This is a genomic window from Pseudomonas sp. HMSC08G10 (genome assembly GCF_001808425.1).
Classification (GTDB): Bacteria; Pseudomonadota; Gammaproteobacteria; order Pseudomonadales; family Pseudomonadaceae; genus Aquipseudomonas; species Aquipseudomonas guariconensis.
Window position 1 is genome coordinate 1 of sequence record NZ_KV793317.1, and the last position, 51,430, is coordinate 51,430.

Annotated in this window: 44 protein-coding genes and 4 pseudogenes; 22 read left to right on the top strand and 26 right to left on the bottom strand. The window is 61.5% G+C overall.

All coding sequences use genetic code 11. The annotated features are described in order from the left end of the window. Positions 1-114: 114 nt before the first annotated feature. The 5 genes and pseudogenes from HMPREF3173_RS25340 to HMPREF3173_RS16180 all read left to right on the top strand — a co-directional run. Positions 115-816, top strand: a pseudogene (locus HMPREF3173_RS25340) (PAS domain-containing protein); the annotation flags it as partial. A 117-nt stretch (positions 817-933) separates the two neighbouring features. Further along, positions 934-1,365 (top strand): annotated as a pseudogene (locus HMPREF3173_RS25345) (methyl-accepting chemotaxis protein); the annotation flags it as partial. A 271-nt stretch (positions 1,366-1,636) separates the two neighbouring features. Further along, positions 1,637-1,841: pseudogene (locus HMPREF3173_RS25110) on the top strand (site-specific integrase); the annotation flags it as partial. 20 nt (positions 1,842-1,861) lie between these two features. Further along, entirely contained in the window at positions 1,862-3,448 is a 1,587-nt protein-coding gene (locus HMPREF3173_RS16175; protein ID WP_070094479.1) for an ABC-F family ATPase, read from the top strand. 178 nt (positions 3,449-3,626) lie between these two features. Beyond that, the gene (locus tag HMPREF3173_RS16180) at positions 3,627-4,805 is read left to right on the top strand and encodes an MFS transporter (RefSeq protein ID WP_043211872.1); all 1,179 of its coding nucleotides are present in this window, start codon (positions 3,627-3,629) and stop codon (positions 4,803-4,805) included. Here the strand turns inward: HMPREF3173_RS16180 and HMPREF3173_RS16185 are convergent. Beyond that, positions 4,773-5,813 carry an alpha/beta hydrolase family protein gene (locus HMPREF3173_RS16185; RefSeq protein ID WP_070574567.1) on the bottom strand — a complete coding sequence of 347 codons (1,041 nt, stop codon included), beginning with the start codon at positions 5,811-5,813 and terminating at the stop codon, positions 4,773-4,775. The genes HMPREF3173_RS16180 and HMPREF3173_RS16185 overlap by 33 nt on opposite strands. A 132-nt stretch (positions 5,814-5,945) precedes the next feature. Next, the gene (locus HMPREF3173_RS16190) at positions 5,946-6,557 is read right to left on the bottom strand and encodes an FMN-dependent NADH-azoreductase (protein WP_070574491.1); all 612 of its coding nucleotides are present in this window, start codon (positions 6,555-6,557) and stop codon (positions 5,946-5,948) included. A 134-nt stretch (positions 6,558-6,691) separates the two neighbouring features. On the opposite strand from HMPREF3173_RS16190, the gene HMPREF3173_RS16195 reads away from it, so the two are divergent. Beyond that, on the top strand, positions 6,692-7,594 hold the full coding sequence (locus HMPREF3173_RS16195; protein ID WP_043211867.1) for a LysR substrate-binding domain-containing protein: 903 nt from the start codon (positions 6,692-6,694) through the stop codon (positions 7,592-7,594). Further along, positions 7,587-7,949 carry an MmcQ/YjbR family DNA-binding protein gene (locus tag HMPREF3173_RS16200; RefSeq protein ID WP_043211865.1) on the top strand — a complete coding sequence of 121 codons (363 nt, stop codon included), beginning with the start codon at positions 7,587-7,589 and terminating at the stop codon, positions 7,947-7,949. The genes HMPREF3173_RS16195 and HMPREF3173_RS16200 overlap by 8 nt, the downstream gene beginning before the upstream one ends. Before the next feature lie 34 nt (positions 7,950-7,983). Here the strand turns inward: HMPREF3173_RS16200 and HMPREF3173_RS16205 are convergent, their stop codons facing one another. Beyond that, positions 7,984-8,436: a DUF1294 domain-containing protein gene (locus HMPREF3173_RS16205; RefSeq protein WP_070574493.1), complete on the bottom strand. Its 453-nt coding sequence runs from the start codon at positions 8,434-8,436 to the stop codon at positions 7,984-7,986. 1 nt (position 8,437) lies between these two features. Next, positions 8,438-9,268, bottom strand: coding sequence for an undecaprenyl-diphosphate phosphatase (locus HMPREF3173_RS16210; RefSeq protein ID WP_043211912.1), 831 nt, complete (start codon positions 9,266-9,268; stop codon positions 8,438-8,440). 389 nt (positions 9,269-9,657) lie between these two features. Here HMPREF3173_RS16210 and HMPREF3173_RS25350 point away from each other — a divergent pair. The 11 genes and pseudogenes from HMPREF3173_RS25350 to HMPREF3173_RS16260 all read left to right on the top strand — a co-directional run. After that, a pseudogene (locus HMPREF3173_RS25350) lies at positions 9,658-10,329 on the top strand (cache domain-containing protein); the annotation flags it as partial. Positions 10,330-10,467: 138 nt separating this feature from the next. After that, entirely contained in the window at positions 10,468-11,202 is a 735-nt protein-coding gene (locus tag HMPREF3173_RS25355) for a methyl-accepting chemotaxis protein (protein ID WP_371906680.1), read from the top strand. A 139-nt stretch (positions 11,203-11,341) separates the two neighbouring features. Then, positions 11,342-11,908, top strand: a complete 567-nt coding sequence (gene pnuC / locus HMPREF3173_RS16220) for a nicotinamide riboside transporter PnuC (RefSeq protein ID WP_070574497.1) — start codon at positions 11,342-11,344, stop codon at positions 11,906-11,908. Further along, entirely contained in the window at positions 11,905-12,456 is a 552-nt protein-coding gene (locus tag HMPREF3173_RS16225) for an AAA family ATPase (protein WP_070574499.1), read from the top strand. The genes pnuC and HMPREF3173_RS16225 overlap by 4 nt, the downstream gene beginning before the upstream one ends. A 298-nt stretch (positions 12,457-12,754) precedes the next feature. After that, complete coding sequence (locus tag HMPREF3173_RS16230; RefSeq protein ID WP_070574501.1) at positions 12,755-13,192, top strand: hypothetical protein; 438 nt, start codon at positions 12,755-12,757, stop codon at positions 13,190-13,192. A 1-nt stretch (position 13,193) separates the two neighbouring features. Next, positions 13,194-13,766, top strand: a complete 573-nt coding sequence (locus tag HMPREF3173_RS16235) for an adhesin (RefSeq protein WP_070574504.1) — start codon at positions 13,194-13,196, stop codon at positions 13,764-13,766. A gap of 48 nt (positions 13,767-13,814) precedes the next feature. Further along, positions 13,815-15,302: a heme utilization protein gene (locus tag HMPREF3173_RS16240; RefSeq protein WP_070574506.1), complete on the top strand. Its 1,488-nt coding sequence runs from the start codon at positions 13,815-13,817 to the stop codon at positions 15,300-15,302. 65 nt (positions 15,303-15,367) lie between these two features. Beyond that, complete coding sequence (locus HMPREF3173_RS16245; protein ID WP_070574508.1) at positions 15,368-16,048, top strand: C39 family peptidase; 681 nt, start codon at positions 15,368-15,370, stop codon at positions 16,046-16,048. A 32-nt stretch (positions 16,049-16,080) separates the two neighbouring features. Continuing rightward, on the top strand, positions 16,081-16,824 hold the full coding sequence (locus tag HMPREF3173_RS16250) for a hypothetical protein (RefSeq protein ID WP_070574510.1): 744 nt from the start codon (positions 16,081-16,083) through the stop codon (positions 16,822-16,824). 46 nt (positions 16,825-16,870) lie between these two features. After that, positions 16,871-18,151 (top strand): coiled-coil domain-containing protein, encoded by a 1,281-nt coding sequence (locus tag HMPREF3173_RS16255; RefSeq protein ID WP_043211844.1) that lies wholly within the window; start codon positions 16,871-16,873, stop codon positions 18,149-18,151. A gap of 170 nt (positions 18,152-18,321) precedes the next feature. Continuing rightward, positions 18,322-20,478, top strand: a complete 2,157-nt coding sequence (locus HMPREF3173_RS16260; RefSeq protein WP_070574512.1) for an LTA synthase family protein — start codon at positions 18,322-18,324, stop codon at positions 20,476-20,478. A gap of 80 nt (positions 20,479-20,558) precedes the next feature. Here HMPREF3173_RS16260 and pgm read toward each other — a convergent pair whose 3' ends face one another. From pgm to HMPREF3173_RS16295, 7 genes are all read right to left on the bottom strand, one after another. Further along, entirely contained in the window at positions 20,559-22,196 is a 1,638-nt protein-coding gene (gene pgm, locus HMPREF3173_RS16265; protein WP_070574515.1) for a phosphoglucomutase (alpha-D-glucose-1,6-bisphosphate-dependent), read from the bottom strand. A gap of 87 nt (positions 22,197-22,283) precedes the next feature. Continuing rightward, entirely contained in the window at positions 22,284-24,545 is a 2,262-nt protein-coding gene (locus tag HMPREF3173_RS16270; RefSeq protein WP_070574517.1) for an ATP-dependent DNA helicase, read from the bottom strand. Beyond that, entirely contained in the window at positions 24,542-26,194 is a 1,653-nt protein-coding gene (locus tag HMPREF3173_RS16275) for a VRR-NUC domain-containing protein (RefSeq protein WP_070574519.1), read from the bottom strand. Before HMPREF3173_RS16275 ends, HMPREF3173_RS16270 begins: the two co-directional genes overlap by 4 nt. Before the next feature lie 164 nt (positions 26,195-26,358). Then, positions 26,359-26,925 carry a GNAT family N-acetyltransferase gene (locus HMPREF3173_RS16280; protein WP_070574521.1) on the bottom strand — a complete coding sequence of 189 codons (567 nt, stop codon included), beginning with the start codon at positions 26,923-26,925 and terminating at the stop codon, positions 26,359-26,361. Positions 26,926-27,150: 225 nt separating this feature from the next. Further along, positions 27,151-28,497 carry an aminotransferase class I/II-fold pyridoxal phosphate-dependent enzyme gene (locus HMPREF3173_RS16285; RefSeq protein ID WP_070574523.1) on the bottom strand — a complete coding sequence of 449 codons (1,347 nt, stop codon included), beginning with the start codon at positions 28,495-28,497 and terminating at the stop codon, positions 27,151-27,153. After that, positions 28,497-29,894 carry a hypothetical protein gene (locus tag HMPREF3173_RS16290; RefSeq protein ID WP_070574525.1) on the bottom strand — a complete coding sequence of 466 codons (1,398 nt, stop codon included), beginning with the start codon at positions 29,892-29,894 and terminating at the stop codon, positions 28,497-28,499. The genes HMPREF3173_RS16285 and HMPREF3173_RS16290 overlap by 1 nt, the downstream gene beginning before the upstream one ends. A 459-nt stretch (positions 29,895-30,353) precedes the next feature. Beyond that, positions 30,354-31,370, bottom strand: a complete 1,017-nt coding sequence (locus HMPREF3173_RS16295) for a zinc-dependent alcohol dehydrogenase family protein (RefSeq protein WP_070574527.1) — start codon at positions 31,368-31,370, stop codon at positions 30,354-30,356. A gap of 208 nt (positions 31,371-31,578) precedes the next feature. Here HMPREF3173_RS16295 and HMPREF3173_RS16300 point away from each other — a divergent pair, with 208 nt between their 5' ends. Continuing rightward, positions 31,579-32,493, top strand: a complete 915-nt coding sequence (locus tag HMPREF3173_RS16300; protein ID WP_043211831.1) for a LysR family transcriptional regulator — start codon at positions 31,579-31,581, stop codon at positions 32,491-32,493. A gap of 18 nt (positions 32,494-32,511) precedes the next feature. On the opposite strand, the gene leuA is transcribed toward HMPREF3173_RS16300, so the two are convergent. Further along, positions 32,512-34,206 carry a 2-isopropylmalate synthase gene (leuA, locus tag HMPREF3173_RS16305; protein ID WP_070574529.1) on the bottom strand — a complete coding sequence of 565 codons (1,695 nt, stop codon included), beginning with the start codon at positions 34,204-34,206 and terminating at the stop codon, positions 32,512-32,514. 363 nt (positions 34,207-34,569) lie between these two features. On the opposite strand from leuA, the gene HMPREF3173_RS16310 reads away from it, so the two are divergent. Together HMPREF3173_RS16310 and HMPREF3173_RS16315 are read left to right on the top strand one after the other, a co-directional pair. Then, positions 34,570-35,166 carry an NAD(P)H-dependent oxidoreductase gene (locus HMPREF3173_RS16310; protein ID WP_070574532.1) on the top strand — a complete coding sequence of 199 codons (597 nt, stop codon included), beginning with the start codon at positions 34,570-34,572 and terminating at the stop codon, positions 35,164-35,166. 23 nt (positions 35,167-35,189) lie between these two features. After that, a complete protein-coding gene (locus HMPREF3173_RS16315) occupies positions 35,190-35,789 on the top strand; it encodes a TetR/AcrR family transcriptional regulator (protein WP_070574534.1) in 600 nt (199 codons plus the stop codon). Between the two features lie 124 nt (positions 35,790-35,913). On the opposite strand, the gene HMPREF3173_RS16320 is transcribed toward HMPREF3173_RS16315, so the two are convergent. Continuing rightward, complete coding sequence (locus HMPREF3173_RS16320; RefSeq protein WP_070574536.1) at positions 35,914-36,330, bottom strand: RidA family protein; 417 nt, start codon at positions 36,328-36,330, stop codon at positions 35,914-35,916. Between the two features lie 79 nt (positions 36,331-36,409). Beyond that, on the bottom strand, positions 36,410-36,862 hold the full coding sequence (locus HMPREF3173_RS16325) for a PACE efflux transporter (protein WP_070574538.1): 453 nt from the start codon (positions 36,860-36,862) through the stop codon (positions 36,410-36,412). Positions 36,863-36,973: 111 nt separating this feature from the next. Here HMPREF3173_RS16325 and HMPREF3173_RS16330 point away from each other — a divergent pair, with 111 nt between their 5' ends. Beyond that, positions 36,974-37,867 carry a LysR substrate-binding domain-containing protein gene (locus HMPREF3173_RS16330; protein WP_070574540.1) on the top strand — a complete coding sequence of 298 codons (894 nt, stop codon included), beginning with the start codon at positions 36,974-36,976 and terminating at the stop codon, positions 37,865-37,867. A gap of 49 nt (positions 37,868-37,916) precedes the next feature. Here HMPREF3173_RS16330 and HMPREF3173_RS16335 read toward each other — a convergent pair whose 3' ends face one another. From HMPREF3173_RS16335 to HMPREF3173_RS16390, 12 genes are all read right to left on the bottom strand, one after another. Beyond that, a complete protein-coding gene (locus tag HMPREF3173_RS16335) occupies positions 37,917-38,207 on the bottom strand; it encodes a hypothetical protein (RefSeq protein ID WP_070574542.1) in 291 nt (96 codons plus the stop codon). Between the two features lie 131 nt (positions 38,208-38,338). Further along, positions 38,339-39,124, bottom strand: coding sequence for an HvfC family RiPP maturation protein (locus HMPREF3173_RS16340; RefSeq protein ID WP_070574544.1), 786 nt, complete (start codon positions 39,122-39,124; stop codon positions 38,339-38,341). Then, positions 39,117-39,962 (bottom strand): HvfB family MNIO-type RiPP peptide maturase, encoded by an 846-nt coding sequence (locus HMPREF3173_RS16345; protein WP_070574546.1) that lies wholly within the window; start codon positions 39,960-39,962, stop codon positions 39,117-39,119. Before HMPREF3173_RS16345 ends, HMPREF3173_RS16340 begins: the two co-directional genes overlap by 8 nt. A gap of 62 nt (positions 39,963-40,024) precedes the next feature. Continuing rightward, complete coding sequence (locus tag HMPREF3173_RS16350) at positions 40,025-40,489, bottom strand: HvfA family oxazolone/thioamide-modified RiPP metallophore (RefSeq protein ID WP_070574548.1); 465 nt, start codon at positions 40,487-40,489, stop codon at positions 40,025-40,027. Between the two features lie 200 nt (positions 40,490-40,689). Beyond that, positions 40,690-41,613 (bottom strand): LysR family transcriptional regulator, encoded by a 924-nt coding sequence (locus HMPREF3173_RS16355; RefSeq protein ID WP_070574550.1) that lies wholly within the window; start codon positions 41,611-41,613, stop codon positions 40,690-40,692. A gap of 115 nt (positions 41,614-41,728) precedes the next feature. After that, positions 41,729-42,439 carry an SDR family NAD(P)-dependent oxidoreductase gene (locus HMPREF3173_RS16360; protein WP_070574552.1) on the bottom strand — a complete coding sequence of 237 codons (711 nt, stop codon included), beginning with the start codon at positions 42,437-42,439 and terminating at the stop codon, positions 41,729-41,731. Between the two features lie 65 nt (positions 42,440-42,504). After that, positions 42,505-42,711 carry a tautomerase family protein gene (locus HMPREF3173_RS16365; protein ID WP_070574555.1) on the bottom strand — a complete coding sequence of 69 codons (207 nt, stop codon included), beginning with the start codon at positions 42,709-42,711 and terminating at the stop codon, positions 42,505-42,507. Between the two features lie 200 nt (positions 42,712-42,911). Beyond that, complete coding sequence (locus HMPREF3173_RS16370; RefSeq protein WP_070574557.1) at positions 42,912-45,761, bottom strand: HD domain-containing phosphohydrolase; 2,850 nt, start codon at positions 45,759-45,761, stop codon at positions 42,912-42,914. A 273-nt stretch (positions 45,762-46,034) separates the two neighbouring features. After that, a complete protein-coding gene (locus tag HMPREF3173_RS16375) occupies positions 46,035-46,973 on the bottom strand; it encodes a Dyp-type peroxidase (protein WP_070574559.1) in 939 nt (312 codons plus the stop codon). Positions 46,974-47,099: 126 nt separating this feature from the next. After that, entirely contained in the window at positions 47,100-48,116 is a 1,017-nt protein-coding gene (gene cydB, locus HMPREF3173_RS16380; protein ID WP_070574561.1) for a cytochrome d ubiquinol oxidase subunit II, read from the bottom strand. Positions 48,117-48,131: 15 nt separating this feature from the next. Continuing rightward, entirely contained in the window at positions 48,132-49,523 is a 1,392-nt protein-coding gene (locus tag HMPREF3173_RS16385) for a cytochrome ubiquinol oxidase subunit I (RefSeq protein ID WP_070574563.1), read from the bottom strand. Between the two features lie 64 nt (positions 49,524-49,587). Further along, a partial coding sequence (locus HMPREF3173_RS16390) for an FdhF/YdeP family oxidoreductase (RefSeq protein ID WP_070574565.1) occupies positions 49,588-51,430 on the bottom strand: 1,843 nt, incomplete at its 5' end.

Genomic DNA, 51,430 nt, shown 5'->3' on the forward strand with positions numbered 1-51,430 from the left:
ACCAGATTCGGGAAGTCTTTTTCAGACCTTCCATAACGGTGCGCCATGTTCAACAAACGTTTAAAACGCGAACTTGAAGAAGCCTTGTCAACGCTCTACGCACAAGACGCGAGAATGTCAGCAGTCAACCGGTCCACTGCAATTATTGAATTTACGCCAGCGGGACTCGTAAGCACCGCCAACCAAAATTTTTTAGACGCGCTGGGCTATCACCTCGAAGAGGTCATCGGAAAACACCACAGTATATTCTGTCTAGAACGTCACGCCACAAGCTCTGAATACAGAGACTTCTGGAGAAGGCTTGCCGAAGGAGCGTCGATCCGCGACCGCGTCATCAGAAAAAACAAGCTAGGGGAAGTGGTATGGCTGGAGGCAAGCTACAACCCGATCAGAGACAGCAACGGACGCATTATAAGCATTTTAAAATGTGCCACCCTCGTCACAGATCAAGTGAAAAACGAACAGGAACAGCGAAGCACAATCGAAGCCATAAGCCGATCGATGGCAATGGTTTCGTTCACCCCGGAAGGGTATGTACTGGACGCCAATGAGAACTTCCTAAGCACTCTAGGCTATAGCCTGCATGAGATTCTAGGTCAGCATCATCGACTGTTTTGCCCTCAGCAAGAGGTCGCGTCGTCCGAGTACAAAGAATTCTGGAGAAACCTGAACAAAGGCGAGTTTTTCTCGGGTCGCTTCCAGCGCGTCAACCGATCCGGCAATACGGTATGGCTGAGCGCCACTTACAACCCTGTATTTGATGCCAGCAACAAACTTTACAAGATCGTGAAATTTGCTCGCGACATTACCGCACAGGTTGAACAACAAACCATCGAATCCGACGCAGCCAAACTTGCCTACGAAATATCCTTAAAAACCGACCACAGTGCGCAGCATGGTGCATTGGTCATCAATGAAACCGTTGCCGTGGTACGCGGTATCGCTGATGAAATCACGAAAGCAGCAGACAACATAGCGGCGGTGAGCAAGCAGTCCGACATGATTACTGGCATTATCCAGACCATACGTGAAATCGCTGATCAAACAAATCTTTTGGCATTAAATGCAGCCATCGAAGCAGCGAGAGCCGGAGAGCAAGGTAGAGGGTTTGCTGTCGTAGCGGACGAGGTTCGTCATCTAGCAGTGCGCACCGCCCAGGCCACCGTAGAAATCAGGGACGTGGTAAAGCGCAATCATGAGTTATCGCAAGAAGCCGTTAAAGGTATGCAAACCAGTCAGCACAAGGTTGATGTCGGCGTAGGTTTGGTTGGTGAAGCGGGGGAAATAATTGAGAGAATCCAAAGCGGTGCACGTCAAGTCGTGGAGACAGTTAGGCAGTTTAGCGAAACTATGAATAAAACCTGAAAATGTATTGCGATCTATGGCGCGGACCTCGGCGTCTAATATCTGCATTAACTAAAGCAATTGCCAATGATCGTCACTCACCCGCCCGCCAAGCGTGTCATGAAGTGCTTGCTGAGCGGAATATTGTGCGCCGGTCTGGCGTGGATCCATGGGCTGTTCATCCGCGGCTTGGCCACATCGCGCGATCACGGGGAGAGCATTGGCGGCGAGGACCGCGAGCAGGGGGTTGTCTTGGTAGACAAGCTGTCGTTCAGACACGGTAAAGGGGACGGCCCCGTATAACTGCCGTCACACCTATGCGACAATAGGCGCAATGTCTGGTCTGAACCCCACATTCATCGCCCAACAGCTCGGGCAAAGCGTGCAGATGCGCTCATCGACATGCACGCTGGATTAATTCGGCCAACGCCTGGCAGGAGCTCGAAAAGCTCTCGATTGGTCCGAAACGGGTCCGCAGCTGCGTAGAAGCCACGTAAGTTATTGATAGGTAAGCTCCTTGATCTCCACCGCTAATATCACCATGCAATTCGGCGCCAAGCCGCTCTTCGAAAACGTCTCGGTCAAATTCAACAACGGCAACCGCTACGGCCTGATCGGCGCCAATGGCTGCGGCAAATCGACCTTCATGAAGATCCTTGGCGGTGACCTGGAGCCGTCCGCTGGCCAGGTGATGCTCGAGCAGAACACCCGCCTGGGTAAACTGCGCCAGGACCAGTTCGCCTACGAGGCCTTCAGCGTGATCGACACCGTGATCATGGGCCACGAGCAGCTCTGGAAGGTCAAGGCCGAACGTGACCGCATCTATTCGCTGCCGGAAATGACCGAAGAAGACGGCATGGCCGTCGCTGAACTGGAAACCGAATTCGCCGAGATGGACGGCTACACCGCCGAGTCCCGTGCCGGCGAACTGCTGCTGGGCCTGGGCATTCCGCTGGAGCAGCACTTCGGGCCGATGAGTGAAGTGGCACCCGGCTGGAAGCTGCGCGTGCTGTTGGCCCAGGCGCTGTTCTCGGATCCGGACGTGCTGTTGCTGGACGAACCGACCAACCACCTGGACATCAACACCATCCGCTGGCTGGAAAACATTCTGACCGCGCGTAACAGCACCATGGTCATCATTTCCCACGACCGCCACTTCCTCAACAGCGTCTGCACCCACATGGCTGACCTGGACTACGGTGAGCTGCGCCTGTTCCCAGGCAACTACGACGAGTACATGACCGCCGCCACCCAGGCGCGCGAGCAGTTGCTGGCCGACAACGCCAAGAAGAAAGCGCAGATCGCCGAACTGCAGACCTTCGTCAGCCGCTTCTCTGCCAACGCCTCCAAGGCCAAGCAAGCGACCTCCCGTGCCAAGCAGATCGACAAGATCCAGCTGGCCGAGGTCAAGCCGTCGAGCCGGGTCAGCCCGTTCATCCGCTTCGAACAGACCAAGAAGCTGCACCGCCAGGCGGTGACCGTGGAGAAGGTATCCAAGGGCTTCGAGGGCAAGACCCTGTTCAAGGACTTCAGTTTCGTGGTCGAGGCTGGCGAGCGCGTAGCGATCATCGGCCCCAACGGTATCGGCAAGACCACCCTGCTGCGTACCTTGGTCGGCGAGATGGCACCGGATGCCGGCTCCGTGAAATGGACCGACAGCGCAGAGGTGGGCTATTACGCCCAGGACCACGCCCACGACTTCGAAGACGACCTGAGCCTGTTCGACTGGATGGGCCAGTGGACCCAAGGCGAACAGCTGATCCGCGGTACCCTGGGCCGCATGCTGTTCTCCAACGACGAGATCCTCAAGTCGGTGAAGGTGATCTCCGGTGGTGAACAAGGCCGCATGCTGTTCGGCAAGTTGATCCTGCAAAAGCCCAACGTGCTGGTGATGGACGAACCGACCAACCACCTGGACATGGAGTCGATCGAGGCGCTGAACCTGGCGCTGGAGAACTACCCGGGAACGCTGGTGTTCGTCAGCCATGACCGCGAGTTCGTGTCGTCGCTGGCCACGCGCATCATCGAGCTGACGCCGGATGGCGTGGTGGACTTCAGCGGCACTTACGACGACTACCTGCGTAGCCAGGGTGTTGTGGTCTGACAGCCTCCGCCTGAGCGCTTGATCCGATTCGCGGCTAAAGCCGCTCCTTCAGGTACCGCGCCGTTCTAAAGGACGGCACGGTACCTGCGGCTAACGAACAACTCGTTAGCCTGCTTTCTTTTATCCCGCGCAGACGCCATGATGGGCGACGCCCCACCGCCTGCCCGCGAACGTGCCCATGACCGCGCAACAACCTGCCTCCAGCGTCACCCTGCAGATCCTCTCGATCGTCTTCTATACCTTCATCGCCTTTCTGTGCATCGGTCTGCCGATCGCGGTGCTGCCCAGCTATGTCCATGATCAGTTAGGCTTTGGCGCAGTGATCGCCGGCCTGACAATTGGCCTTCAGTACCTGTCCACGCTCCTGAGCCGGCCATTCGCCGGACGGGTGGCCGATGGCCTGGGTGGCAAGCGAGCGATTCGCTATGGGCTTTACGGCATCGCCGGCTGCGGCGTGCTGACCTTGTTTTCGGCCTGGACCCTTGCCCTGCCTTGGCTGAGTCTGCTCCTGCTACTCGCCGGCCGAGTGCTGCTGGGCATCGCCCAAGGGTTAATCGGGGTCGCCACCTTGAGCTGGGGTATCGGTCAAGTCGGTAGCGAGCACACCGCAAAGGTGATTTCCTGGAACGGCATCGCCTCCTACGGCGCCATCGCCATTGGCGCGCCGGCCGGCGTGCTGCTGGTGGACGGGATCGATTTCAGCGTGCTCGGCCCTGCATTGCTGGTGCTGGCGCTGCTTGCCCTGATGGCGTTGCGCACTCGCCCGGATGCCGTGGTAGTGCGGGGTGAACGCCTGCCGTTCTGGTCCGCCTTCGGGCGGGTAGCGCCTTTTGGCCTGGGGCTGACCCTGGCCTCGATCGGCTACGGCACCCTCACCACTTTCATCACCCTCTTTTACCTGGAGCGCGGCTGGATCGGCGCGGCCTGGTGCCTGAGCGCCTTCGGTCTGTGCTTCATCGTGTCCCGGCTGTTGTTCGTCAATGCGGTCAACCGCTTTGGCGGCTACAACGTGGCGATCGCATGCATGGCCACCGAAGTGCTGGGTCTGACCCTGCTCTGGCTAGCGCCCTCGCCTGCCTGGGCCCTGGTCGGCGCGGGCCTGACGGGGTTCGGATTGTCTCTGGTGTACCCAGCGCTCGGGGTTGAGGCGATCCAGCAGGTACCGAGCAGCAGTCGTGGCGCGGGCCTGGGTGCCTATGCGGTGTTCTTCGACTTGGCCTTGGCCATCGCTGGGCCAGTGATGGGTACGGTGGCTGCGCACCAGGGCTATGCGTCGATCTTCTGCGTGGCCGCCTTGCTGGCACTGTCAGGGGTGGGTCTTGTGCTACTGCTCGCCCGCCGCGCCCATCGCGGCTGAGCGCTCGGCCGGCTGCGGCGCCCCTAGGGCTTGGCTGAAAAACAGCGCGGCCTCACGCTGCAACGAGTGGTGAATATGGCGACGGTCGACGCCATCAGCGTCCTTGCACAGCGCAGGCATACGGGCATGTTGCTCATCGTCGCAGGGCGCCATGAACACGAAATGGCCGGCACCGGCCAGCAGGCGATAGTCAGGCGTTACCGGCAGTTTGCGCGCCAAGGCTTCGGCGTTGCGGTCCAGGGCCAGCAACTGGTCGCGGTCGCCGCTGTAGATCAATGCGGGGACCCTCACTCCGGCCAAGGCATGACGGTCGAACATCAGGCTCAGGGGCGCCATCAACATCACGGCCCCCACACGGGCGTCGGCCTGTGGCGTCAGCTCGGCGCGGTCGGCGATCAGCACCCCATGGGTCTTGCAGGCATCGGCATCGCTGGGGCGCTCCAGGCAATACCGGTGCAGACGGTCCAGGTCCGGTTGTGCTCCAGAAAGGATCAACGCGGTTTCCCCTCCTGCCGAGTAACCGATCACCCCAACCTTGCCCTCGTTCAGGTAAGGGCCAAGCAGGGCGTCGCCACGGGTTGCGCTGATCGCCGCGCTCAGTTGCAAGGGGCGTCCGTAGAGGTTGCTCAGGGTACCCAGGCGGCTGTGGTCACGGTTGTTGTCGCCGGGATGGATCACGGCCACGACGATAAAACCCCGGCGCGCCAGGGCGGTGGCCAGGTCGTGCAGCGCCAGGGGACTGCCGGTATTGCCGTGGGACAACACCAGCAAAGGGAACTGCCCCATGGCGACTGGAGCCTCCTCTGCCACCGTCAGTGGGTAGCCTTCCAGGCGCAAGGCGCGTGTCGGGCCATTGGCCGGGTAGAACGCCAGCGCCTGCATGGGGCGAGCATCCAGCGGATCGGCCAGTTGCATCCGGTGCAGGCCACTGACCCAAGGGGCTGCCTCGGCGCGGGCCATCAAGCTGCCGAGCAACACCAAGGCCAACAGGGCATAGGTTCGCTTCATGGGCGGGGAGCTCCGCACAAGGCCGAAGTACAGCGCCAGCATAAAGCCAGCCAAACGGTAGACAGATGAAACCTGAATGAAAAAAAAACCGGCTGGCGCCCAGGGCGTCAGCCGGTTTTTTTCAGGCACCGATCAGGCAGCTGCGAACAGCTCGTTGGCGATCTGGGCCTGAGCGGCGTCGATGGCCTTGCTGCGGTGTTCCGGGCCGTAGGCCAGGCCGTGGGCGCGGATGATCTCGAGGTCGGTGATCCCGATGAAGCCAAGGAACACCTTGAGGAAGTCCTCATGGCCGACACCGGTCGGCTGGCCGTGGTGCAGACCACCGGCGGTGGACACCAGAATCACTTTCTTGTCACCGCACAGACCTTCAGGGCCGGCTTCGGTGTAGCGGAAAGTCTTGCCGGCGACGGCGACGCGGTCGATCCAGGCCTTGAGCTGAGTCGGCACGGAGAAGTTGTACATCGGCGCGCCGATCACCACTGCATCAGCAGCCAGGAACTCTTCCAGGGTCTCGGCGCTGAGCTTGGCTTCGTGGGCCTGGGCGGCGTCGCGCATTTCATCCGGGGTGCCGGCAGCAACCAGGGTCGCGGCGGAGAAGTGGCTGATCGCATCGGCGGCCAGGTCGCGGTACACCACCTCGATGCTCGGATCTGCAGCTTTCCAGGCTTGGACGACTTCACGGCTCAGTTGGCGGGAGGCGGAATTGTCGCCCAGGATGCTCGAATCGATATGCAACAGTTTCATGGGACTCTCCTGTGAGTGAAGACCGCATCAAGGGGCGATCGTGATGGAGAGAATCCTATAGAACCATCGAATGACTGATAAGCGGGCAAAAATGCGTTAGTTTGTCCTACAGATGGAACAATGAGACGTTACCCATGCAAGACCTCAATGACCTCTTCTATTTCGCCCGCGTGGTCGAAGCAGGCGGTTTCGCCGCGGCGGGCCGCCAGTTGGGCATTCCCAAGTCGCGTCTGTCGCGGCGCATCGCCGAGCTGGAAGAACGCTTGGGCACGCGCCTTCTGCAGCGCACCACCCGACAACTGAAGCTCACCGCCGTGGGCGAGCGCTACCTGCAGCATTGCCAGGCCATGCTGCTGGAGGCCGAGGCCGCGGACGAAGCGGTGGCGAGCATGAGCAGCGAACCGCGCGGACGTCTGCGGGTGTCGTGCCCGGTGGCGTTGGCCCATGCGTTCCTGCCGGATGTGGTCAGCCGGTTTCTTGAGCAGTATCCGTTGGTGCAATTGGACTTGGTCCTGCTCAATCGGCGGGTCGATCTGATTTCCGAAGGGGTCGACGTGGCCCTGCGCGTGCGTGACCTAGGTGATGAGGACCCAGCCTTGGTCACTCGCCGCCTGCGCCCGGCGCAAACTCACCTGGTGGCCGCGCCGGGCTTTGCCGACCACTTGCGCGAGCCGTCGGAACTGGCCGGTTTGCCTGTGCTTGGTGCGGCAGAGGCAGATCGGTTGGTGCATCTGCGCCTGATCGGCCCGGGCGGACAGCAACAGGAGCTCGCCCTGGAACCGCGCCTGGCGGTGGACGATTTCTTGGTGCGCAAGGCGGCCGTGCGTGCAGGCCTGGGGTTTACCGCCCTGCCGAGCATGTTCTGCGAAGAGGAACTCGAACGCGGCGAACTGGTACGCCTGTTGCCGGATTGGTCGCTGCCTGGCGGTTGGCTGCAGGCGGTCTACCCTCATCGCCGGGGCCTGCTCCCGGCGGTGCGAGTATGGATCGATCATCTGGCGGCTTCGTTCGAAGCCTGTGGAGAGCGGTATGTCTGAGCGGCGGATGACGCCAGAACAGGTGGCAGCGTTCTGCCTGAACCTGCCCGGTGCCCGGGAGGACTATAAATGGGGCGGCGTACGGGTGTTTTCGGTCGCGGGCAACAAGATGTTCGCGGTACTCGACCTCGCGGGCGCGGGGTTGTCTTTCAAAGTGGCCGATGAGCTGTTCCTGGGCTACTGCGACCGCCCCGGCATCCGTCCGGCGCCTTATCTTGCACGGGCTCGCTGGATCAGCATGGCCCCACCCTACCCCATGGGGCGCGAGGAATTGTGCGACCTGCTGCAACGCTCACACCAGTTGGTAGTGAAGCGGCTGCCCAAACGGCTGCAGGTTGGACTGTTGCAAGGATGAAAGACACGTCGGGGCAGTCATTGCCGCCTCGACATCAATGACCGGTCAGGACGCCGAGCGCACCGCCCAGCCAGCGGCCGCCCAGCAGCAAATGGTCGGCCCAGAACGCCTGGTGCAACATCACGATGACCCAGAACGTCGCCTGGTAGGACACCTTGCGCGTCTTGTGTCGAAACAACTGCTGCGCCACCAGCGCGCCGGGCCAACCACCGCACAGCTCGCTGGCGTGCAGGACCTTCTCCGGCGTCCGCCAGGCCTGGGTGCGGGCTTGCTGTTTGTCCTGCCAGTAGAGCAACAGGCTGACCAGGCTCGCCAGCGGATACACCATCAATGGCGCCCAGGACTGACCGCTGAAGGCCATTTGCGCGGCACCCACTGCCGGCAGCAGGCACAGCCCGGCCAGAGCCAGCAACTTCAGGCGCACGTTGCGTACGCCCTCCTGGGCGCGGCTGCCGCCACGCCGAGGAACAGTGTGCGAACGGGCCATCTCAGCCGTGCGCCGTGGCCCAGTTGACCCAGCCAAATTGCCAGGTCGCCAGGATCAGCAAGCCGAAAACGATGCGATACCAGGCAAATGCCGCATAGCTGTGGTTAGCGATGAACTTCAGCAGCCCTCTTACGGCGATCATGGCGAAGATGAACGAGACCACGAAACCGATGGCGAACACCGGCAGATCGCCAGGCTGGAACAGGTCACGGTACTTGTAGCCCGAATAGACTGCGGCGCCGACCATGGTCGGCATGGCCAGGAAAAACGAGAACTCGGTCGCGGCTTTGCGCGACAGGCCGAACAGCAGGCCGCCGATGATGGTCGAGCCTGAGCGCGACGTCCCCGGAATCATCGCCAGGCACTGGACAAGGCCGATCTTCAACGCGTGACTCCAGCGCATGTCATCGACATGGTCGACCTCGATGCGGTGGTCGCGTCGCTCCGCCCAGAGCATGATCACCCCGCCAACCACCAGGGCTGCAGCCACGGTGACCGGGTTGAACAGGTATTCATGGATCAGATCGGCGAACAGCACGCCCAGCACCACCGCCGGGAAGAAGGCGATCAGCAGATTGGCAGTGAAACGACGCGCCTGGGGTTGGCTCTGCAAGCCGAGGACCACATCGAAGATCTTGCGGCGAAACTCCCAGACCACGGCCAGGATCGCGCCAAGCTGGATGATGATGTTGAACGCCATGGCGCGTTCGCCGCCGAAGTCGATCAGATCGGCGACGATAATCTGGTGCCCCGTGCTGGAGATCGGCAGGAATTCCGTCAAACCCTCGACCACGCCTAAGATGATTGCCTGCAAGGCACTCCAAAAATCCATCATTCCCCCGATGGAGCGCAGCTCCTGGCTGGCCCCTTGTACTTGATTTGCTTAGTGATTGCCGCGAAAGGCCCGGCCGTTTTACAGCGACTGCCGGCCGCATTGCCAGTGGAAATACGCTGATGCCTAAAGGTTTCATCTTGCGCGGCCGAAATCCTATCAGAGGTGCTTGTCAATCGCTCGCGCGGCATGCGACACGAAATGCCTCTTCCGGCACTTAGCCCTTGGTCGAGTGTGTCGCGATGCGCAAAGCATGCTTGGATGCGCCTGATAACAAGAACAATGCGGGAGTACCTTTCATGAAGACCTTGAGGTCGATGTCGATCAGCCGTCGTCTGTCGCTGATCCTGCTGGTGGCGGTGGCCATGCTGGTGATCCTGGGCCTGTTGATGCTGCGCCAGCTCCACGGCGACCTGTATCAGGCCAAGGCCCAGAAAACCCAGCACGTGGTACAGACCGCTGCCGGAGTGCTGGCCTACTATCAAGGCCTGGAGGCCGCCGGCACACTCAGCCGGGAGGCAGCCCAACAACAGGCGTTGCAGGTGGTACGTGGCCTGCGCTACGACAAAGATGACTATTTCTGGATCAACGACCTGGGGCCGAAGATGATCATGCATCCGACCAACCCCAAGCTCGACGGCCAGGACCTGTCCGCCATCCGCGACCCTGACGGTTTTGCCGTTTTCAACGAAATGGTCGCCCTCGCCCGCAGCCAGGACGCAGGCTCGGTCAACTACCGCTGGCCCAAACCCGGCGCCAGCGAACCGGTGGCCAAGACCTCCTACATCCAGCTGTTCAAACCCTGGGGCTGGATTATCGGCTCGGGTGTCTATATCGACGACGTTCAGGCCGAATTCGCCCGCCAAGTGCGCGATGCCTCCCTGCTCGGCCTGGGTATCGCCGTGCTGATGGCCCTGCTGGTGCTGTTGATCGCCCGCAGCATCGCTCGCCCGTTGCAGGATGCCGTGCAGGCCATGGGCAACATCGCCAGCGGCGAAAGCGACCTGACCCGCCGCCTGGATACCCATGGTAGAGACGAACTCACGCACTTGGGCGAGCACTTCAACCGCTTCAACGGCAAGCTGCAGGGTGTGGTCGGCCAACTGCAAGGCGCGGCCCATGCCCTGGCCCAGTCCGCCAGCCACGTCGGCGACAACGCGGGCCAAGCCCAGGCGCGCAGCGTCCAGCAATCGCTGCAGATGGACCAGGTGGCCACCGCCGTCAACGAAGTTACCTATGCGGTTCAAGACGTCGCCAAGACCGCCGAACAGGCAGCCAACGAGATGCACGCGGCCCAAGTGCAGGTCGATCATGGCCAGCAGGCCATCCACGGTAGCCTGCAGCAGATCGACCGGCTGTCGAGCACCATCGACCAGGCGGTGCAGGTGATCCGCGAACTGGCCGGGCACAGCACCCGGATCGGTGGCGTGCTGGAAGTGATCCGCTCTATCGCCGAACAGACCAACCTGCTGGCCCTCAATGCCGCGATCGAGGCGGCCCGAGCGGGTGAACAGGGCCGAGGTTTTGCCGTGGTCGCCGATGAAGTGCGGTTGCTGGCTCAGCGCACCGCCCAGTCGACCGCCGAGATCCAGACCATGATCGAGCACCTGCAAAGCCAGTCGGAAGCAGCCGTGAAGGCCATCGACACCAGTAGCGAAGCCTCGCGCCAGACCGTCCATCAAGCCCGCGAGGCCGGCACCAGCCTGGATGCGATCAGCCAGGCATTGAACAACCTCACCGCGCTCAACGCGTCGATCGCCAGTGCCACCTTGCAGCAAGCCCATGTGGTCGAAGAGATCAATCGCAATGTCCTCGACACCGCCGGACTGTCTCAGCAGACCGCCGAGGCGGCCCGCCAGTCCAGCGATGCGGGTGCCTCCCTGGCGCGCCTGAGCGAAGACTTGGAACAGTTGCTGCGCCAGTTCAAGGTCTGACAGCTTATCGATTTGTTCACGGGTGAACCCGCTCCTACCTTAGGAGCGGGGTTGCCCGCGAACAGGCCGCCATCAGCCACTACAGCTTCCCCGCCCCACAGGCTACAATCGCGACCTTCCCCACTCCCAAGGATCGCCGATGTCCGGCCTCGAACTCTTCGCCGCCGTGCTCGGCGTCATCGCCGTGTGGCTCACGGTCAAGCAGAACCCGTGGTGCTGGCCGATCGGCTTGGTGATGGTGCTGCTCTACAGCTGGATCTTCTATGAGGTGAAGCTGTATTCCGACATGCTCCTGCAACTGGTCTACGCCGTACTGCAGTTGTACGGCTGGTGGCAATGGACGCGCCCGGAGCGTGTCGAGTACGCCCGTCAGGTGTCCAGCCTGGCCACAGGGCCGATGCTCACAGGGCTTGGGGTAGGCCTGCTGGCAAGTCTTGCTCTCGGCGCGGCAATGGCACACTGGACTGACGCCGCCCAGCCCTGGCTGGACGCCGCACTGACGGGGTTTAGCCTGGTGGCGCAGTGGTGGATGGCGCAAAAGCGCCTGCAGTGCTGGGCACTTTGGGTGGTGCTGGACGTGATCTTCGTTGGCCTGTTCCTCTACAAAGGCCTGTACCTGACCGCCGCACTCTACGCATTGTTCACCCTGATCGCCGTACGTGGCTGGCTGCAATGGCGGCGCGACCCGGCGCTGGTGGCGGCATGAAAGTCGTGGTGCTGTGCGGCCCGGAGTCCAGCGGGAAGAGCTGGCTCAGTGGGGAGATCCAGGCACATTTCGGTGGCGTGGTCGTCAGCGAATACGTACGCCATTTCATCGACCAGGAACAGCGTGACACCTGCTACGCCGACATCCCCACCATCGCCCAGGGTCAACTGGCCTGGGAAGACCAGGCCCGTCAGCTGACGCCAGAGCTCTTGATCCTCGACACCCATCTGCTCAGCAACATGCTGTGGAGCCATGCCCTGTTCGATGACTGCCCGCCCTGGCTGGAACAGGCCTTGCTTGCACGTCACTATGACCTGCACTTGCTGCTCAGCCCCCAAGGCGTCGGCTGGGTGGACGATGGCCAGCGCAGCCAGCCCGACCTCAATGACCGCCAGCGGTTCTTCGACGACAGTCTGGCGTGGCTGGCACGGCATCGCCAATCGGTGCAGATCATCGGCGGAGAATGGCCGCAAAGAAGCGCGGCAGCCCTGAGCGCGGTGCAACGCCTGCTAGAAGGCAAATCCCCCACCTGCCCCACCGAGTGTTAAGGACCTGACACACACTCAAGGGCGCCAGTCCCCGAATTCATGGGCTTTTCACCAGTTGTGGGGGCGGTGTAAGGCGCATGAAACAGTTGTGAAAAAAGCCTCGTCAAGCAACGCCGGTGCAGGATCAAGCCACGCGCGAATGGATATCCGTCTCACGGCTGATACAACAAAATCCAAACACCCGTAGCTAGATTCTCCAACGCCTTGATTTAACGGGTAAATCCAAAAACGGCACACCTTCTGCTCTCATCAGGGCAATGCTGACCCGGGCCAGCGCTCAAGAGAAGGAATTGCCATCGTGAGGACATTCGATAAAGGCCTGATTCACCACCTGCTGGTCGGTTGTGTATTCGGCTCATGCCTCAGCCTGCCCGCCCAAGCCGACAACGGCATCATCGTGATCACCCGCGATGTCCAGCCCCGCATGGCCATCCGTGCTCCTGTGGCCCCAGACCCCAATCCCACCACCGCCAATGCCAATCCGTCTGCGCACATTCTCAGGCAGACCAACGAACTCAGTGACGGTGACTTCGCCAGCATCACCAGCGGTACGGGCATTTCTTCGATGGTGACCCAGCAGACCACCAACCTGGGCGGCGCCATCGGCAACCAGAACCAACTCCCTAACATGGCCTCTGGCCGCGGCACCGGCTCGGGCAACGGCATTTCCAACATGGTCAACTCAAGCGTCCAACGCGGCCTGGCACCGCTGCAGATCCTGACCGGAGGCAAATGAGATGAGGCAGACGCTGTTAATCCTTACCGCGTTTTGCAGTGCATCGGCCTTGGCCCAACCTCCTGTGATCAACGACGCCACCATCGACAATTCCGGCGCGCAGTACCAGGGCAACTTCAGCCTCAACCAGGCAGCGGGCGACCTGCAGCAGCAGACCAACGCACGGGCCTTCGCCTATGGCCACGAGGCCAGCGCAACCACGCAGATCCGTCAGGGCCTGCAGTCGGTGGTCGATCCCAACATGGGGGCCCGCGCCAGCATCCAGGGCAGCGCCTTCAGCCATGGCAGCGGCGCACTGGGCGTGAACCAGAGCGCGGGCGCCAGTACCCAGCAAGCCAACGCACTGCGGATCAGCATCAGTGCGCATCCACAAGCCATCGACGACAGCGTCCTGCTGCAGCAGAACGTTGCGTTGATCAACAGCTCCGATCCAACCGATGCCTCTCCCGGCTATCGCCAGGTCACCACCGGTGACCAGGCCTTCACCGGTAGCCGTGGGGTCATTCAGTTGAATCAGAGCGCCGGGGTGGGAAACCAGACGGCAAACACCCTGAGCGTCCGGGTCGCTAACTGACCCAAACAGGTGGAACAACACTTAACCTAAAAAAGATGGAGAAACACCATGAAACCCTCGATGGCACTCAAGCCTCTGGTTTTCGCAATTGCTGCGGTCATGGCTGTTGCTGCACAAGCGGATCAGAACGATCGGCGTGGACATGGCCATCATGGCCACCACAATCCTCCACCAAAACCCATCTACACCAGCGCCACTGCCAATGCTGAGGACACTCAACGAAGTACCAACAACTTCATCCTCAACGAAGGCACCGTAAACGAAGCCGAAATGAGCAGCTCCGCCAGTGGCGCGAGCGGTAACGTCGGGATCAACGTGGCGGCCGGTAACGGCAACCAACAAGATAACGCGGCGGCCATTGCCAACACCGCGTCCGACAACTCAGCGCTCGACAACACCTTCGTCTTCGGCGAGTCCGTGGCGACCGCCAGCGTCGATCAGCGCAGCAACAACAACACCGTCAAGAACTGGTCGACCCAAAGCTCTGCCGTCATGAGCAACTCGGCTGACGGCGGTAGCGGCAACATGGGCATCAACATTGCCGGTGGCGATCTGAACCAGCAGAAAAACACCATGGCCATTGCCAACAACAGTGCGCCAATGGGTAACTCCACCGCCACCGCTACCGCCAACCAGAACGGCCCAGGCCTGACTGTGATCAACAAGGCAGACCGCACCTATCGGGTGGATACGCTGACCTTCACCACTTCCAAGAGCGGTTCGTCCTCCAAGAGTGGATCGTTCGACGCCAGTGTTGATAAGAGCTCCAGCTCGAGCTTCAGCGTGGCTGGCTCGAAAAGCAGCAGCGCCAGTGGCTCCCACAGCAGCAGTGCTAGCGGCTCGAGCAGCATGAGCGCCAGTGGTTCTCACAGCAGCAGCGCCAGCGGTTCGAACAACATGGCTGCCAACGGCTCGAACAGCTGGAATGCCAGTGGTTCGCACAACTCGAGCTCCAGCTCCTCGTCGAGCGCTTCGTTGAACGCTTCGCTGGACGCTTCGGCCAGCGCAGACGCCACCTCGACCAGCACCTTCGGTCCGTTTGTACGGACTCGTAGCGAAAGCTTCGATGGCTCGCTCAATGCCAACCTCGATGTGAACGTCGATACCTCGCGCGACCAGTCGCATGAGTCGTCGTTCGACAAGTCGTTCGATTCGTCGTTCGACAAGTCGTTCAGCTCCTCGTATGACCGCACCCGCGACTCGTCGTACGACAAGTCTCGCGAATCTTCGTATGACAAGTCGCGCGAATCGGCATGGGAGAAGGCAAGCGCTTCGGCCTTCGAGAAATCCGGCGAAAAAGCCTCGCAATCTTCGGACAGCATCTCGAAGAGCTACAGCGAGTCTAGCGAGTACGCTCTGAGCAACACCGTGTCGTTCCAAGTGCTGACCCCGACCGGCTGGGCCAACCCTGTGACCAACACCGCAACCCTCAGTGGTTCGGTCAATGGCGGCAGCGGCAACCTGGGCGTGAACGTGGCAGCCGGTGTGGGCAACCAGCAAAGCAACTCGCTGGCCATCTCCAACACCTCGATGTAACTGCGACCTGGAGGCCCCCTACGGGGGGCCTCTTCCTAACCAGAAATGCAAAGGGGGCGTGGGACATGCGTATTTTCGCCTTGGCGTTGTTGCTGTGCGTGACCAGCGTGGGTGAAGCTGCCCAGATGCCGCTGTCGGTCCTGCCAGGCGGCGCAGTGATCTACAAACCCATCCAAAGCATTCGCGAACGCAAGTTCGCCGACCTGGTGCAGCAGAAAACCGACTTCAGTTGCGGCGCCGCAGCGCTGGCGACCATCCTGCGTCAGGCCTACTGGCTGGACGTCGACGAACAACAGATCATCGAGGGCATGCTCGCCCACGCCGACCAGGACCTGGTCCGGGTGCAGGGCTTCTCGATGCTCGACATGAAGCGCTACGTGGAAAGCCTCGGCATGCGCGCCCGCGGCTACCGAGTGGCCCCCGACACCCTGAACAGCATCCGCATTCCGGTGGTCGTGTTGATGGACATCCGGGGCTACAAGCACTTCGTGGTCATGCAGAAGGTCGACAGGGGCTGGGTCTACATCGGCGACCCGGTACTGGGCCACAAACGCTTCACGGTCGAAGATTTCCTTAAAGGCTGGAACGGCATCATCTTCGCCGTCATCGGCCAGGGGTATGACAAGAACAACATCCTGCTCGACCCGCCGCAGCCGCTGAGCGCCAAGAATCGCGTCAGCAATTTCACCCCTGTGCAGGACGCGGAGTTGATGGACTTTGGCTTTATCCAAAGCGACTTCTTCTAAATCAGAATGGGCATGACGCTCCGGGAGCTCCCATGAAGACTTCAACCTGGCTGGTCGCCGCTTGCCTGGCGGCCGCCTTTCCGACCCAAGCCGAGACGTTCAAACCTATCGAGCTCAAGGACCAGGAACTGGCCAACCTGCGAGGTCGGTACGTGATGCCGGGGCGGATCGTCAGCTTCGGCATCGTCATGACCAGCACCTGGCAGAACGCCAACGGCGAGGTGATCGGCGCGACCTCCGCGATGCAGATCCAGCAATCGACCATCAAGCCGCAGTTCTACGTGTCGCTGATCAACGAAAAAGGCACCGGAACCTCCCAGCCCAAGAGCAATGGCACAGGCACAGTCACCGGTGGCAGCGGGCTCAACACCACCGAAGGCGTGACCCAGGTGGTGCGGGCCGCCGGTGACTTCAACACCGCCCACAACAATGTCGCCATCAACGTGGCCAGGGGCGACAAGGCCCCCAGCGGCACACCTCAGGGGCAGGCCCTGGCCAATGGCTCCACGCTGCTCGGCAGCAACGGCGCGGGAACGCTGAAGGTCTCCTCCTCCGGCAGCGGCGTGCAGATGAACATCGTCGCCAACAACAACCAGGGCAACACCTTCCAACGCATTGGCCAGGGCGGCCTGATGCAGAACACCACTTTGCTCGGCTCCAGCAACCGCGTCAGCAACCTGACCTCGTTCAATGTCGTGCTGCGAGAGGCGCCTGCGGCCGGCTCGATGAACGTCAATCTGGACCAGCTTAAAGGCCTCCGTGGTCTTGGATACTGATCTACGCTCAGTCTCATCGAATGCAGTCAGAAGGGACGGCTAACCCATGCACCGTTTGTTGACGCTAAGAGCTATCGTTTGTTTGAGTACCCTGACCCCGGCCACCCTGCTGCAGGCAGCAACCGATCCTCAGGTCGAAGCACTGAAACAGGAGCTGATGGCGCTCAAGGAGCGCTACGAAGCACAACAGAACGCATTGATGGTGCTGGAACAACGGCTGCGCCAGGTCGAAGAGGCACCACCGGCCCCGGCCCCGCGGCGCCTGACCAAGTCGCCCGCCGAGGGCGTCAAGGGCAGCCAGACCGTCGCCTCCGGCGCGCCTGGCACCACCGGCAGCTCCTACGGGCAATCGCTACAGGACAACTCCGAGCCTGCGCAGAGTGTTTCCAACCTGTATGACGAGGCCAGCGGCTTCTTCGGCGGAGGCAAGTTCAGCTTCGAGACGGGCATTACCTATACCCACTACGACACGCGGGCCCTGACCCTCAACGGGTTCCTGGCGCTGGACTCGATCTTCCTGGGCAACATCAACATCGACCGCATCAAGGCGGACAACTGGACCTTGGACCTGACCGGCCGCTACAACCTGGATCAACGCTGGCAGTTCGACATAAACGTACCCATTGTCTATCGCGAGTCCACTTACTCCTCCGGTGGCGCTGGCGGCGCCGCCGGGGTCACCTCGGACGATTCGGTAACCCGCGACCCGACCATCGGTGACGTCAACTTCGGCATCGCCTACAAGTTCCTCGACGAGTCGGAAACCTGGCCCGACGCCGTCGCAACCCTGCGGGTGAAGGCCCCGACCGGCAAGGACCCATACGGCATCAAGCTGATACAGAGCCCGGGCAACGACAACCTGGCGGTGCCCGAGGATCTGCCGACCGGCAATGGTGTCTGGTCGATCTCGCCTGGCATTTCGTTGGTCAAGACCTTCGACCCGGCGGTGCTGTTCGCTAGCTTGCAATACACCTACAACATGCAGGACTCGTTCAGCGACATCAGCCCGCAGGTGGGCACAAAGGTCAAAGGAGATGTGAAACTCGGTGATTCGTGGCAGATCGGCGGAGGTATCGCGTTTGCCCTGAACGAAAAGATGAGCATGTCGTTCTCGTTCACCGATCAGTTCTCCAGCAAAAGCAAGATCAAGCCCGATGGCGGCGATTGGCAGTCGATCTCAAACAGCGACTACAACGCCGCGAACTTCAACATCGGCATGACCTTCGCGGCCACCAACAACCTGACCATCGTCCCGAACCTTGCCATCGGCCTGACCGACGATGCACCGGACTTCTCGTTCAGCCTCAAGTTTCCCTATTACTTCTGATGACAGCCGGGGTGCCCAGCACCCCAATGCCATCCTTTATGCAATCTTTTGTAATGAGTCTGCAGGCCGCGCCACGCCTTGCCCTCTGTCCGCAAGCCCTGTCCAGCGCCGAACGCCTGTTATCATGGAGCACACTTGAGTGACTGTTTCATGACAAGAAGGAAGTCTTTGTGAAGAACATACTCGGTCATCCCCGTGCCCGACTGCTCGCCTTGGCAGTCCTGGTGCTGGTGATCCCACTGGGTACAAGGGCCTTGCTCGGCTGGTCCAACCCCTTCGGCTACCTGTCCGATATCGCGGTCGCAAGCCTGTTGGTGCTACTCCTGCATCGTCGCGCCTGGTGGCTGGCGCTGCCCGTATTGCTGATCTGGGGCGCCTTGTTGGTGGCTTCGGCAGAGCTGGTGAGCGCAGTCGGTCGACTGCCCAACAGCGCAGACCTCACCTACCTGTTCGATCCGCAGTTCATGGAAAATTCAACCGGCGGCGCCCTGGCCCACGCCTGGTTGCCCTGGCTGTTGGTCGCCGGGCTGCTGACCTGGTTGATCAGCGCCTGGCGCAGCCGTGGCCTGCGGGGCACGCCCCTGCCGCGCAAGACCTGGGCCATTCCCGTCGTGCTGCTTGGCGTGCATTGGGCCGGCCAGCATCTGATCCCCTCCGACGCCGACCAATGGCGCCAGTACAACCTACCCCACCAGCTATTGACCGCCGCTGTGGGCAACGTGCAACGCGCCACCTCCAGCGCCTTGGGCAACGAGCAACCCGTGCCCGTGCTGCCCATCGCCGGCCTGACCCAGTCGGACCTCAACGGGCGCAAGCTGCTGGACGCGCCGGGCAAGGCGCGCAACGTGCTGGTGATTGCCCTGGAAGGCATCCCTGGCGCCTATGTACGGGCCAACCGTCAAGCCCTGCACAGCCATTTTGACGAAGAGCTCATGCCCAACCTCAGCCGCTGGGCAGAGCGAGGCATGAACACGCCCGATTATGTCCTGCATACCCACCAGACGATCCGCGGCCTGTACGCCCTGCTCTGCGGCGATTACGACAAACTCGCCAACGGCACGCCCAAAGGCATGGAGCTGCTGACCCAGGACCTGCGCAACCAGGCATGCCTGCCGGCGCAGCTGCGCCAGGCCGGATTCAGCACCCATTACCTGCAAGGTGCTGGCCTGCGCTTCATGGCCAAGGACCGGATCATGCCGCACATCGGCTTCGCGTCAGTGCATGGCCAGGAGTGGTTCACCAACAAGAACTACCTGCATTTCCCTTGGGGCAAGGACGATCGCGCCTTCTTCGAAGGTGCCCAGAAGTACGTCGCCAAGCTGCGCAAGCAAAAGCAGCCCTGGATGCTCACCCTGCTGACCGTCGGCACCCATCAGCCCTATTCAGCGCCGGAGCGCTACCTGCAGCGCTACGACACCGCCAAGCAGGCGGCAGTGGCCTACCTGGATGATGCCCTGGGCGCTTTCCTCGACAACCTCGAGCGCCAAGGCGTGCTCAAGGACACCCTGGTGGTCATCACCTCTGATGAGTCCCACGGTATCGATGGCGTACGCCTGGCCTCCTCCTGGGGGTTCAACCTGACCTTGGCACCGGAACAGGCCCAACTGCCGCGCCTCAAGCAAGGCACCTACGGCCATGTGGACCTCGCCACGTCCCTGCTCGACTACTTCGCGTTGCCCATCCCCGCCGCCTTGAGCGGACGCTCGCTGTTCCGCGATTACGACACGGGGCGCGAAATGATCTCCTACACCAACGGCATGCTGCGCTATCACGACGGTCACGGCACCCTGACCGAGTGCGACTTCCAGGAGCGTTGCCGCCGTTACGCAAGCCAAGGTTTCATTGCCGACCATGCCCAGTACCTGGGCCGGGGCAACGAGATCGCAGGCCAGCAGCTCACTGCCCTGGCCAACACGCTGGACCAATCGCTGCTGCAAACCCCGCTCAATCTGCGCTACCAGTTTGGTGGCCCGGCAGCCATCACCCTGCACAAGCGCATCCGCGATGACTGGGCCGACAACCTCATCGGTGCTCAATACCTGGAAATGCCCCAAGGCACCCATACTCGTGTACGCGTGAAGGTGCGCTCGCTCGACCCGAAACACGACGCCTACATCCAACTCAAGGCCAAGGAATTCGAGCAGGATGTGCCGTTGGGATTGCCCGAGGAAATCATCGTTACAGCCGATCAGCCGCTGGAGCTGGAATTCGGTTTCGACAACCCGTCGGTGCGAAAGGCGTTTTCGTTCCACCTGTTGGGTTATGGCGGGGGCAAGGTCGAGGTCAGTGACTTCAGTGTGGTCACCGGCTTTGCCGGTGGCGGTTGAATCACCTCCAAGACGCCCCCACCCCGTCGGTGGGAGCAGTCTCAGATCGTGATGGGGCTGCTGGACAGCCCCGCTGTCCATCAGGCGATTGCCGAATCCACCAACACCTGCGCTTCCTGCACCAGGCGCTGAAGGTGCGCTTCATCGATGAAGCTCTCAGCGTAGATCTTGTAGATGTCTTCGGTACCGGAAGGCCGTGCTGCAAACCAACCGTTGGCCGTCATCACCTTCAAACCGCCAATGGCCTGGCCATTGCCTGGCGCATGGCTGAGGATCTGTTCGATCGGCTCGCCGGCGAGCTCGGTGGAGGTCACCTGCTCGGGCGCCAGCTTGCTCAACAGTGCCTTCTGCCGGGCATCGGCCTTGGCTTCCACACGCGTCGCGTACGGCTTGCCCAAGGCCTCGGTCAAGTCGGCATAGGCCTGGCTTGGATTACGGCCGGTACGGGCGGTCATTTCCGCAGCCAGCAACGCCGGAATCAGACCATCCTTGTCGGTGGCCCAGACCGTGCCGTCCTTGCGCAGGAACGAAGCACCGGCACTCTCCTCACCACCAAAGCCGAGCGAACCGTCGAACAGCCCCTGGGCAAAGAACTTGAAGCCCACCGGCACTTCGTACAGCTCACGGCCCAAGCGAGCGGTCACACGGTCGATCAGGCCGCTGCTGACGACGGTCTTGCCCACCGCCGCATCGCTGCGCCACAGCGGGCGATGACGGAACAGGTAATCGATGGCCACGGCCAGGTAATTGTTCGGTTGCAGCAAGCCATCGGGAGTGACGATGCCATGGCGGTCGTGGTCCGGGTCGCAGGCGAAGGCCACGTCGAAGCGCTCGCGCAGACCGATCAGGCCTTGCATGGCATGGGGCGAAGAGGGGTCCATGCGGATCTGGCCATCCCAGTCGACGGTCATGAAACGGAACGTTGGGTCGACCTCGGTGTTGACCACGTCCAGATCCAGGCGGTAGTGCTCGGCGATCGCCTGCCAGTAGCGCACCCCTGCCCCGCCCAGCGGGTCGACACCCAGGCGCAGCTTGGCAGCGCGGATGACGTCGAAGTCGATGACGTTCTCAAGATCCGCCACATAGCGGCCTACATAGTCGTAACGCTGAGTGGTGGCGGCCTGCAGGGCCTGGGCATGGCCCATGCGCTTGACGCCGGCAAGACCTGCGGCCAACAGTTCGTTGGCCTTGGCTTCGATCCACTTGGTCACGTCGCTGTCGGCCGGGCCGCCATTGGGCGGGTTGTACTTGAAACCACCGCTTTGCGGCGGGTTGTGCGACGGCGTGATGACCACGCCATCGGCAAGACCCTGCTGGCGGCCACGGTTATGGCAGAGAATGGCATGGGACACGGCCGGAGTTGGTGTGTACTCATCGTCCTTGGACAGCATCACCTGCACGCCGTTGGCGGCGAGTACTTCCAGGGCGCTGGCTGCGGCCGGAGCCGACAGCGCATGGGTATCGGCGCCGACGAACAACGGGCCATCGATGCCTTTTTCCTGGCGATACAGGCAGATGGCCTGTGTGATAGCCAGTACGTGATCTTCATTGAAGCTCAGTTCCAGCGACGTGCCGCGGTGCCCTGAGGTGCCGAAGGCCACACGCTGAGCCGCCACCGCGGCATCGGGACGTCCGGTGTAGTAGGCGGTGAGCAGGCGGGGGATATCGACCAGCACGCTGGCCGGAGCCGGCTTGCCTGCCAAAGGACTGAGCGTCATGCAAGAACCTCGAGTTCAACAGGATGTTGGTGTTGGAACACGCAGTGTACTGGGAGTTGCAACGCCGTGCGATGGGGCCTGCGCGGTTTATTCGCCACCGGTTTGCCACCAGGCAGGGAACATCTGCTGCACCCGTGGTTCGGCGAAGCGCTCGTCGATCAACAGCAGCACCCCACGGTCCTGATCGCCTCGAATGACCCTGCCTGCTGCCTGGATCACCTTGCGCACGCCAGGGTAGAGATAGGCGTAGTCGAAGCCCGCGCCGAACTGGCGCCCCAGGCGCTGCTTGAACTGCTCGTTGACCGGGTTGACCTGGGGTAGCCCCAGGGTGGCGACGAACGCGCCGATCAAACGAGTGCCAGGCAGGTCGACACCCTCGCCGAAGGCACCGCCCAGCACGGCAAAACCGACACCTTTGCCATCGGGCACGAAACGGTTCAGAAATGCCTCTCGCGCGCCTTCGTCCATGCCTGGCGCCTGCTCCCACCGAGGGATTGCCGGATAACGTTCAGCCAGCAAGGTGGTCACCTGCCCTAGATATTCGAAGCTGCTGAAGAACGCCAGGTAATTGCCCGGCCGGGCGCGATACTGCTCCGCGATCAGTTCGACAATCGGCTCCAGCGACGCCTGGCGCTCCCGGTAGCGGGTGGACACCTCGCTGACGATGCGCACCGCCAGTTGTTCGGCGCGAAACGGTGCCGCCACCTCCAGCCAGGCCGTGTCGGTCGGCATACCCAGCAAGTCGGCGTAGTAATGCCGTGGGCCTAAGGTGGCAGAGAACAGCGTGACGCTACGCGCCGCCTGCATGCGCGGCCCCAGCAGCCGCGCCGGCACTACGTTGCGCAGGCATAAGGTCGACAGGCGACGCTTGCGCGGGCCCGTGCGCAATGTCACGTCAAATATGAAGTGATCGTCGAACAGCTCAGCGACCCGGGTGAACTGCAGGGCCTGGAAGAAGAACTGCAACAGCGCCGGGTCGACCTCGCCAGGCGCCTGCTCCAGACGTTCCTGGATCAGGCCGATGCACTGCGCAAGCGTGCGCAGAAAGTCTTCAGGCAGCCGATCGAGCGTCTGATAAGGGGCTTGTTGCGCCTTGTACAGGGCGTTCCACTGCCGGTTCAAACGCTCAAGGGCACTGCCCACGCCAAGGGGTTTGCTCTGGCGCAGGCTGGCCAACTGGCCTTGGTCCAAGCTTGCGCTGTACATCCCCCGCCCCCGCTCGACCAGGTTGTGCGCCTCGTCCACCAGCACCGCCACACGCCACTGGTTGGCTTGGGTCAGGGCATGCAGCAAGGCGTGGGCGTCGAAATAATAGTTGTAGTCGGCCACCAGCACATCGGCCCAACGCGCCATTTCCTGCCCCAGGTAATAAGGACAGACTTGGTGCGCCAACGCCACCTCGCGAAGCACCGCCTTGTCGAGCAGCGGTCGGCGCGCCGCCTCCTCGCGCGCTGCATGCAGCCGGTCGTAGAAGCCTCGGGCCAACGGACAGGACTCGCCGTGACAGGCGTTTGCGGGGTATTCGCAGGCTTTGTCCCGCGCGATCAGTTCCAGAGTGCGCAAAGCCGGCTGCGGGGTGGCATCGGTGATCTGGCGCAAGGCATCCAGCGCCAGGGCCCGGCCTGGAGTCTTGGCGGTCAGGAAGAACACTTTGTCCAGTTGCTGGGGTGCCATGGCCTTTAGCAATGGGAACAAAGTCCCTAGGGTCTTGCCGATGCCCGTGCTGGCCTGGGCCATCAGACAGCGGCCAGTGCTCACGGCCTTGTACAGCGTCTCGGCCAACTGGCGCTGGCCTTGGCGAAATTGCGGGTAGGGAAACCCCAAAGCCTTGAGATCCCTGTCACGTTCTACCAGGCGCTGCTGCTGGACTTCGGCCCAGACCAGAAATCGCTGGCACTGGGCCTCGAAAAAGCGTTGCAGGTCCGAGGCGCTGTGCTCCTCGCTGATCAGTGTCTGGCGGTCGCTGTCCACGTCCAGGTAGACCAACGCGACTTCGATCGTCTCCAGCCCCCGGGCCTGGCACAGCAGCCAGGCATAGACCTTGGCCTGCGCCCAGTGCAACTGACGATGGTTGTGCGGCTGACGGGCAAGGTCGCCGCGGTGGGTCTTGATCTCTTCCAGACGATTGCGCACCGGGTCATATCCATCGGCTCGGCCACGCACGCACAAGCTCTGGTATTGACCTTGCAGCGCTACCTCCGCCTCGTAGTCTGCGCCGCGCCGCGCCACAACCCGACGATGACCGGCGATCCCTTCCTGGGCCGTGGGCGATGGCGTGAAGCGCAGGTCCAAGTCGCCTACCTTAGCGCTGAACTCGCACAACGCCCGGACTGCCACGGTGTAGGTCATGTCGGCGTCTCGGTCCAGCGTACATGGCACACCGCCACCGGCAAGTCGTGCTCACGGCAGAAAGCGAGCCAACGCAACTGGTTGTCCTGCAGTCGGTCGCCAGGCCCCTTGACCTCGATCATGCGGTAACGGCCTTCGGCAGGCCAGAACTGGATCAGGTCAGGCATGCCCGCGCGATTGCTGCGGATGTCCTGCAAGAGACGGATGAAACAGTGTTTGAGGTGAGCTGCGGGTATGCACGCCAGGGCTTGCTCGAGCAGTTCGGGGGTGAGCATCGGCCAGAACACGAACGGTGATTGCAGCCCATGCTTGGCGGCGAAACAGTCGCACATGGCCTGACGGTAGCTGCCATCGTCGAGCCGACTCAGGCAGGCCTGGAACAACGCCGCGCGCCGTTGCTGGAAGTCGCTGTCGTGCAGGTCTTGGGGGCCGGCCTGGAAGGGGTGGAAGAACGCGCCTGGTACTGGGGCGAAGATTGCCTCCCAGCACAAAAGACCGAACAGGCTGTTGAACAGGGTGTTCTCGACGTAGTGACAGGTGCTTGCGCCCTCAGCCAGGTGCAGGCGTACCGCCTCTTCGACACCAAGGGCGGAACGTTCGATCGGTAGCTGTAACTCGATCAACGCCAGGTCCGCCGGGCGGCGGCGCGCTTGCGGCGGGCCACCGAGCTTGCGCGCCAGGCGTGGCAACATGCGCGCCAAAGCTTGTTGTTCCTGCGCATTGGCAGGCGAGGCGGCCAACTCGAGCGCCAGTGCCTGCGCCCGGTCCCACTGCTCACTGCGCTCCAGCACCCGCACCTGGCGTACACGCGCTTCGGGATGATCACTGCGGGCATAGACCGCCAAGGCCTGGTCCCAATCCCCCCGGCGCTCGCACTGCTGACCGATGCTGTACATCAATCGCCCGCGTCGCCGTACCAACCACGGGTTGTCGCTGTGCAGTCCCTCAAGGGTGGCCAGCAGCGAGTCGGCGTCCTCCCCTTGCTCCAGCCGGTCGGCGCACTGGTGCAACGCCATGGCCAGGTCGATCTCCGTGCGCTGGCGCAAGGCGCGTGAATCGACGCTTAGCGGCACTTGCTCATAACGCAGCAGACCCAGATCGGCCAGCACGAACTCCGACCAGTCCTGATAAAGATTGCCGAAAAACAACAGGCGCAAGCGATCACATAATGGCTGCAGGCGCCAATGGAAGATACGTATCGGAGATTGCGCAAACCACTCAGTCAACGTGCGGGGCGCCAGCGCCAAAGGCTGCAACTGCGCAAGCAGTTCGCCTTTGGCGGCCCGTGGCTTGCTCAGGTGTGCGGCAAAGCATTGGGCCAGCTCCTGTTTGCGCAGCACATCGAACAATTGCTCCAGGGTCAGGACGGCGTCGTCGCTGACCCACCCCAACGCCAGCAGTGGTTGCAATGCCGATGAGCAATCACCGATTTCGGCGTAGTCGAGCCTGTCGCTGCGAAACAGTTCGCCCTTGCGCATGACCATTCGAACCATCAAGGCTTGGGCAGGCTCGGGCAACCGCTCGAACGCCTGTAGAAAGCAGTGCTCGACCTCATCGAGCAGATCGGCGTAGCGCTGCTCGACCCAGGCCAGGACCTGCCGGAAGTTATGCAGGTAATAAAGAGGGTCGTCGACGGAATGGGCAATCACGGTGCGCGTTCAGGTATGGAAACAGGCACTGGTTATACATACAGACCCCAAGCACTGGCAAGTGCTACAGGTCGCCTCGCTGGCGAGCTCAGGGTCTGCAAAAATGTATCCGCACCCGCCCCTACTGCGTTGAAACGGGGCCTGCAATGCCCGCCCAAACGCCGTCAAGGCCTGTGCATTAGATAGGCTTCCCCGCTCACTCGAACCATCGGGTGGGGCACGATTGTGCAGGTTTTGACGATCTTGAAACCGTGCCGTTCGTAAAAGCGCCGGGCACCGGTGTTCGCAGCATAGTCGATCAAGCTCAGGCCCTTGAGCCCCAGTTGATCAGCTCGTTGCTGAGCCTGCTCAAGGAACTGTACACCCAAGCCCTGATTACGCCAGCCATCGTGAAGAGCCAAGCTCGAAATATAGAGTGTGTCGGGAACTTCCATATCGGCATAAGGTGCCAATACTGGGTCAGTCACCGGGGCTGGGTCTGGATCGTGATGCATCGCGTAGCTATGCATCATGCCGATGACCTGCCCGTCGGCTTCTGCAATTAGGCAATTTTGATAGGAGAAATCCACGTTATCACGGGCATAACGGGCAGTGCCGACATCCAGCAAATCCTGTCCCGGTTCTGCCAACTGGCTCCAAATATAATCGGCTACCCCTTCGGAAGTTATTTGAAACAACTGAGCAATGTCACGCGCATCCGAGCTGCGACCCGGACGAAATACGACGGCCATGTAGACGACTCCAGACAAAGTGACGCCCCTTATAACGTGTAGGAAAACGTGTTTCAATACCGCCTATAAAAAGACACGCCAATGTTATTAACCAACTTAAAAGTGCGTCGTACAAGGCTACTTAAATGTCGTACTCAGGCAATGATGAAGACTTAACTCACTTTGTCCACTTTAATATTGAAAACACAATGATCCCTGGCGGAACCGATCAGCGGACGCACTCGCTCAACGACCGACAAGTACCCTTCCCAACCGGCGCAACACTTGGTCCAGCCCCTCCCATGACTCGGCGCACCAGACCAACAGCACGTGCTGCGGGAAACTGCCTTTGAGCCCGAACAACTCCCCAGGAATGGCAGACAACGGGCTACCCGCCACTGCAGCCAGACTGGCGTCCATATCGATCGGTTGGTTCAGGCGTGCCCAAATCCCCCGCCCGCCATCAGGCTTGGCAAACGCCAGGTGCGCGCCCAGACGCAGTTCGATTCGACTGCAGAGGTATTCCATTCGAGTCTGCAGATCGAAGCGCAAGGCAGGCAAGCTATCGTCGACCTCCCCTTTTGTGAACGTATGCGCTACCGCTTGCTGACGCAGCGGGGGTAACAGAAAGCCTCGTCTGGCGATGGCTTCGTCGACGCAGGGTTGGCGACACAGCAGGTAGGTGTAAGGCGCTTCAGCGCCCAACGTGGCCTCCAGCGAACCGAGTATCAGCAGGCGACTCGCGTCGATGTCATCGCGCAGCCGCGACGCAGGAGGGCCTGCGAAACAGTGGTCGCTGTCCATGTCGTTCTCCAGCAGCAAAGCGGGATGCTCGGCAAGCACACGGGCCAGTTGCTGCTGATCCTGCACAGGCCTCAGGCGCCCCAGCGGCATGGAGAGGCAGGAAGGCATCACCACAAGCTGTACCGGCTCATGTTCGAGCAAGCGTGTGAACGCGCCCATGTCCATCCCCCCGTGAGCAGCCAACGGTGCTTCCAGTACACGCATGCCAGCCTGCTGCAAGCCACGCAACAGGCGCCAGCAGCAAGGGGTTGCCACCACAGCCGTTGCCCCTTGAAGACGCAGGGCAAGCAACAGCGTTTCAAGCAAGGCCTGTACATCCGTGGCCAAGTGCACGTGCCGAGCATTCCAGCAATGGCCAGAAGCGCGGGTGTAGCGTGCGGCCAAAACGCTACGCAACAAAGCGCCGCTGCCCAAGCGCCACGTCGCCTGCCCGCCCTGGCGCGAGAGGCGTCGTTCATGGGCGAGCAACGTGCGTTCCAGTGTATGAGGCGATGGCATGGTCAGGACGGATAGCGGAGGGACCAAGGGCGCATGCGCCCCTGTCGAAGCGATCTGCGGTTCGGCGAAATTCACGAAGTACCCTGATTTGGGCACCGAACGAACCCGGCCTTGACGCTCCAACAGGCTGTACGCGCACTGTACGGTCGCCAGCGAAACCCGAAGGCGCCGGGCCAGGTCGCGCAAGGAGGGTAGACGCCCCCGTTCTGCGTAATCGGCTTGGGCAATCAGGGCATCAAGATAGCGATATACGCCCTGGTAGGCGAATTCCCCACGCGCCGAACGCCCCATCAGAATGCCGCCTGGCGGACGATCACAGGCGTAGAGTCCAGGGGTGGCAACCACCGCAGCGCTGCATCCCGCCGCGTCAAACTCACCAGCAGACGCCAAGCGGATGGCTCGAGGCGAGCCGCGTAGATCGCCTGCAACTGCACCAGGCTCAACCCACTGACGTCTACCAGCCAGTGCTTGATGGTTTCAGGGCAAGGTTTGCCTTGCAGTGCCTTGTGCAGATAAGGCAAGGCCACTCCCATGCGTGGATGGCAAGCGTGCACGAAGTCCGCCAGTTTTTTACCTCGCCCGCTGAAGGGGGTGAACAGCAGGCACGTGAGTTGCTCCTCATTGAGCCCCAGCCCCTGCAGGAACGACACCCTGCCCTGCTGCTGTACCCGCAGCCACCAGCTGGCGCGTGCATCCTTTATAGAGAGCTGCCCCTCCCGCTCCCGGGGCTGTCGCGCCCGCAGATGTGCATGCGCCCCCGTCAGGTTTTCCACGATGCCGGACGCTGTCCAGGCGCCCAGTGGCGTATTCGCTAGGCCATGCTCTTTTGGCGGGCCCAGCATCGCGTCCAGGTGATGCGCTTCGCTCGAGGGGCAAAGCAAATCGTCCACCGTCAACATCTTGAGCGGCAACTCAGGGCGCATTGCCGTAGGCATGTCCAGACACCGTCCCAATGGTGCCCCGACCCGCATATGCAGGCGACTCAACCCCTCAGCCAAGGCCGCAGCACACCGAGCCACATCGCCAAGCCCCTCGAGTTCCCCAGTCAGACGCAAGATCCGCCGCCCCCAGGCCATGACACGTCTACGCTCACGATCAGGCAAGGCCGTGATCAAGGCGGTGGCAGCGCCGCTGTGATCGAGCGTCCCTTGCAAGGCGCCAGCCAGTTGCAGATGCAAGCGGCAGCCCAGCAGGGCCTTGGGCGTCGCCTCGGTGAGGTGCCCGAACATCAGCAAGGCCTGCCGCGAAGCCACCCAAGGCCGCACGGCTTGTGCCACGCAGGTGCTGAACGGCACCACCTTGTCATCTTCCAGCATGAGCAGCTGTACCCTGGGGTCATCCTGCATGAACAGCGCGTTGAACAGGCGCTCATGACTCAGTTGCATATGTGGGTCGGGCGCGGGCAGACAGCTCACGATCACTCTCAAACGGAAGGTCCGGCCGCCACGCAAGGCCAGACTTAACTGTGCAGCGCGTAAATTCGCCAGCAGATGCGCACTGCGACGGTCACCACCCAGGACCACCACCAGCTGGAACTCACCAATGTACGGCTCCCCGCCTGCGGCGACCGTCAACCGCTGGATCAACAATTGCAGCGAGGCGTGTTGCCCGCGGGGCATCTGATTGCATACACGGTCCAATACTTGTTGATAGATGGACTGCATGGCCTGGTCATGAAGACTGCTCATCGGAACACTCCCTGTTCTTCATCACGGTGTTTAAACGTAAAGTGCGAAATAAACAGTTGGGTCAGCCCAACTTTGCTGACCTTTCCTACAAAGTCTTGGGAAATACCGAAGCACACCACCCAAGCCAATTCACCCCGCACACTGGCGCACGCGCGCCAAAGCCTTCCCAAGCCCATCCATCGCTCCTATGAATCATCCTTACAGGGCCATTATCGAAGGTTGCATTACGAATAAAAGATACAGATCTGGGTAAAAAAACCATTCACCCACGTCCGTTTTAATCGTTAAAAGTTAAGACGTAATTGCATGATTGCAGCCCCATACCTAATTTATTAATTGTCAACTTCTACCTGTAAGACAATATTCAATGATGCGTAGGAATTATCTTTAGCTCGACCCAAAGAAAAAGCCCGGACCAAAGGCCCGGGCTTTTTTTTTTGCACGATGACAAGCTTGGCATTAACCCATCGTCAAGACGATCCGCCCCCCACAGGGGCATTCATCCATCTCGCGATGTGCCTCGACCACATCGGTGAAGGGATAGACCTTGCTGATCTGGGGGGTCAGCAACTGATCGGCGGTGAACTGATTGATGTCACGCAGGGCTCGTTGCAAGGCAACCTGGTCCTGCGCGATGCCCAGCTCCGGCTTACCGGTGAAATTGCCGATGCAGTGCACGTAGAACTGAATGTTCTTCTGAAACGCTGCACAGGCCGGGAATGGCGTCTGGTTTCCGCCCTGCAGGCCGTACAGCACCAGGCTGCCACGCGGCGCCAGGACATCTCCAAGCAGCGACATCTGCGGCCCGCCCATGCCGTCCAGGACCATGTCGACGCCACGGCCATCGGTGTATTTGGCCACCTGCATGAGCAGGTCCTGCTCTTCGGTGACGATCACTTTCTCGGCGCCAAGGCTCAGCAGGTAGTCGCGCTGCTCGGGGTCCTTGGTGGCGGCAAACACCTTCAGACCCAATGCCTTGCCCAGTTGCACGAAGGCAGGCCCCGCGCAATGGCTGGCGTCAGTGACCAATGCGGTCTGGCCGGCTTTCGCACGGGCCAAGTCGACGTAGGCGAAGTAGGCAATCAGCAGCGGTGTGTAATGCACGCTGGCTTCGATCGGCGTCAGGATGTCGGGATAACGGGTTATGGCGGTACGCGGCAGGACGATGACATCGCCATAGACCGGGTGTTCGTTGGCGCTGGTGGCCGGAAAGCTGGCTACCCGATCGCCCACGGCGATATCCTCGACGCCCTCACCGACCGCTGTCACTACCCCGGCCATTTCATGACCGATGCCCGCCGGCAGGCGTGCCTGGGAGGGTGCCAGGTTCTGCCGCCAGAGCACGTCGTACCAGCTGACGCCAATCGCCTGGACGCGGATCTGCACCTCGCCCGTCGCGGGGGACGGCTCGGTCTGCTCTTCGCAGCGCAGAACGTCGGCGGCGCCGAACTTGTGGAAACGAATCATGCGGGACATCACATACCTCGCCTTCGTGAATCTCGTATTACCACGGACTTTATCCGGGCTTTTACCGTAAGACCATCAGTGGCTATTAATAGTTGACATGCCTGTCATCGATTGGGCTCCTGGCAAATCCGTGCATTGGTCCCCGGAAATCGGTGCAGGGTACCAGCCTTTGGCCTTAAGATTCATCCCTGACCTACTCTAGGCCGAGCACTCTTCGATGAACCGTAACGACCTGCGCCGCGTAGACCTGAACCTGCTGATCGTGTTCGAGACACTCATGCACGAACGCAGTGTGACCCGTGCCGCCGAGAAACTGTTCCTCGGCCAACCGGCGATCAGTGCCGCCCTGTCGCGCCTGCGTACCCTCTTCGATGACCCGCTGTTCGTGCGTACCGGCCGCAGCATGGAGCCCTCGGCCAGGGCTCATGAGATCTTCGCCCTGCTCTCGCCGGCGTTGGACTCGATCTCCACGGCCGTCAGCCGCGCCGCCGACTTCGACCCAGCCACCAGCACCTCGGTGTTTCGCATCGGCCTCTCCGACGATGCCGAATTCGCCCTGTTGCCGCTGTTGCTCAAACGGATTCGCGCCGAAGCGCCGGGCATCGTGCTGGTGGTACGTCGGGTCAACTACCTGCTGATGCCCACATTGCTCGCCTCCGGCGAAATCTCGGTAGGCGTGAGTTACACCAATGAATTGCCAGCCAACGCAAAGCGCAAGATCCTGCGCCGCAGCCAGCCCAAGTTGCTGCGCGCCGACAGCATGCCCGGCAGCCTGAGCCTCGATGATTTCTGTGCACGGCCCCATGCCCTGGTGTCGTTCGCAGGCGATCTGTCCGGTTTCATCGACGAAGCCCTCGAACAGATCGGCCGCAAGCGCCATGTGGTTCTGGCCGTGCCGCAGTTCAACGGCCTGGGTAGCCTGCTGGCGGGCACCGACATCGTCGCCACGGTGCCCGACTACACCGCCGACGCACTGACCGCCGCCGGCGGCCTGCGCGCCGAAGACCTCCCCTTGGACGTGCGCACCTTCGAGCTGCACATGGCCTGGCGCGGCGCACAGGACAACGACCCGGCCGAGCGGTGGTTGAGGTCGCGGATTCAGATGTTCTTCGGCGATCCTGACAGCCTTTGATCGCCAAGCGCGGTCTGCCTAAGCCGTGGCGGTTACGCTCAGAGACTTGAGCAATCCCAGACGCGTGGCACGGCAGACAGCGCTCACGACAGCCATGAGTGATGCCTGGAGCACGCTGCCGTCCCTGCCCACTCCAAACAGCAGCTGGTTGTTGACACGTATCTCGATGTAAGCGATGGCTTCGGACTGGGCGCCATCACGCACAGCGTGCTCGTGGTAATCGGCAATATCAAAGGCCAGACCTTGTTGGGCAAGCGCATCGACCAGCGCGGCCAATGGGCCGTTGCCTTCGCCAGCAAGCGCCAGGTGCTCACCGTCAATTGCCAGTTGTGCGTCAAGGTACGTACGGGTTTCGTCCGTGGCGAGCACCGGTTGCAGCAAGGTGTATGGATTGCCCTGCTCCAGATAGTGTTCGGTGAAGCACGACCAAATCATCTCACGGGTGATCTCCCTGCCTTCGCTATCGGCAACCTGCTGCACCAGCCCGCTGAATTCCATCTGCAACCGGCGCGGCAGGACGATACCCTGCTGCTCCAGCAGATAGGCCACACCACCCTTGCCTGACTGGCTGTTGACCCGGATGACGGCTTCATAACTACGCCCCATGTCGGCCGGATCGATCGGCAGGTACGGAACCTCCCAGAACCCGTCGGGATCGCTTTGACGGCGGGCGAAGCCTTTCTTGATAGCGTCCTGATGAGAGCCGGAAAATGCCGTGAATACCAATTCTCCCGCGTAGGGGTGACGTGGGTGGGTCGGCAACTGGTTACAGAACTCGACCTCGCGCTGGACGTGGATGATGTCGGAGAAATCCAGCTCTGGACTGATGCCACTGGTATAGAGGTTCATCGCCAAGGTCAGAAGATCGACATTACCGGTACGCTCACCATTACCGAACAACGTCCCCTCGACCCGCTCGGCCCCTGCCAGGCAGGCCTGCTCGGCGGTAGACACGCCAGTACCACGATCATTGTGCGGGTGGACGCTGATGATCACGCTGTCGCGCTTGCGTACATGGCGGCAAAACCATTCGATCTGGTCAGCGAACACGTTAGCGGTGGAGACTTCCACGGTAGTGGGCAGATTCAGGATCATCTTGTTGGTTGGTGTCGGTTCGAATACATCGATCACCGCTTCACAGATTTCCAGACCAAAGTCGAGCTCGGTGAAGCAAAAGGTTTCAGGCGAATATTGGTAAGTCCACTGCGTCTGCGGGTTGGCCTGCATCAGCGCCTTGATCTCACGGGTGGCCTGAGTGGCAATCTCGATGCAGCCAGCCCGATCCACGCCGAACACCACATCACGAAACACGGGAGCAGTGGCGTTATAAACATGCACGATGGCCCGTGGCACGCCCTTGAGCGCTTCGAAAGTACGTTCGATCAGGTGAGTGCGCGCCTGGGTCATGACCTGAATAGTGACATCCTCAGGAATGGCGCCGCTCTCGATCAATTCACGCACATAGTCGAAGTCGGTTTGTGAGGCGGCCGGGAAACCTACCTCAATCTGTTTGAAACCGACTTTCACCAGCAAGTCGAAAAAACGCCGCTTGCGTTCAGCGTTCATCGGCTCGATCAGTGCCTGGTTACCGTCACGCATGTCGACACTGCACCACAGGGGAGCGGCCTTTTGAACGCGATTGGGCCATTGGCGGTCTGGCAAATTGACTGTGGCGAAATGGCGATACTTACGGGAAGGATCCTTCAACATCATGGCGGCTTCTCCTCTGCCTGGGTTTGCTGTGTAGCCGCCCGAACAGAACCGGAGCGACATTGGATCCAATCTAAACCCTGACCGCTTCAGGAAGATTGCGTTTTTTCGCTCACAAATGCCAAACACCCAACATATATTGCTATTTATTTCACATAATTGAGTTTTTATAGCCGCATAGCTCAAAAACAAGAATTCTTCTACCGCAACACCGTTCTACAGTGATCGACCTTACAAACCGGTACCGTCGCCCGGCACTGCGCAAGATATTCGACAAGTTACCAATGGTAGGTTACTTTTCGTAGCTAACAGCCAGCGGACACCTATGGTCTCGACAGCCGCTCGCCAAACTGCCGGAGTATCGCCATGCACAGCCTGATCGTCGTCGCCCACCCCAATCCCGATTCCTTGACTCATGCCATTGCCCGGCACGTCGCCCTGGGCATAGCCGCTTCAGACGCGCTGCACACTAGTGAATTTGCAGATCTCGCGGCCGAAGGTTTCGATCCGCGTTTCAACCAAGAGGATCAAGCGCTCTTCATGAAACAAGCCGCAGTGCCTGCTGACGTGGCCAGTGAGCAAGAGCGACTGGATCGTGCCGATGCCTTGGTCATTGTTTACCCGATCTATTGGTGGTCATTTCCTGCCTTGCTCAAAGGCTGGATTGATCGGGTGTTTTCGATGGGCTGGGCCTACGAGGACAGTGGCGATGGCAAAGTCGTGAAAAAGCTGCAGCGTCTGCAGGTTCACCTGGTTGCCGTTGGCGGCGCCGATGAAGGGACCTTCACTCGACACGGCTACGGGCCTGCGATGAAGACCCAGATCGACCACGGGATTTTCGATTACTGCGGAGCCCGTGTGCACAGCTCCACCTTGCTTCTGGCATCGGATGAGGGTTATCCGCAGGTTCATCTGGAGACTGCGTACAAGATAGGCGCCGGTATGGCAACTTCCCAGCACTGAACAAGAGTGGGACAATCCGCAGCATGACTTCACCGACTTCCGTGCCTTCGCGCCGACGCCTGCCCCGAGAAGCCCGCACCCGCCAGTTACTGGAGGCCTCCTGGGCGTTGATCGGCGATGAGGGTACGGATGCCCTCACGCTGGGTCGCCTGGCCGATGTGGCAGGCATCACCAAACCTGTGGTTTACGATCACTTCGGAACCCGCAATGGCCTGCTCGCCGCCCTGTACGAAGACTACGACATTCGCCAGACAGCCCTTTTCGATGCCGCCGTCGCAACCGCCGAGCCCACGTTGACGGACAAAGCGCGTATCTTCGCCGCTGCCTATGTCGATTGCGTGCTGACACAAGGGCGTGAGATCCAAGGGGTCCTGGCGGCACTCAGTGGATCTCCGGAGCTTGCGGCCGTCAAACGCCGATATCAGAAAGCGTTCATCCAAAAATGTGCGGACGTGTTTGCGCCCTTCGCCGGCCCTGCTGGCCTATCGAGCGCTAGCCTGTGGGCGATGCTTGGCGCCGCCGACGCCCTGTCCGATGCTGCGGTAGTAGGAGACATCACTGCAGAGCAGGCAAAGGAAGAGCTGCTCCAGACCATACTGGGCATGGTCAAACGCAGCGGCTGAACTGCGACACACTGCAACAACGCTTACCGCGATCAAAGTGCAAGAAATGGTCTTGCTCAATTTAGTTGTCGCAATCCAATGGACGTGGGCGAAGCCTGTGCCCCCACGGTTTCGCGAATGCCGCTCAGCTACAAGCAGCCACCGCCTCGATTTCCACAAGCATCCCATCCAGCGCCAGTCGTGACACCGGAATCAACGTACAGACGGGCGCCCTGTCCTTCCAGACCCGATCCACCTCCCTGACCCACTCGCGCAGGCGATGCTCATCGTGATCGACGATCAGCAAGGTCAGCTTGAACACCTGATGCAAGCATGCGCCCTGCGATTGGAGTGCCGTGCTCAGGTTGGCCAATGCCTGCCTGGCCTGCTCAGAGAACGCCGATGGCAGTCGCCCATGGACATCCTCACCGCCTTGCCCAGCGATGAACAACAGCCTGGCCCCAGGCGCCACTGCCGCGACGTGGGAATATCCATTATCGCGCGGGTCATACAACCCAGCTGGATTGGACAGCTCGAACACAGGACGAGAATCTTTGAACATAGGGCTACTCCAGTGGTGAGAGCGGGCATTCTGAAACCTCGAGTTAACCTAAGGTCAAGCGTGCAGCCCGAAGGCGCTTTCAAGGCCCAGTGCACGCATCGGCCGGCGCCTTGCCCTGCGCCGACAGAGGCACATCGAACACACGGTCGAAGCTCCACTGAAACGCCAGCGCATAAAAGAAGAAAAACACGAACAACCCCAGATCGGTCACCAATGCGGCCCACCACGAGATCTGCAGCCACCAGGCGACCAAGGGCACCAACAGCACCACCAGCCCGCCTTCGAACCCCACCGAGTGAAGCAGACGCCTTCCGACAGTACGCGCCCGGTTCGCCTGACGGCTCTCCCAGAACTCGAACAGGTAGTTGTACACCACGTTCCAGAGCAAGGCGCTGGCAGACAGCATCAACGACAGTGCACCGGCATGCGCCAAGCCATTCTTGTAGACCAGGGCGATGGCAGGGGACAGAACGGCGACGGCGATGGCTTCATAAAGCACAGCCTGTACGACTTTTCGAAGAGGGCCTTGCATGACGATGCACCTATGATGAGCGAGTGCCGCTCACCTTAGCGCCCGATGAAAACCAGGAAAAATGAGATAAATTGAGCCGGTCCCAATCCAATTCATCCAGGGAGGTGGTGGGTGTTCTCCACGCTTGCGCTCAACGCGCTGCGCAGCTTCGAGGCTGCGGCACGCCTAGGCAGTTTCAAGACCGCCGCCGAGGAACTGTCTGTCACACCGGCGGCCATTTCCCACCAGGTCAAGGCGCTGGAGGCTCGGCTTGGCACGTTGCTGTTCGAGCGCTCCGGGCAAGGCGTGGCACTGACCGAGCAAGGCGAACAGCTGTATCGCCAGGTCCACCAAGCGTTCCTGGATATCAGCCGGAGCCTGGAACACTTCCTGCCGAAAACCACTTCGCTGACCCTCACCCTCACCACGACGCCCGGTTTGGCCGCGAGCTGGCTGATCCCAAGGCTCGGCGGTTTCTATCGTGCTTTCCCGCAGCTGGACATACGGGTCGACACCCGTAACGAGCTGGTGGACCTGTTACGTGACTCCAGCGTCGACATGGCCATTCGAGCCGTCAGCCGCCCAGATCCGAAGCTGTTCAGCCAGCCGCTGATGAACGAATTCTTCTCGGTCTATGCCGCACCAGCTGTACTGGCCCGCCTGGATGAGGACCAACTGCAGCTGATAGACCTCCGCTGGCAGATCCCGCAAGGCGACACGATCAATTGGCAAAGCTGGTGTGCAGCCGCCGGCTGTGCGCACTGGTTGGGACGGGCGCGCATGCGTGAGTTCGATGATGAGCACTATGCAGTGGCTGCCGCCATCGCGGGCCATGGATTGGTGCTGGCAAGCAACGTACTGGTGGCAGATAGCCTCAAGCGAGGTGAACTGATGATCTTCAGGCCCGAAATCAGTCTGCCAGGGCCACGTTACATGGCGGTGTGCGTGCCGGGCCGAGAACGACAGGACGAAATGAAAGCTTTGCTGACGTGGTTAGAAGAAGCGGCGGCGGCCACCACGGCGTGAATCCGGTGCGCCGGGGCGGTTTATCCACCCCGGCGCGGTTCAAAGGCAATCAGCGGTCTTTGTCCCACTTTTCAGTGTCGCCTTGCGACTGTTGCCCACCCATGCGGTCTTTCTGCGCGGGGTTCTGTTGGTCGGTCGTGTTCTGGCCCGACTGCCCGCCCTGGCTTCCCGAATCCCTGGAGCGATCCCAGTCCTTGTTCATCTTGTCTTCAGGCTTGCGGCCGGATTCCTGCCCGCCTTTTTGCTGATTGGGCATCCCTCCTGCCCCCTGGCCACCTTGTTGACCGGCACCGGTCGTTTTGCCGCCTTGGTCGCCACGGTTGTCTTGATTGTTAGCCATGATTGCTTACCTCAAGTCGAACACAGGAAGATCTGTGTTCATTTATGAGTGGCAGGCATCGGCACGGTATGCATTTTTTGCCGCAATTTCGGACCAAACGCCTTAACAACCACAGGCCCGGCATTTGTGGCTCAAAACGCCACGACCCTCCCAGCCGGCAGCCGGAGGTCGCTACCTGCTGGGTCTCTCGCAGTGCCGATTACGACGCCTTGGGCTTTGAGATTATGGAGCAACGCACTCCCTTGGGATTCGATAGCCGCTCGTTCGACACCCGCCCAATCAGCTACCACGGCGAGGTGTTCCCGACCGGTGAGCGGTTGCTGTTGCATTGACACCAGCAGCGCATGGGCCAACGGCGCAAGCCGCGCGAAGTGGATTTTCTGATCTGCACCGCGTCGCGCCAGCAACAACGTGGGTTCGGCTGGTGCTGCCAGCGGAATGTGGTCAGGGCCGATATGGCTGACCGGCCAGGCGTAGGCCAAGGGCATGGCAAGGCTCGATAGCAGCGGCACACCGTCGAGCAGGTCGCCCTCTGGATCATGGGACGCGTCGGCGGCGTCGCTAAGCAACAACAGGGTCTCGACCCATTCATAGTGGGCCAGTTCGGCGACCCAGCCCGGCAGGTCGGCGCGGCTCTCCAGGTAGTTGACCCACTCGCCTGCCACTTCAGTGAACAACGGCGTCTTGCAGCGGTGGCTGGCATAGAAATCCGCAGTCAGCGATTGCCATTGCGCCTGGGCCAACGTGTCGCTCAGCACAGGGAAGCTGCCAGCCAGCAGCGACCGCATATTGCCCAGAAACAGTTGTCGGTACACCGCCAGGCGCCGCGCTTCGATGCCAGGCGGTGCAGGGTTGGCGTGCGGATCGCGAATGAAACGGCTCATGCACAGTTGCTGTTCGCGCAAAGTCTCAGCCATGACGCACCTCCGGCGCTTGCGCGGTGGCCTGCAGCGTCCGGATGGCCTCCACCTCGCCGAGCAGTTCGGCAAGTGGCGGGAAATTGAAATCGCGCTCCAGCAAAGTCGGCACCACCCCCAGGTACTGGTAGGCGCTGTGCAACAATTGCCAGACGTCATGTTGCACCGCAGCACCGTGGGTATCGATCTTTAGATCAGGCGCTTCATCGTAATGACCGGCCACATGCAGGCAAGCCACCCGCCCGGCTGGGACACGGGCAAGGAAAGCGTCAGTGTCGTAACCATGGTTGCAGGCGTTCACGACCAGGTTGTTGATGTCCAGCAACAGATCGCAGTCGGCCTCATTCAGCACCGCGCACAAGAAATCGATCTCGGACATCGCCTGGTAAGGCGCCGCATAGTAGGAAATGTTCTCCACAGCGATGCGTCGACCGAGGGCATCCTGAACCTCACGAATGCGCTTGGCAGTATGGCGCACCGCTTCATCGGTGAAGGGCATGGGGATCAAGTCATACAAATGGCCGTCATCGCTGCAATAGCTCAGGTGTTCGCTGAACAGCGGGACATCATGCCGATCGAGAAAGGCGCGGATGCGCCGCAGGAACTCATGATCCAGCGGTTCGGGGCCACCAAGGGACAACGAAAGGCCGTGACAGGACAGCGGGAAGCGCTCGGCCAGACGGGCCAGGCTCTCACCGTAGGCGCCGCCGACGCCGATCCAGTTGTCCGGCGCACATTCGAGAAAATCCACCGCCCCAACATCCATGTTCAGCAGCTCAGGCAAAAGCGACCGACGCAGGCCGAGCCCGGCACCGTGCAAGGCAAACGAAGTACTCATGGGTGATCTCCTGGGGGCTGTCGCCTCCCCGGCCTGCGGGCTCGGGGAGGAGACCAGCGAAGTCAGTTCCTGGCCTGGCTCAACTTGCTGTACAGATCGGAAGGGAATGGCTTGCCGTTGGTGTCGAACTGGTTTTTGCGGAACTGGTACACCTCACCCTCGGAGAGGAAGCCGTCGTGATTGGCGTCGATGGCATCGAACTCGGCATTGGCCTTGGGCGCGACCGCCAGCAGCTCGGCACGCGAAACCCGGCCATCATCGTTAGTGTCGGTACGGGCGAAGGAGGCATCGCCACACTTGCCCTCCCCACACTTGCCTTCGGCCTGGGTCGCCTTGGCCTGGGCGCCATCGGCACCGCACTTGCCCTCACCACACTTGCCCTCCCCGGCTTTTTGCGCGGAAGCAAGCTGATAGCCCTGGGGCATTGCGTCCACGGCGAAGGCGGCGGATGTCATGTTGATGCCTCCGACCAGGGCGATGGTGAGCAGGCCGAGGCGAGTCTTGCTTGGGAACTGGGAACGGGACATGGTGATTCTCCGAAATATCTATGCGATTGGCCGCTAGGGCGAACGTGCCTGGGAACGTGGCCTAGGGCCGTTTCGTTCAGGCAGGTTCATTTGGCCTCACGCGTGTATCGCGCACGTATCCGCAGGTAGCGGCATTTGTAAGCGAAGCCTTGCAAGCAGGCGCTTAGATACACAGAGATACATTCAGCCCCGGCGTCGGATTACAGCGCTGCCCATTGCTCGCGGTACTGCAGCAGAAAGTCCACGAAGACCCTGACCCGCTGAGGAATGGAGCGCCCATGGGGATACAGCAAGGTGTAGGGCCGGGAACGCCCGCCAAAAGCATCGAGAACCTCGACCAGACGACCATCGGCCAGCTGTTGCTCGACAATGAACTTGTAGGTCTGGAACAGCCCCGCACCATGTTGAGCGAGCGTGACGCCGCCCAGGACATCGTCGGAGCAGGCATAGCCACCGTCGGTGAAGATCTCTCGTTCCCGGCCTTGCTCCTGGAACAGCCACGAAATCCGCCGCCCACTGCTGGGCAGCTCGAACTGAATGCACTCGTGAGCCTCCAGATCCTCAAGCACCTGCGGTGTGCCGGCCTTGGCCAGATACGCAGGCGAGGCCACCACGACCAGCTTGGCGTCTTCGAGCAAGCGCGCGACCAGCGTCGAATCTGGCTGAGCCCTGACCCGGATCGCCAGATCGTACCCCTCCGCCACGAAGTCGATGTTCCGGTTGCCCAGGTGAATCTCCACGGTGACCTGCGGATAGCGCTCGCGAAATAGCGGCAGCAACGGAAGGATGCGGTGATGCCCGTAGGTGGTCGGCAGGCTGATACGCAAACGCCCAGACGGTGTCGCCTGCGCGCCCATGACGGTTTGCTGGGCTTCCACCAGTTGACTGAGCGCCTGGCTGCACTGCTCGAAGAAGGTTCGCCCGGCCTCGGTCAGTCGGATGCTGCGGGTGGTTCTGGCAAAGAGTCGCGACCCCAGTCGCTTCTCCAGACGAAGAATCGAGCGGCTGACCGCCGCGGGGGTAACACCGGCAAGCTGGGCCGCGGCAGTGAAACTACCGGCCTCTGCAGCCAGACAGAACAATTCGATGCTGCCCAACTGCAAATCGTCGAAATGGCGCTTCATCACAGGTACCGGGTAGGAAGATCCTGAGGCAGATCTTTACCACACCCGGCAACAGAAAAGCATCGTGACCCCAACGGCTTTACCGCCCGTGCGAGCCGGTAAAGCCGCCTTCGGATCAATGGCCTGCGCTCTGGCCACCGTCGACATGCAGGATCTCGCCGGTGACGAAACCTGCGCCCTCCAGGTACAGGATCGCCTGCACGATGTCGTCAATCCCGCCCATATGACCGACCGGGTGCAGCTTGCCCAGCGCCTCGTGGGTTTCAGCAGCATGCATCGGCGTTCTGATGATGCCTGGAGAGACCGCGTTGACCCGAATGCCGCGCTTGGCATATTCGATCGCCAGGGATCGGGTCGCCGCATTGATCCCGCCCTTGGTCAGGGACGCCAATACCGAAGGCACTCCGTCGATCGCATGATCGACCAGACTGGTGGTGATACTGACGACATGGCCGCGCCCTTGTTTTTCCATTTCCACCATCGCCTGCTGGGTGATGTAGAAAAAGCCGCTCATGTTGGTCGCCACGACCTGCGCGTAATCGGCATGGGTGTAGTGGGTGAACGGCTTGGCGACAAAGATGCCGGCATTGTTGACCAGGGTGTCTATCCGCCCGAAGCGGGCGATCGCCTCGCCAACGACGCGCTCGGCGGTCTGCGGGTCAGCGATGTCGCCGGCGACGGTCAGGATGCCAGGGTCGCTCGACGGCTGGATGGAGCGGGAGGTGGCGACCACCTGCCAGCCGCGTTCGCGGAAGCCCTTGACGACGCCTGCGCCAATACCTTGAGAGGCGCCGGTGACGATGACGACCTTGCTTGAAGTGTTCATGGTGATTCCTCGGTCAAAGCGATGAGTTCAGGAAAAGCGTTGCGCTAGCGTTTTGCGCGAACAGCTCACTGCGCCTGCTGCTTGCGATAGGCCGTCGTGGTCATGCCCGCGTACCCCCAGTTATCCGTGTCGATCTCTTCGATCACGATATGGGTGAGCGCTGGGTCCTTGTTCAGGACACGCTCCATGGTTTGGGTGATCTCCTGGATCACCTGGGCCTTTTGCTGCGGGGTGACGCCGTCGCGAGTGATACGTACGCTGATGAAAGGCATGATGTGCTCTCCGTTCGCTGCGGTGTCGGAATGACGGGGCAGCAGGTGGAGAAGACTGTAGAAAGTTGCCGTGGAAGGATAAATACAGGCCGGAGCACTTCATTTGTGATGCGGTGTATCAAATAGCGCGGGCAAGCGACCGCGTCTTAACGGGCGTCGCCAAGGGTGGGCTGATCGGACCGATACAGCCCAGTTACACGTTAAAGCTGCCCCACCCAATACGACACATCCACCTCGTCGATCTGCTCGGGACGCAAGAACCGCTGCGCGTATTCCTGGTACACCCCGCTAGTGAGGAACAACTGCAACAGTTGCCCGTCGATGTGGTTGTCGCGGGCCATCGTGACCAGGATCTTCACCGACTCGGACAGGGTCTTGGCCGGTTTGTAAGGCCGATCGGCAGCGGTCAGAGCCTCGAAGATATCGGCAATGGCCATGATCCGTTCAGGAATCCCCAAGTCATCCCTGCCCTGCCGGCGCGGATAGCCCGCGCCATCCATCCGCTCATGGTGGCTGCCGGCGATGGCCGAGACACGCTTGAGATGACGTGGGAACGGCAGTGAGTCGAGCATGATGATGGTCTGCACGATGTGCTCGTTGATCTTGAAGCGCTCCTCCTCGTTGAGCGTGCCGCGGCGGATCGACAGGTTGTACAGCTCACCGGCGTTACTGGCATGAGCCGGCAGGCGCATGTCGAAGCCCCAGATGTTGCGCGGGTCATCCTTGGCCACAGGTGGCTTGCGCGCCCCCCAGGGCATCCGGTGATCATCGCGGTCAGCCAGCAGCAGCTCATCGGCCGGCAACGGCACGGGAGGAATACCTGCCAATCGCTCTTCCTCGTCCCGCGAGAGTCCCAGGCGATTGTCGAAGTGCCGCTGCCAACGCCGCTGGCCGATACGCTGCAGCCGCTCGATGTCCTGCTCCTGCATGGACTCTCCACCGATGTTGGCCTTGGCAACGAAGGCAAACGCTTCCTGCAGTTCGGCCTGGGCGCGCTCGAGCGTGCGCTGCAGTGGCGGTTGATCCGCGCCGCTGGCCAGCCCCCGCCAGTAATCGAGCTCGGCATCGCGCCAGAGCACTTCGAAGCGCATGCGTATTTCATGGATGCGGTTATAGAGGGTTTCCAGCTTGGTCGCCTTGTCCACCACGTATTCGGGGCTGGTGACCTTGCCGCAGTCGTGCAGCCAGGCAGCGACATGGAACTCATAGCGCTCGGCATCACTCAGGGTGAAGTCGGCATAAGGGCCGCTGTCGGCCTGCACGGCTTTGTCCAACAGCATCTGGGCCAGTTGCGGCACCCGCTCGCAATGACCTCCCGTGTAGGGGCTCTTGGCGTCGATGGCATCGGCCAACAACTTGATCATGGCATCGAGCAGGCGTTGCTGAGCCTCGACCAACTGACGCGTTTCGATGGCCACGGCCGCGGCGCCGGACAACTCCTCGACAAAGCGTCGAAATGGCTGCCCCACCTCTTCGCCTGTCTGATCAGCTTCCAGTTGCAGCACCAGGATACCGAGCAGCGCCTGACTGCGGTCGTTGAGCACGACCGCCAGGCTGCGCCCAGACAGTTCAAGGGCATGACTGACGACTGCCGCCAAGTCCCGGTGATCGTCCGCTTGAATCTGGAGCTGCGCTGGATAGGCCTCGCTACCGCAGCAAGTGGCCAGGCGCAACTGCGCAGGCTCCGCATCGAACAGGTAGACCGCTCCGGCGTGCACGCCGGCGGCATTGACCAAGTGCGCCAACACGCCTTCGAGCATGCGTTCGAGTTGGCTCTCACGGCTGAGCGTGAGAGTGATCGCCTGAAAGCTGCGGATCGTCCCGGACATGCGGCTGAGCACCTGGCTCAGCTCGCGCACCTCCGACACCCGTGACCTGACCCCCACCTCGCGGCTGAAGTCGAAACCTGCCAGGCCGCGCACCTGCTCGGCCAGCAGGCGTAACGGACGACCGATACGCTGGCCGAGCAAGCCGCCCAGCACCAGCAAAACGGCCATCAGCGCCGCGGTCCAGAGCAACTGCTCGAACAACACCTTGCGCGCACCCGCCAACAGTTCATGGCCAGGCACGGCGATCAGCACCTGCAAGTCCTGCCCGGCCAAGCTGGTGAGCGGCACACGCATGCCGTACCAGGCTTCCCCGCCCACTTGGAAACGCTTGGGGCTGGTGCCTTGGGACTGGTCGGCATACAGCTGCGCAAGGCTGGGAATCCCCAGCTCACTGATGCGCGACAAGCGCACCGTCTCGCCCTCGTGCACGATGACCCGCTTGAGATCCGGATAGGCCACCACGCTGCCTTGATCGTCGATCACCGCAAGCTCGGTCCCTGCAGTCATGCGCAGGTCCCGGCTTTCGCTGGCCAGGTCATCGACCGAGACATCCATGCCGATCACCGCCTCGCCCTTGACGCTGCGCTGGGCCAGGGTCATGCCGATCTCGCGGGTGGTGAAGAACACATAAGGGCGGGTCAGCACAGTGGTGCTTTGCCCTGAAGCCTCGACGAACCACGGGCGCGCGCGTGGATCGAACTGGTAGTCCGGCTTGTCCTGGGCCTGGAGCAGGTTGAGTTGGCGGTCATAGAATCGCCATTGGCCCGACATCGACCCGCCCGCCTGCCGGCTAACGCTCTGCACCAGGAAGGCCGTGCCAGGTGGCGCCGCGAAACGCTCGAGCAGCTGAGGCTCCCGAAGCCTGCGCACGAGCAGGAACTCGCCATTGGCGTAACCCACGTAGGCGGCGCTGAGCATTTTGTTGGCATTCAGGCTCTCGACCAGTTGCGGGAGCCGCTCCAGGCGTTGGGCCAGGTCGCCGGCGAGCGGATCGGCGGCCAGCAACCGCAGACTGCTCTGTACCGGATCGACCAGCCGGCGGGCACGCTCGTCGATCGTCTTGCCCACCTGCTGGGCAGTATCCCCAGCGGCAGCCAGCAGGGTCTGTCGGACTCCGCTGTAGCCCTGCCAGGCCAGGCCTGCGCCCAGCAGCAACATGCCCAGCATGATTGCCAGCGCCACCAGAAGCTGCAAAGAAAGGCCACGCCCGGGGGTGTTCATCGCCGCAGCCCCCCTGGGCACCTGGCCGCACATACCCCGGACACAAGGCCCGCCGACTGGCGAGCGACAACGATCAGCACACAGCCCATCCCAGGTACTCCATGTGTGGCGCTTCCAACAGTGTAATCAGCCAACGCAATCGTGCTGGCCCGATGTGTAGCCCTTGCTCAGCGCCGCTCAGTCGCGGGCTCGCAAAGGCGATAAGGACACATCGAGCACGTTCCGGATACGACAGCGCCCACGTCGTCACGTGGGCGCTGTCGTATCAACCGGTCACTGTTCGCATAGGGCCAGGAACGTCGCCGACGGCACGAAGAACAGCCCGCCGGTGACGGCACGGCTGAAGTCCAGCAGCCGGTCGTAGTTGCCGGGCGGCTTGCCGATGAACATGTTCTCCAGCATTTGCTCGATCGGCGCCGGCGAGCGGGCATACCCGATGAAATAGGTGCCGAACTCCCCTGCCCCAGGGCGCCCGAACGGCATGTTGTCGCGCAGGATCTTCACCTCCTGGCCGTTTTCTTCCAGGGTGGTCAGCGAGCTGTGCGAGTTGCTGGGTTTTACCGACTCGTCCAGCTCAATGTCCGAAAGCTTGGTGCGCCCGATGATGTGTTCCTGCTCCGCCGTGGACAGCCCGTTCCAAGCGGTCATGTCGTGCAGGTACTTCTGCACCAGCACGTAGCTTCCGCCCGCGAACGAAGGGTCTTCGTCGCCGACGAGGGTGAACTTGCCGACCTCGCGGCCCGTTGGGTTCTCGGTGCCATCGACGAAACCGATGATGCTGCGCATGTCGAAGTACCGAAAGCCCTGGACCTCGTCGACCACCGTTACGGCGCCCTCCAGACGCTTCATGATCTGTGCAGCCAACTCGAAGCACAGGTCCATCTGTTCGGCGCGGATGTGCAGCAGAATGTCCCCGGCAGTGGCTACCGCCACGCGATCGCCACTGCCGATTTCACGAAACGGATGCAACGACGCCGGACGCGGCACCTGAAACAGTACATCCCACACGCTCGCACCAAAACCCACGACGCAGGACAAGTTGCCCGAAGGTACCCGTTTGCCCACCGAGCGAACCAGCCCGGCAAGGTCGCCGCACAAGCCGCGGACGCAATCCCGGCTGGCGTCGCCGGGGTTCAAGGTAGCCACGAGGAAAATGGCACTGCGGGTGATCGGGGTTTCGACAGCCTGGGGGTCGATCTCGGAAATGTTCATCACAGCTTTCGCCTTGTTGACAGTCAGCTAGCAGGAACCTTCGCCTGCGCACGGCTGTGCGGCGCAGGCTTGGTCTATCGGTATAGCACAGGCCAGCCAGAGGCCCCGCCCAAACACCAGGCGCGGTCAGTGGTAAGCATCCCCCGCTTTGACCTTGCCGCGGAACACGTGGTAGCTCCAGAACGTGTAGGCCAGGATGATCGGAATGATGAACAGCGCGCCCATCAAGGCAAACAGCTGGCTTGTGAGCGGGGCGGCGGCCTGCCAGAGGTTGATCGAAGGCGGCACGATGTTCGGCCAGATGCTGATCGCAAGCCCCAGGTAGCCGAGAAACACCAAGGTCACCACGCCCATGAATGGCAAATGCGAATGGCGCTTGCGCAGGGTCTTCTGGATCACCACCACCGCCAGCACGGCCAAACCGGCAATCAGCGCAGAGCGGATCCAGTGGCTGCCGGCGAACCAGCGCTGGGCAATGTCGGCGTGCAGCCAGGCCGTCCAGGCACAGATCACCACGATCACCATTGCCAGCAAGTACAGCAGCGGACGGCTGTAATGGCGCATGCGCGACTCCAGCATGCCGTCGGTCTTGATCAGCAACCAAGTGCTGCCGAGCAACGCGTAGGCCAGGATCAAGCCCACGCCGCAGAACAGCGGGAACGGCGCCAGCCAGTCCAGCGCGCTGCCGGCGAACTGGCGGTTCTGCACGGGGATGCCCGAGATATAGGTGCCGATGGCAACGCCTTGGAAGAACGTGGCCAGCACCGAGCCGCCGATGAACGCCTTGTCCCAGAGATGGCGCTTGCGCGGATGCGCCTTGAAGCGGAACTCGAACGCGACGCCGCGGAAGATCAGCCCGGCCAAAACCAGCACCAGTGGCAGGTACAGCGCCTCGAGAATCACCGAGTACGCCAGCGGGAATGCGCCATACAGCGCCGCGGCCCCCAGCACCGCCCAGGTTTCATTGCCATCCCAGACCGGCGCGACGGTGTTCATCATCACATCGCGCTCGCTGGAGTCGCTGATCAGAGGAAACAGGATCCCCAGGCCCAGGTCGAAGCCATCCATGATCACGTACATCATCAGGCCGAAGGCGATGATCACGCCCCAGATGACCGACAAATCGATACCTTGAATTGCCATGCTTGCGCTCCCCTATCAATCCGCTACCGACAGCGGACGACGCGCTGTCGCAAGTTGGCCCGGTTGCTCAGGCGATACGTGCTCCTCATGTGCTTTCGGCCCTTTGCGTACCAGACGCATCATGTAGCCGATACCCACCGTGAACACCGAGAAGTAGATCAGGACGAACAGCGCCAGGGTGATGCTCATCTGGGTAGCGCTGTGATTGGACGCCGCCTGCGTGGTGCGCAACATGCCGTAGACCACCCACGGCTGACGGCCGACCTCGGTGGTGAACCACCCGGCGAGCAAGGCGATCAGGCCGGAAGGCCCCATGAGCAAGGCGAACCACAGGAAGAGTCGGTTGCGGTACAGGGCGCCGCCTCGGCGCAACACCAGTGCCAGCAGTGCACAGGCCAGCATCAACATGCCCAGTCCAGCCATGACCCGGAAGCTCCAGAAGATGATCGTGGAGTTGGGTCGGTCCTCTTTGGCAAAGCTCTTGAGCGCCGGAATCTGCTTGTCCAGGCTGTGGGTCAGGATCAAGCTGCCCAGGTAAGGCACCTCAAGGCTGTAGCGGGTCCTTTCGGCGTCCATGTCCGGCAGGCCGAACAACACCAGTGGCGAGGCCTCGCCCGGGATGTTTTCCCAGTGACCTTCGATGGCTGCGATCTTGGCCGGCTGATGCTCCAGGGTATTGAGCCCGTGGGCATCGCCCACCACGACCTGCACAGGCGTGGCCACCAGGATCATCCACATGGCCATCGACAGCATCTTGCGCACCTGTGGCGTATCGCGGCCACGTAGCAGGTGCCAGGCGGCCGAGGCGCCCACGAACAACGCAGTCGACAGGAATGCGGCCAACGCCATGTGCGCCAGGCGGTACGGGAACGACGGATTGAAGACGATCTTGAACCAGTCCATCGGCACGACACGGCCATCGACGATCTCGATACCTTGCGGTGTCTGCATCCAGCTGTTGGACGAGAGAATCCAGAACATCGAGATGAGCGTGCCGATGGCCACCATGATGGTGGCGAAGAAGTGCAACTTGCGCCCTACCCGGTCCCAGCCGAACAACATCACGCCCAGGAAGCCCGCCTCCAGGAAGAACGCCGTCAGCACCTCATAGGTGAGCAACGGCCCGGTCACGCTGCCCGCGAAGTCGGAAAAGCGCGCCCAGTTGGTGCCGAACTCGTAGGCCATGACCAGGCCCGAGACCACGCCCATGCCGAAGTTGACGGCGAAGATCTTCGACCAGAAGTGATAAAGGTCCTTGTAGACCGCGTTGCTGGTCTTCAGCCAGCAGCCTTCGAGCACCGCCAGAAAGCTTGCCAGGCCAATGGTGATGGCGGGAAAGATGATGTGAAACGAGACCGTGAAGGCGAACTGAATCCGCGCCAGGTCCAACGCATCTAGATTCGACATGACAATATCCTTGCAGGCCGCCGGCCGTTACCGACCAGGGCCTGTGCACAGGGGAACGTGAGGGTTATTCGGCAACGGTGTGGATCAGGTTGTCCGGCCGTGCCTTTTCCAGCCTGATGGCGACGAATTTCGACGTGGGCGTGTAGGTCCGGTCGCCGTAGCTTTCCAGGGGCACCAGCGGGTTGGTTTCCGGGTAGTACGCTGCGGCCTGACCTTCAGGCAGGTCGTAGGGCACCAACTGAAAGCCCGATACACGCCGCTCACGGCCGTCTTCCCAGAGCGACACCATGTCCACGTGCTCGCCGGGCTCAAAGCCCAGGCGGCGGATGTCAGCCTCGTTGACGAACACCACCTCGCGCAGGCCGAACACGCCCCGGTAGCGGTCGTCCAGGCCGTACAGGGTGGTGTTGTACTGATCGTGCGAACGCAGGGTCTGCAGAATCAGATCGGGCCGCTCGCCGCGTTCGAGCACGGTCTCGTTGACCAGGTGCACCGGCAGTTCGCTGGGCGTGAACTGGGCCTTGCCGGTAGCGGTGTTCCATTCGCGCTCGGCCGCCGCGTTGCCCAGGTGGAAACCGCCCGGTTGCTGCAGTCGGGCATTGAAATCCTGGAAGCCCACAATGGTGTCGGCGATCAGGTCACGGATGCGGGCATAGTCGCCGACCACCCATTCCCAATCGATCGGATGGTTACCCAGGGTCGCCTTGGCCATGCCGGCAATGATCGCCGGCTCCGAGCGCAGGTGCGGCGAGCGGGGTTTGAGCTGGCCGTGGGAGATGTGCACCATGCTGAACGTGTCTTCGACCGTGATGCCTTGCGGGCCTTCGGCCTGCAGGTCGATTTCGGTGCGGCCCAGGCACGGCAGGATCAAGGCATCACGGCCTGTCACCAGGTGCGAGCGGTTGAGCTTGGTGGCGATGTGTACTGTCAGCTCGCAGTTGCGCAGCGCCGCATGGGTGCGCGGTGTATCGGGTGTGGCCTGGGCGAAGTTACCGCCCAAGGCGATGAACACCTTGGCCCGTTTCTCTTCCATGGCCTTGATGGCGAGTACCGCGTTGTGCCCATGCTCACGCGGCACCTCGAACTGGAAGCGCCACTGCAGCGCATCGAGCAGTCGCGCCGGCGGCTGTTCGTCGATACCCATGGTGCGGTCACCCTGCACGTTGCTGTGACCGCGCACCGGCGAGAGGCCCGCGCCGGGCTTGCCGACGTTGCCGCGCAGCAGTTGCAGGTTGATGATCTCCTGCACGGTCGGGACCGAGTGGCGGTGCTGGGTCACGCCCATGGCCCAGCACATGATCACCCGCTCGGCTTTGCGGTACATGCGCGCGGCCAGCTCGATCTCGGCCAGGCTCAGGCCGGACTGCTCGACGATATGCTCCCAGGACGTGGCATCCAGGACTGCCAGGTAGGCGTCCACTCCCGAGGTGTGCGCCTCGATGAAGGCGTGGTCGAACACCGCCGGCCCGCCTTTGGCCTGGGCCTCGCGTTCCCACTGCAGCAGGAACTTAGCGATGCCACGCATGGCCGCCATGTCGCCGCCCAACGCCGGACGGAAGTACGCGGTGTTGGTCGGCTCTGAGCCGTTGCTGAGCATTTCGAACGGATGCTGCGGATGCTGGAAACGCTCCAGGCCACGTTCCTTGAGGGGATTGAAGCAGATCACCTGGGCACCACGCTTGACCGCCTCGCGCAGTGGTTCGAGCATGCGCGGGTGGTTGGTGCCGGGGTTCTGCCCAATGACGAAGATCGCGTCAGCTTCTTCCAGGTCGTTGAATACCACGGTGCCCTTGCCCACACCGAGGGATTCGCCCATGCCCACGCCACTGGCTTCGTGGCACATGTTCGAGCAATCCGGGAAGTTGTTGGTACCGTAGGCCCGCACGAACAGCTGGTACAGGTACGCC

Bases quoted from the DNA above. Each gene is read 5' to 3' on its own strand.
- HMPREF3173_RS16180 (WP_043211872.1), top strand. From the start codon at position 3,627: ATGACCGCGCAACAACCTGCCTCCAGCGTCACCCTGCAGATCCTCTCG.
- HMPREF3173_RS16185 (WP_070574567.1), bottom strand. From the start codon at position 5,813: ATGAAGCGAACCTATGCCCTGTTGGCCTTGGTGTTGCTCGGCAGCTTG.
- HMPREF3173_RS16190 (WP_070574491.1), bottom strand. From the start codon at position 6,557: ATGAAACTGTTGCATATCGATTCGAGCATCCTGGGCGACAATTCCGCC.
- HMPREF3173_RS16195 (WP_043211867.1), top strand. From the start codon at position 6,692: ATGCAAGACCTCAATGACCTCTTCTATTTCGCCCGCGTGGTCGAAGCA.
- HMPREF3173_RS16200 (WP_043211865.1), top strand. From the start codon at position 7,587: ATGTCTGAGCGGCGGATGACGCCAGAACAGGTGGCAGCGTTCTGCCTG.
- HMPREF3173_RS16205 (WP_070574493.1), bottom strand. From the start codon at position 8,436: ATGGCCCGTTCGCACACTGTTCCTCGGCGTGGCGGCAGCCGCGCCCAG.
- HMPREF3173_RS16210 (WP_043211912.1), bottom strand. From the start codon at position 9,268: ATGGATTTTTGGAGTGCCTTGCAGGCAATCATCTTAGGCGTGGTCGAG.
- HMPREF3173_RS25355 (WP_371906680.1), top strand. From the start codon at position 10,468: ATGGACCAGGTGGCCACCGCCGTCAACGAAGTTACCTATGCGGTTCAA.
- pnuC (WP_070574497.1), top strand. From the start codon at position 11,342: ATGTCCGGCCTCGAACTCTTCGCCGCCGTGCTCGGCGTCATCGCCGTG.
- HMPREF3173_RS16225 (WP_070574499.1), top strand. From the start codon at position 11,905: ATGAAAGTCGTGGTGCTGTGCGGCCCGGAGTCCAGCGGGAAGAGCTGG.
- HMPREF3173_RS16235 (WP_070574504.1), top strand. From the start codon at position 13,194: ATGAGGCAGACGCTGTTAATCCTTACCGCGTTTTGCAGTGCATCGGCC.
- HMPREF3173_RS16240 (WP_070574506.1), top strand. From the start codon at position 13,815: ATGAAACCCTCGATGGCACTCAAGCCTCTGGTTTTCGCAATTGCTGCG.
- HMPREF3173_RS16245 (WP_070574508.1), top strand. From the start codon at position 15,368: ATGCGTATTTTCGCCTTGGCGTTGTTGCTGTGCGTGACCAGCGTGGGT.
- HMPREF3173_RS16250 (WP_070574510.1), top strand. From the start codon at position 16,081: ATGAAGACTTCAACCTGGCTGGTCGCCGCTTGCCTGGCGGCCGCCTTT.
- HMPREF3173_RS16255 (WP_043211844.1), top strand. From the start codon at position 16,871: ATGCACCGTTTGTTGACGCTAAGAGCTATCGTTTGTTTGAGTACCCTG.
- pgm (WP_070574515.1), bottom strand. From the start codon at position 22,196: ATGACGCTCAGTCCTTTGGCAGGCAAGCCGGCTCCGGCCAGCGTGCTG.
- HMPREF3173_RS16270 (WP_070574517.1), bottom strand. From the start codon at position 24,545: ATGACCTACACCGTGGCAGTCCGGGCGTTGTGCGAGTTCAGCGCTAAG.
- HMPREF3173_RS16280 (WP_070574521.1), bottom strand. From the start codon at position 26,925: ATGGCCGTCGTATTTCGTCCGGGTCGCAGCTCGGATGCGCGTGACATT.
- HMPREF3173_RS16285 (WP_070574523.1), bottom strand. From the start codon at position 28,497: ATGGGGCGTTCGGCGCGTGGGGAATTCGCCTACCAGGGCGTATATCGC.
- HMPREF3173_RS16290 (WP_070574525.1), bottom strand. From the start codon at position 29,894: ATGAGCAGTCTTCATGACCAGGCCATGCAGTCCATCTATCAACAAGTA.
- HMPREF3173_RS16295 (WP_070574527.1), bottom strand. From the start codon at position 31,370: ATGTCCCGCATGATTCGTTTCCACAAGTTCGGCGCCGCCGACGTTCTG.
- HMPREF3173_RS16300 (WP_043211831.1), top strand. From the start codon at position 31,579: ATGAACCGTAACGACCTGCGCCGCGTAGACCTGAACCTGCTGATCGTG.
- leuA (WP_070574529.1), bottom strand. From the start codon at position 34,206: ATGATGTTGAAGGATCCTTCCCGTAAGTATCGCCATTTCGCCACAGTC.
- HMPREF3173_RS16310 (WP_070574532.1), top strand. From the start codon at position 34,570: ATGCACAGCCTGATCGTCGTCGCCCACCCCAATCCCGATTCCTTGACT.
- HMPREF3173_RS16315 (WP_070574534.1), top strand. From the start codon at position 35,190: ATGACTTCACCGACTTCCGTGCCTTCGCGCCGACGCCTGCCCCGAGAA.
- HMPREF3173_RS16320 (WP_070574536.1), bottom strand. From the start codon at position 36,330: ATGTTCAAAGATTCTCGTCCTGTGTTCGAGCTGTCCAATCCAGCTGGG.
- HMPREF3173_RS16325 (WP_070574538.1), bottom strand. From the start codon at position 36,862: ATGCAAGGCCCTCTTCGAAAAGTCGTACAGGCTGTGCTTTATGAAGCC.
- HMPREF3173_RS16335 (WP_070574542.1), bottom strand. From the start codon at position 38,207: ATGGCTAACAATCAAGACAACCGTGGCGACCAAGGCGGCAAAACGACC.
- HMPREF3173_RS16340 (WP_070574544.1), bottom strand. From the start codon at position 39,124: ATGGCTGAGACTTTGCGCGAACAGCAACTGTGCATGAGCCGTTTCATT.
- HMPREF3173_RS16345 (WP_070574546.1), bottom strand. From the start codon at position 39,962: ATGAGTACTTCGTTTGCCTTGCACGGTGCCGGGCTCGGCCTGCGTCGG.
- HMPREF3173_RS16350 (WP_070574548.1), bottom strand. From the start codon at position 40,489: ATGTCCCGTTCCCAGTTCCCAAGCAAGACTCGCCTCGGCCTGCTCACC.
- HMPREF3173_RS16355 (WP_070574550.1), bottom strand. From the start codon at position 41,613: ATGAAGCGCCATTTCGACGATTTGCAGTTGGGCAGCATCGAATTGTTC.
- HMPREF3173_RS16360 (WP_070574552.1), bottom strand. From the start codon at position 42,439: ATGAACACTTCAAGCAAGGTCGTCATCGTCACCGGCGCCTCTCAAGGT.
- HMPREF3173_RS16365 (WP_070574555.1), bottom strand. From the start codon at position 42,711: ATGCCTTTCATCAGCGTACGTATCACTCGCGACGGCGTCACCCCGCAG.
- HMPREF3173_RS16370 (WP_070574557.1), bottom strand. From the start codon at position 45,761: ATGAACACCCCCGGGCGTGGCCTTTCTTTGCAGCTTCTGGTGGCGCTG.
- HMPREF3173_RS16375 (WP_070574559.1), bottom strand. From the start codon at position 46,973: ATGAACATTTCCGAGATCGACCCCCAGGCTGTCGAAACCCCGATCACC.
- cydB (WP_070574561.1), bottom strand. From the start codon at position 48,116: ATGGCAATTCAAGGTATCGATTTGTCGGTCATCTGGGGCGTGATCATC.
- HMPREF3173_RS16385 (WP_070574563.1), bottom strand. From the start codon at position 49,523: ATGTCGAATCTAGATGCGTTGGACCTGGCGCGGATTCAGTTCGCCTTC.